Origin of the sequence: Nocardia sp. NPDC047648, from assembly GCF_040642815.1 — a bacterium.
Taxonomy (GTDB): domain Bacteria; phylum Actinomycetota; class Actinomycetes; order Mycobacteriales; family Mycobacteriaceae; genus Nocardia; species Nocardia gamkensis.
Genome location: NZ_JBEYSX010000017.1, coordinates 57,672 through 114,382, shown reverse-complemented (window position 1 = coordinate 114,382; position 56,711 = coordinate 57,672). Strand labels below are relative to the sequence as shown.

Genomic DNA, 56,711 nt, shown 5'->3' with positions numbered 1-56,711 from the left:
GACACCACGCTCGAACAGCACGCCCGCCGCCGCGAGCAGGTCACGGTGGGCCACCGTGCCGGGACGCAGGGCCGCGGACAGCACCAGACTCAGCGCCTCGTGCTCGGTGTCGTCTTTCGGCATGGTCCCGTCGAGGTAGGCGCCGAGGAAGTCGACCACCGCGCCCACATCGTCGGCGACCATCGAAAGCCGGTGCCGGAAAGGCGTTCTCGTGGCGAGGGTATGGGCGAGATCGCCCAGACCGATCCCCGGATCGTGGAGGAGATGCTCCCGCAGCCGATGTGCGTGCGCGCGCAGCGCGGACTCGGTGCGGGCGGACAGCACCACCAGCCGCTGCGAGACGCCGGTCCCGGTTACCGGCTCGGGCGCGGGCGCGGCTTCGACGATGACGTGAGCGTTGGAGCCGCCGAAACCGAACGCACTCACCGCGGCGCGCGCAGGCCGGTCGTGCTGCGGCCACGGCAGCGCGATGTCGGCGACGCGCACGCCGGCGGTCTGCGGATCGAATTCCTCTGGCGGTCGTTGGAAATGGAGGCTGCGTGGGATCCGGCGATGGGTCAGCGCGAGCGCGACTTTCACCAGTCCCGCCATGCCCGCGGCCGCTTCGGTGTGCCCGATATTGGTCTTGATCGAGCCGACCCTCAGCGGTGCGCCGGGCGCTCTGCCGGTGCCGTAGACCTCGGCCAGTGCCGACAGTTCGGCGCGGTCGCCGACCGCGGTGCCGGTGCCGTGCGCCTCCACGTAGTCGATCGTCGTCGGGTCGACACCCGCTCGCGCGCACGCCCGCCGCAGCAGTTGCCGCTGCCCGTCGGTGCTGCTGGCGGGCATGGAGCGATGCCTGCCGTTGTTGTTGGTGGTGCTGCCCAGCAGGGTGCAGTAGACGCGGTCACCGTCGCGCAGGGCCTGTCGCAGCGGCTTGAGCACGACGACCGCGCCGCCTTCGCCGCGCACGTAGCCGTCGGCGGTGGCGTCGAAGGTGCGGGATCGTCCGCGCGCGGACAACACGCCCAGCGCGGACAATCCGATCGTGGTCTCCGGGATCAGATTCAGTTGCACCCCACCGGCGACGGCCACCTCGCTCTCACCCGCCCGCAGCGCCTGACAAGCCAGGTGCACCGCGACCAGCGATCCCGCGCACGAGGCGTTCACCGTCATGCTGGGGCCGTCGAAACCCAGGAAGTACGACACCCGGTTGGCGATGACGCCTTCGACATCTCCGGTACTGGTGAACGGTGTGATGGCGGTGGCGCCACGGGCGAGTTTCACGGCGCGATAGTCGTTGAACTTGTTGGCGAAATACACGCCCGTCCGCGGAACCCGGTCGGGGCGGATTCCCGCGTCCTCGAATGCCTCCCAGGCCAATTCCAGCGCCAAGCGTTGCTGCGGATCCATATCGGCCGCTTCGCGTGGGGTGATGCCGAAGAATTCGGCGTCGAAACCGGCGACATCCGCCAGATATCCACCCGCGACCGACACCGTCTTGCCCGCGGCGGCGCGGTCGGCGCCGCGATGGTCACCGGACCAGCGACCGGGCGGCGGTTCGTCGGCGATCGCGTCGGTCTCCTCGATCAGCAACCGCCACAACGCTTCCGGGGAATCGGCGCCTCCGGCGAAGCGACAGCTCATGCCGATCACGGCGATCGGCTCGGCGATGTCGATCGCTGCCTGCTGAGGACGGGTGCGCCGCTTGGCTTTCTTCACGCTTCTCGCCTGCCCGCGATCCACCGACCGTGCACCCGTGGAACAAGCGGTGCGGTGAATCTGCCGATCTTGTTGTGGGGTCGGGACATGTGCCGGAGACTTTACCTGTGCTGTTTTCCGAACGCCCCGTTTTCGCTCGGGTGACCTCCGCGCTGGGGGGCGAGGCACGGCGTCGAGAACTCCTCCGTTTCGCCTCCGTCGGTGCCGCCGCGTTCACGCTGGACACCGCGGTGTTCCTGACCTTGAAGAGCACCGTGCTCGAGGCGTATCCGGTCACGGCGAAAGTGGTCGCGGTGCTGGCGGCGATCACCTTGTCGTATGTGCTCAACAAGCAGTGGTCCTTCGACGGGCGCGGCGGGCGGCGCGGCCACCACGAGGCGGCGCTGTTCTACCTGGTCAGTTTCCTGGCCGTCGCGATCAACACCGCACCGCTGTGGGTGTCGCGGTATGTGCTGCATCTCGAGGTGCCCGAGGTCTCCCGTTTCACCCAGAACGTGGCCGACTTCGTGGCCGCGCAGCTGATCGGCACCGCGCTGGGCATGGTGTTCCGGTTCTGGGCGTTCGTGCGGGTGGTGTTCCCGGACGAGGTCGAGCGCCCCGGCGCGGGGTGAGCCGGGGCGGTTGCGCTCATCCTGATGACAACCCTGTCCGGCGCGATCGCCCACCGTGCGGGCCGCGGCGCCCCGCCGCGACACCCCGGCCGCGCGTTCGCACCGTCGCGCGGGTGGTAGGAAAGGGGGCGTGTCCGCAACTGGCGAAGGAATCGACCCGAACAGAAGCTCGCGCGCGGTGTCGGAAGTGGTGGAGCTGGTCAGTACGCTGATCCGCTTCGACACCTCCAATACCGGCGATCTGGCCACCACCAAGGGTGAGCGCGAATGTGCGCAGTGGGTGGCCGACCAACTGCACCAAGCGGGCTACGTCACCGAGTACGTCGAATCCGGCGCGGAAGGTCGCGGCAATGTCTTCGCGCGGCTGGAAGGCGCCGATCGCAGTCGTGGCGCCCTGATGATCCACGGGCACCTGGACGTGGTGCCCGCCGAGGCCGCGGACTGGAGCGTGCATCCGTTCTCCGGCGCGGTGCGCGACGGCTACGTGTGGGGTCGCGGCGCGATCGACATGAAGGACATGGTCGGGATGGCGCTGGCGGTGGCCCGCCAGTTCAAACTCGAGGGGACGGTGCCGCCGCGCGATCTGGTCTTCGCGTTCCTGGCCGATGAGGAGAACGGCGGCAAGTGGGGCTCGCAGTGGCTGGTGGACAACCGCCCCGATCTGTTCGACGGCGTCACCGAGGCGGTGGGGGAGGTAGGCGGATTCTCGCTGACCGTGCCGCGCCCCGACGGCACCGAACGCAGGCTGTATCTGGTCGAGACGGCCGAGAAGGGTCTGGGCTGGATGCGGTTGCGCGCCAAGGCCCGCGCCGGCCACGGCTCGTTCCTGCACGAGGACAACGCCGTCACCATCCTCGCCGACGCCGTGTCCCGGCTGGGCAAACACACCTTCCCGTTGGTGCTGTCGGATTCGGTGGCCGCCTTCCTCGCCGCCGTCGCCGAGGAGACAGGTCTGGAATTCGATCCGGCCGGCCCCGACATCGAGGGTCAGCTGGCCAAGCTGGGCACCATTTCCCGCATCATCGGCGCCACCCTGCGCGACACCGCCAATCCCACCATGCTGCAAGCCGGGTACAAGGCCAACGTGATCCCGCAGACCGCCGAGGCGGTGGTGGACTGCCGCGTGGTTCCCGGGCGGCAGGCGGCGTTCGAACAGGAGGTGGACGAGCTGATCGGCCCCGATGTCGAACGCGAGTGGATCACCAAGCTCGACTCCTACGAGACGACCTTCGACGGCGATCTGGTCGAGGCGATGAACAACGCCGTGCTCGCCCATGATCCGCGCGGCCGCACGGTGCCCTACATGCTCTCCGGCGGAACGGACGCGAAAGCGTTCGCCCGCTTGGGTATTCGTTGCTTCGGTTTCGCCCCGCTGCAGCTGCCGCCGGAACTGGACTTCACCGCCCTGTTCCACGGCGTCGACGAGCGGGTGCCGGTGCAGGCCCTCGAATTCGGCACCCGCGTGCTGGAACACTTCCTACTGCACAGCTGATCCGATCCGCAAGAGAGAGGTTTTCATGACCTACGACCCCTACGACGCGCTTCCGAAGGTGCCGTCCTTCACCCTCACCTCCACCGATGTCACCGACGGCCGGCCCTTCGGCAACGAACAGGTCAGCGGCATCTTCGGCGCGGGAGGCAAGGACATCTCCCCGCAGCTGTCCTGGTCGGACTTCCCGGCGGAGACCAAGAGCTTCGCGGTCACCGTGTACGACCCCGACGCCCCCACCGCCTCCGGCTTCTGGCATTGGGCCGTCGCCGACATCCCCGTGAGCGCGACCTCGCTGCCTGCGGGCGCGGGCAGCGGTGAGGAGGGCGGCGCCTTGCCGACCGGCGCGATCACCCTGCGCAACGACGGCGGCTTCCACGGCTTCGTCGGTGCCGCCCCGCCGCCCGGACACGGCCCGCACCGCTACTTCATCGTCGTGCACGCCGTCGACGTCGAAAGTCTCGGCATCGACGAGAACGCCACGCCCGCCTACCTCGGCTTCAACCTGTTCTCCCACACCCTCGCCCGCGCGACCTTGATCGCCACCTACGAGCAGAACTAGAGCCCCGTCACGTGATTGTGGCCCTGAGCGAAACGCTCGGGGCCACAGCGTTTTCTATCGCGAATTCGGCGGGAGACACCCCGGGCACCCGGAAACGCATACTCGAATACCCTCTCAGCGGCAGCTTGTCGGAGGTGCGCCTGCCGATGTTCACCGGTGACGGGAAGCTACCGAGAACGGTGTCGTTAGTCTGGCAACTCGGACTGTGACGGACCGCCGTCCCGGAAATCGAACCTCGCTGCGTCTCCGAAGGCTTGCATGACTCGCACCACCCCGCCCCGGCCCGTCGACCTCACGGCCGCCTTCCCCGCGCTGGCACCGCTGGCCCGGACCGCGACCCGGCTGCACCCGCGCCCCGGAACGCCTACGCCGCAAACCAGTTCGGTCGGCGGTCCGCTGCTATGGCCGGCGACCGAGCTGTGGCCACACTGCCACGCGGAAGACCACGATTCGGACCCGGAGTTCGATTCTCCGATCGCCATGGTGCCGGTGGCGCAGTTGTACGTCCGTGACGTGCCCGGTTTGCATCCACCCGAGGGAGCGGACCTGCTGCAAGTATTGTGGTGCCCCTTCGAGCACGACACCGATGGCCTGCCCGAGACCGCGCTGTTCTGGCGATCCGCGGCGCAGATAACCGACGTCCTGGTCGATCCTCCGGCTCCGGCGGCCTTCGAGTCGGATCTCCTGCCCGAACCGTGCGTGATCGATCCGGAACAAGTGATCGAATACCCGAACTCGGCGGAACTCGAGGGCGAGCTTCGGCAGCGAGTGCGCGAGTGGACCATGGCCCAGATTCCCGGTGTCGAATTCGGCGGTCTCGAAGACCACGATCAGCCGTACAACTTCTTGTGTATCGCGCCCGGATGGAAGGTCGGCGGCTTCGTCAAATGGGGCATGCAAGATCCCTATCCGAATCCCTGCCCCACCTGCGGAACCCCGACCGAGCCGCTACTGACGATCGCCAGCTCCGAATGGCAATCCGATGTCCGCCATTGGATCCCGTACGAGGACCAGGCCGCCGACTTGTCATGGGGTGCTGTACAGAACGGCCCGAGCATGCCGACCCGGATCTGCGTCTCCGACCGCAACGACCAGATCATCCGAGTCTGCCCGAAATCGCCTGAGCACCCGCACATCCAGATGATGCAATAGCCAGTCACACGAGCATGCGTCATTTCGTTCCGCCGGCCGACGCAGTGACGCGCCGAAGGGTGCGGTCGGCTCGATTCGAACCGTCAGCAGCCCGCTGCACCGACAGGATCTCGGCGACCTGGGCGTGGAGGCCTACATCGTCGATCAGCACCCATGCGACGGCGTCGAACGTGAGACCACCGGACACGCCTTACCTCGGCAGCCGTGTCTGCGATTTTCGGTTGATGCGACGGGGCGCGCCCGGGTGAATGTCGGCACCAAAGCCGACTAGTCGGTATTCCCAGTGGTGGTTCGCGCTCGTCGCGTCGCGGCCACCCGCAAGCGCTACGCTGCCGCTGGACAGCCGCCCAAGTGGGTGCGCGAAGGACTGATGAGGGTACGAACTTGATCATTCGCACGGAAACCGCCTGGGTGCTCTTCTTCGCCGGGCTCATCTTCCTGTGGGCGCTGGTTCTCGGCGTGTGGAAATGGCAGGGGATGACCACCTCACCGGACGGTCTGGCACACCCCTACGTCGACATCGCCCACCGCGCCGCACTGCTGTACTCGTTCGCCACCGGTTTGATCGCCTGGTTCGTCGAATTGTCCGGCTGGCCGACGGCGGTGAACGCCACCGCGGCGGGGGCGATCATCGCACTGTTCGTGGTGACGATCGCGAACTACATCCGTCTGGGCTTGCAGCGCGAGACCGACAACCAGATGCGCAATCCTCCGCCGTCGATGCGTTTCGTCCTCGCCGCTCTGATCATCGGCGAGATCGGCGGATTCTGCGTACTCCTGGCCGGCTTCGCCGTAGAGCAGTTGGCGTAGTCCCGGCTCACGCCACGAGCAATGTGCGAGTCCGTTCGGTGAAGTCCGCCACCAAAGGGTGCGGACCGAAGGCCACCATGCGCTGCTGTATGTCGCGCACCGCCTCGACGGAGCGGGAGGACTTGACCTTGCGCGCGAGGTCGAGTGTCCGCACACCCGCGGCGTGTGCAGCTTCGAGGTCACGCTTCTGTATGTGGGTCACCGCGAGCGCGGCGTGGGAGAGCGCACCGCGTCGCGCGCGATTCTGTGTGCGGGCGTGGGAGATCGAGTGGCGAGCGTGCGACGCGGCTTGTTCCGGTTGCCCGAGGTCACGGAATGCGTTCGCCCACTCGCCGAAGATGTATGCCTGATCGATGAAGCGCGCCCACTCGGGCTCACGGTCGGGCTCGACACGGGCGAACGCGTTCTCTGCGGCGTTGATCGCGCGCGCGGTAGCGGCCTTGTCGCCGATGACAGCCAGAGAGCGAGCTTCCAAGGTCCACAGGTCCGCCAGGCAGGCGGGCGCATCCACCTTCGACAAACCTTGGCGACCGGCTTGGGCGAGGCGCCTACCTTCGTGCGGATGCCCGAGCAAGGTTGCCTGGTCGGCCAGCCCGGCGAGCACGTGCGCGCCGAGGGCGGGATCGCGCGACTCCTCGGCCAGGCGAAGCGCCTGGATCAGATACCGCTGCGCCGTGCCGTGTTCGCCGTTGTCGAACGCCATCCAGCCGAGCAGGTAGGTCTGTTCGGCAGCCGCACGGCAGAGCGCCAGGCGGACGTCCTCGCTGTGCCTCCGCCGCAGCAGTGGGTACACGTGCTCGTTCATGTAGGCCGCCAGAACCAGCCGGCCTGAGCCGCCGCCCTGAAAGACATCCATCTCCTGGAATGTGCTGAACATGTTCCGCACGGCGGCGACGTCCTCGAGCCGCACCCGCTGCCGCTGATCCGGCAGTTGGTCGAGAGTGTTCAGCAACCAGTCGCGCGACGGCCCGATCGCCGCGACCGCGGCGAACGGAGCCGCGGACAGAAGTTTCCTGCGATCCACGTCGGCCCTCCCGAGGTCTGCGACTGCGTTCAGTGTCTGTGTCCACGATGGGCTGTAGAGGAGGGCGCGGTCAACGGTCGGCATCTCGCCCAGACCGAGGTCGTAGGTCGTCACGCGATAGCCGAATCGTGCCGAGAACAGGTCGGCGAGGATCGCCGGGACCGGCGGCCGTGGGCGTTCTCCCTCATCCACCCAGCGGCGCACGCTGGAGGCGTCCGGCCTGATCTGAGGTTCGCCCCATTCGAGCGCCAGTGTGCGCACCCGACGCGCCAATTCACCGCGACTCCAACCTGAACGGGCCAGCCACTCGGAGAGATGCATGTTCGCACTGTCCATCACGCCTGCCATTTCGTCACCCGGAGAGGTCGATCCACCACCTTTCAACACCCGCCGCGACCTTACTCGCCGTGACTGCGGGGTGTGTGCTGAATACGCGTCCGGTCAAGGAGTCCCGCGGCGGTCTCGCTCTCGTTGCCGGGGCTATTTGCGCGGTCCGCGGGACCGGGCGCATCTCCACTGTCGATCGATCTGAGCAGGGGGTTTGATGATGGGCTGGATACCTTTCGGGGATACACCACTGTCCCGATGCGCCTACTACCGGCAGGTGTGCGACCTGCCCGCGCAGGTGGATCCACCTCAGGTGGGGCGCATCGTGCTACGTATGGGGGTGGCGTGGGCGGTGATCATGCCCGCCACGCTGGGCCAGGATGTGAAGGCCTGGATGCAGCGGCACCACCATCGGATCGGGCCGATCATGACGCATCCCCGGTCGAAGCGGTGGACGTATCTGACGCAGCCCGACCTGCCGGATGACATCATGCTGTTCGCCGAGATGTTCCGGCTCGACGTCTCGTTGGTGCGCGCCGGCGGAACCGTGGCGCTGCCGAGCCCGGCGGATCGGGGGACGACGTTCCGCGCCTGGGTCGCTCGCCCCGACAGCGCTTTTCGTCCCTCCGGGAGCGTCGTGGTGGCCGCTATCCGTGGATGCGTGGCGGAGCGGGTTGCACGACGGAAGCGAGGCTTCACCGTCTCGGCGCACTACGGGATCGGCCTCGGAGTCCGGCAGAGCGATACACACGACCACGCAAAGGAGCGGCGGCGGTGAACGGCGCCGAGCGCCGTGGTTCTCCGCTCCCGTCGGAGCCGGATGTCCATCTGTCGGTGTTCTGGCACGGCGCCCGAATGGATTACGTCGCCTGCGTCACCGCGGCGTGCTTGTTCGTCCAGGAGTGGCGTGCCCGGCACTGGCACGACGCGGTCGAGGTGTCGATGGACGACATCGAGGGGCATCCGCGATTGCCTTGTGAGCGGTTGTATCTGGAGCCGTGAGGGCCCACCCGGTCAGGCGGGGGCGTCGTAGATCAGGGTGTAGCGCCAGAACAAGCGACGGCGGATCCGGGCGCCGGGCAGTTCCCGCGCGGCGGCGGCGCGGATGTCGGCGAGGGTCTCGGTCGGCTCGGCGGTGGGTGCGGTCATGTGCGGGGGCAGCGTTTCGGCGCGAGCCGGGTGCTTGATCAGTCCCATGACCGGGTTGGCGGCTATGGCCGGTAGGTCGGCGACGGCCTCGAGGGGTCCGGCGTGGCGGTAGCAGCCGACGATCGCGAGCCGCCCGCCCGGGGCCAGACAGTCGCGCAGTTCCCGCAAGGTGGGCAGCAAGGGGAGGTGATGCAGGACGGCGACGAGGGTGACGGCGTCCCACCGTCGCTGGTGGTCTCGACCGGCGAAGCCGGCTTCGACGATGGTCACCGCGGGGTCGTCGGCGAACCGCTGCGCCGCCAGTCGGGCAGTCGCGGAGTCGGGTTCGAGCGCGGTGACGGTGGCGCCACGGTCGCGCAGCCGGGCGACGAGGTTGCCTGTGCCGCATCCGACATCGAGGACGTGATGGGCCCCGGCCGCTGCCACCCGGCGTACGACCCACGCACCGTAGTGGTCGTTGTGGCTCCACGGATGTCGCCGATTGAACCGGTCGAGTCGAGACAGCAGCACCGTTCCATTCTCCCGGCGGCCGCGGTGGTCGGCATCCGGGGCCTCGGGGATCGGCGTGAAAGACTGTGGCCCTGGACGTAATGCCCAGGGCCACAGTGCGTTCCGGCGAGCTTACTTGACGCTGATCACCCGGTCGGAGGGTTCTTTCGCGTACAGCGCGTCGATCTCGGCCCGATATTTGGCCGCGATGGGGGCGCGCTTGAGCGACATCTTCGGGGTCAGTTCGTCGCCGCCGGGCTCCCAGACGGCGCCCAGGACGGTGAACCGCTTGATCTGCTCGACGCGCGAGAGTTTGGCGTTGCCTGCCTGGACCGCGGCGAGCACCTCGTCGATGATCTGGCGGCGGCCGGCCAGGGCCGCGAGGTCCTCGCCGGTGGCGTCGAGTTCCTTGGCCCGGATGGCGGCGATGTCGGGGTCGAGCACGACCAGGGCGGCGATGTAGGGCTTGGCGTCGCCGATGGCGACGACCTGGCCGATCAGCGAAGAGGCGGCCTTCACCGAGTTCTCGATGTTGGTGGGCGCGATGTTCTTGCCCGCCTCGTTGATGATCAGTTCCTTCTTGCGGTCCACGATCCGCAGGTAGCCGTCGGCGTCGAGGGTGCCGATGTCGCCGGTGTGCAGCCAGCCGTCGGAGTCGATGGCCTCGGCGGTCTTGTCGGGCATGTTGCGGTAGCCGCGGGTGACGATCGGGCCGCGCACCAGCACCTCGCCGTCGGCGTCCAGCCGCAGATCGATGCCGTCCACCGGGCGCCCGACCGATCCGGGGCGGGGCTTGTCCAACTCGGTGAAGGTGCCCACGCCGGTGGTCTCCGACATGCCCCACACCTCGCTGACGGTGAAGCCCAGGCCGAGGAAGTATTCCAGGGTTTCCGGCGGGATGGGCGCGGCGCCGGAGGAGGCGACGTGCAGCTGATCGAGCCCGAGGGCGTGGCGCAGCTTGGACAGCACCAGCGTCTCGGCGATCTTGTGCTGCGCGCCGAGCAGGGGGCCGCGGCCTTTGCCGGCCAGATCGGCGCGGGCGGCGGCGATTCCGGTGCTGATCGCCCAGTTGGCCAGCGCTTTCTTGACCGGGCTCGGTTCTTCGGCGAGTTTGGCCTCCACCCCGGCCTTGATCTTCTGCCACACCCGCGGGACGCCGAAGAAGGCTGTCGGGCGCGCATCGGGCAGGGCGGCGGCGACCTCGCGCGGGTCGGGCACGGTGGTGATCTGGATGCCGGTGAGCAGGTTGATGGCGTGGGCGGAGATCCGGTCGGCGACGTGCGCGGCCGGCAGGTAGGACACCGCACGATCGTCCAGGCCGACCGGCAGCGGGCCGTTGACCAGCGCGATGATCTGAGCGAGCACATTGCGGTGGGTGATCTCCACACCCTTGGACGGGCCGGTGGTGCCGGAGGTGTAGATCAGAGTGACCAGGTCGTCGGCGCCGACGGCCTGCCAGGCGGCGTCGAAATCGAAGTCGGCGGCGGGCGCGGCCTCGACCTGTTCGAGGGTGACGGCGCCCTCGGCGGGGCCGTCGACCATGATGATGTGCTCGACCGGCACCCCGGCCGCGGTGATCCGGTCGAGGAACACCTGTTCGGTCACGACGACTTTGTTGCCCGCGTTGGTGAACAGGTGGGTGATCTGCTCGGGGGAGCTGGTGTTGTAGATGGAGAACGGGGTGGCGCCCAGGTGCAACGCGGCGGTGTCGACGAGATTGAACTCGGGACGGTTGGTGAGCATGATGCCGACGGTGTCGCCGTGGCCGACGCCGAGTCCGGCCATACCCGCGGCGATCGAGCGCACCCGTTCGGCGTACTCGCGCCAGGTGTATTCCTGCGTGCCACCCACCTTGCGCAAGGCGATCTGGTCGGGACGCAGCCGTGCGGTCTCCTGGAATGCGGCGGGGACGGTGTACACCGTTTTGCCCGACTGGTGCGCGTATCCGATTTCTGTTGTCGTCATATCCCTGTTCCCGATAGCGCTGGCGCGAACCGGACGCCGGTATCCACCGGCGTCCGATCCGGACTCGAATCCTGACGCGGTGCGGCGAATGCACTGCCGGTCCCTCACGAGTCGGCGCGCCACATGTGGCGCGGCTCACTCATGGTAGCCACAGGAGGGAAGCGGGGTGAGGCAAACTTCAACAATCCTTCAGGCACCGATCAGATCCGGCGCGGAGCCGGGCCCAGGACGCGGACGGAAGTTCTCACCAGGTGTGATGACAACCGGGTCGGCGCCGAGCGGCTCGTCGGCCGCCCGCGACATGCCGACCGGCTCGTCGAGGGCCCACGGCGCGGCATCGGTGGGTATCCAGTGCTTGCGCCGGGTGCGCTTGGCCTCCAGATAGTCGCGGGCCCGCTCGCTGAGCGCGCGCGTGCGCAACGGCACCGCGGTGACCCGCAACCCCTCCTGCCGCAGCGCCTCCACCTTGGCGGGATTGTTGGTCAACAACTGCACCGAACGCAAGCCCAGATCGGCCAGCGCCCGAGCGGTGGTGACATAGGTACGGCCATCGGCGGGGTAGCCGAGGGCCTCGTAGCTGGCGAAGGTGTCCGTGCCGGAGCGCTCGCTTTCCCGATAACCCAGAGCCTTGGCGATCAGCCCCGCCCCGCGGCCCTCCTGCTCCAGGTAGACCAGCACACCGCTGCCCGCGGCCTGGATGAGATCCAGCGCCTTGTCCAGCTCCGGCCCACAGTCGCAGTCCTGCGAACGCAGCGCCTCCCCGTATAGGCAGCGGGAGTGCACCCGCACCAGGCAGCCGTCGGCGACCGCGCCGAACAGCAGCAGGTGCCCGCGCTCCCCGTCCCCGTTCACCTCCACTACCCGAACTCGCAGATCTTGCCCGTTGCGACGGAACCGATGTTCGGTGTCGGCAGGATCCACAACGTTGGTCAATGCTCCTCCGTAGCGAGTTTGAAGATTCGCTCGACCTCACTCACCAGTGGCATCGACCCGGGGACGTCCCCGATCGATTGCGTCGCCACCATCGCGGCGCTCGCCCAGACGTAGTCGTTGCGTGCGGCGGGGCGGCGCGTCGAAACGAGACGATATACCAGGGCCGCGGAGAAGGCGGCGTGAGCGCCGACCGAGTCCTGCAACGCCGTCGGAAACGGCTGGAAGCGGTCGCTGACCTGCTCCGACCACACCGCGCACCGGAAATCCCGGATCGCGCAGACCGCGCCGACCCCGAGCGCGCGCAGCCGGGTGGCGGTCTGTTCGGTGTCCGGCGCCGCGCCGTCGGGCGACATCGCCAGGGCCCGCAGGTCGTTGTCACCGCCGACGAGGTAATCCACCACACCCAGATGCTGATACAGGTATTGGGGCCGATCCAGCCGCGGCGCGGGGTGCACCACCACCAGCGGCCGGTCGGGCAGTGCGCGCAACTGCGCCATGACCTGCTCGATGACGCCGGTGGGTTGTTCGAAGGTCAGCAGCACCGCATCCGAGGAAGCGATCGCCGAGCAGATGGCCTCGCTGCGTAGATCCTGGGCGCTCAACCGGATTCGCTCGTCTTTGCAGCCGATCGTGCTCGCCGCGCCGGTGCCCGCCACGATCACCGCGGTCACCGGCGTCGGGGCGTAGGGCACCACTTTGACCAGTTCGGTCTCGACGCGTTCGCTGCGCAGGTATTCCAGGATGCGGCCCCCGGCCTCGTCGTCGCCGACCGCCGAGATCAACCGCACCCGCAACCCGAGCCGGGCCGCCGCCACAGCGCGCGTGAGCCCCTTGCCGCCGGGATGTTGCCGATAGCTGCCGCGCGCGGTGCCGCCGGGGCCCGGGATCCGGTCCACCACATACATATGGTCGATGACCGCGTCGCCGATCACGGTGACCACACCGCGGGCGTCCACCGGATCCGGTTCGGCTGCAACGGTTTCGGCAGAGGCGCCGAAGTCGACGGCGTGCGCGCCGTCGAACACCGAGGCCGTGGCCAGCCGCGTGGCCAGCTCGGTGAACGCCCGGCGCTCGGGAGCCCCGCGCAGCGACCGCACCGTCAACGTGTCCGGAACCGGTTGCGCCCCAAGGGCTTCGTGCAGCACCGCCCACTGCGCGGCGAGGTATTCGCGCCGCTCACCCAGATCCGAGGCGTAGAGCCGTCCGGGATCCACACCGGCGGGCGGGTTTTCGCGCAGCAAACCCAGCGACAGCTCCGCGTCCACGACGAGCCGGTCGGTGATATCCAATCGCATGCTCAGATCGCGTACCAGCGGCGGCACCGCTTGTTCCCGGTCGATGCCCGCGCGCCGCGCGTACTGCCGCACGGCCAGCAGATCCAGCAGGGGCGAGACGTCGATTTCGGTGCTGCGCAACCGATCCGGACTCAGTCCTGAGCGTTTGCACAACCGGGTGAGGATATTGCGAACGGCAACCATTCCCGAATCCTGCGGGACCATGGCGATGCCACCCTTTCCATCGGCGCGACACGGGAGTGCCGGGCGCATGTTGGCCACGCAAATCGGGTTTAGCCAGCGGGCAAATTGTCAATTACCAAATTACAACGGCAATTGCGCTTGGGGAACGGCAAATGCCACACTGGAAGTGGCGATCCCCATCGCACCACCAGGCAATCGGGAGGGCTGGTGATGAGAATGATTCTTCAGATACGGCAGCCGCGACGGCGGCGGCGACACCGCCCCGCCGAATCCGATATCGAGCTGGTGCCGAAGCCGGTGATGGACTAAACGAGCCCCCGGACATCCCGCGCGACAACGCACCTGTCGTCGCCCCGGCGCGCCGGTATGCCGATCACGGACCTCAGCTGCCCCCGGCCGCCGCTGTGCGGCGTGTCCGCCGGACAGCACCGTAGCCGCGGCACACTTCACCGCCACAAGCCTTCGCACACCCCCATCGACGCGCAGCCGCGTCTTCAGCCACCGGCTTGCCCGAGGCTGCGGCTTCCCCGGCTGCCGCACACCTGCGAGCCATCCCTCGGACCACCCGGCCCGCCGAGCGACTTCCTCGGCCCGGGTACCCACCACGGCCGCGGGCACGGCGGAATTCACGGTGCGGCGCGACCACCGCGCCACACCAGCGGATGCACGACGAGAGGCATTCGTGATCATCGAACTCAGCACCCTGGAGCCGGCCTCACTCCACCTGTCGCACCGGAGACCGCGATGACCATCCACACCACCGAATGGACGATGACCAGTGACATAACCCCGGAATCGGCCTACCGTGACACCGACGCGGCCGACTCCTGGCGGCTGAGCTGGTTACCGGACCGGCGGCTGACCCACGCCCAGGCACTGGCCGGGATGTCGCTGGACGAACTGCTCAGCGACCCGCACGTCGTGCACGACCGCATGACCCAGGCCCGCGTCGAGGTCTATGCCGACCAGCTGGGCATCCTGCGCGACCACGCGGTGATCCTGCTCGCCAAGGCCATGGCCGCACGCCTGGGCCGGGAACTGGGACCGAAGGAAGATCCGGCCCCGCCGGGGCACAGCACCCGGCGCGGACGCACCCGCACTCCCGAACCGCCGTTCGTGCACGGCTGAGTCCCGCTGATGTCAGGCGTGCGCTTTGTGCTCCGCGCCGACGGCTTCGCCGATGCTGCCGTACCCGCCGGCGCGCAACCGCTGCGCCAGGCCCCGATGGATCCGGCGCATCCAGAACGGGCCGCCGTAGATGAACCCGGTGTAGCCCTGCAACAGCGTCGCCCCGGCCAGAATGCGCTCCCAGGCCTGGTCGACGGTTTCGATGCCACCGACCGAGATCAGCACCAGCCGCTCACCCACCCGCCGGTACAGCCGCCGCAGCACCTCGAGCGAACGGTCGGCGACCGGCGGGCCGGACAGGCCACCGGCACCCATGGCGGCCACCGCGGCGGCGTCGGTGCGCAGCCCGTCGCGGCGGATGGTGGTGTTGGTGGCCACGATGCCCGCCAACCCGAGTTCGACGGCCAGGTCGGCGACCGCGTCGATGTCCTCATCCGACAGATCCGGCGCGATCTTCACCAGCACCGGCACCCGCACACTGTCGAGCACCGCCCGCAGCAGTGGGCGCAGCGACTCGACCGCCTGCAGATCACGCAGGCCCGGCGTATTGGGGGAGCTGACGTTGACCACGACGAAATCGGCCAGCGGCCCCAGCAGCGCGGCGCTGACGGCGTAGTCCTCGGCCGCGGCCTGCGGTTCGACGACCTTCGTCTTACCGATGTTCGCCCCGATCGGCACCCCGCCGCGGCGCGCGCGCAGGCGCTCGGCCGCCGCGGCCGCACCGTGATTGTTGAAACCCATCCGGTTGATCAGGGCGCGGTCGGCGGGCAGCCGGAACAACCGCGGCGCGGGATTGCCCGGCTGCGCCTGCGCGGTCACGGTCCCGATCTCGGCGAAACCGAACCCCAGCGGCGCCCAGGCATCGACACCGTCGGCGTTCTTGTCGAAACCGGCGGCCAGCCCCAGCGGCGCGGGGAACTCGACCCCGAATACCTCGGCGCGCAGGATCGGATCGCGGGTGACCAGGACCTTGCTCATCGCCCAGCGCAACGGCGCGACCGAGGCGGCCGAGCGCATGGCCGCGAAGGCGAGATGGTGGATACGTTCCGGCGCGAGGAGGAACATCAGTCGGAGTAGCAGGGCGTACATCGGCTCACATTCCGGGTTCGGGCTGGGGTAGTAGGGCGGATTTTCGCCGCCGCAGCAGCACCCGCCTGCTGCCGTCGGTGTAGGCGCGCACCCGCGAGAGTTCCCAGCCCCCGAATTCGGCCTGGATCGCCAGCCGCATGGACGCGGTCACCCGCGTCACATCCGGCGGCAGCCGCAACGGCACGTACTCGTAGTCGTCGCTGGTGGTTTCCCAGCCCGCGGGCAGCGCGCGCCCGCGCCCCCGGTGCGCTGCCGGATCGGCAGATGCCGCGGAATCATCGCCCGCGCGTGCTGTCGGAGCCATCACTGCCCTCTCTTCCGATCGTCCGCACCGATCCGTTGCAGACCGTCGCCGGTCGCGGACCCCACGAACAGATCTCCGGTGCGTTGCTCGACGGCCACCGCGTTCGGCTGCCGGACGGTGGCGTAGCGGCCCACTTCCTTCGGTATACCAGTCGAGAGGTCGAATCCGACGACCTCGTTGCGCTGCGTGCACGTCACCCACACGGTGTCGGACCGTTGATCGTAGGCAAGTGCGTAAGGCGAAGATCCTACCGGGAAACGCTGCCGCAACACGAGCGGTCCCGCGGTGTAGACCAGCAGTTCACCGCCCGCGGTGTCGGTGACCACGAACCGGCCGCGCGTGTCGCCGATCAGCCGCGTGGCCCCGTCACCGGCCCGCAGCGCCAGCCCGGGCCGCTGCTTGCCGGGGTCGAACTGGAAGATCGCGCTCTGATGCCGGTCGAGCACGGTGAGGTTGCCGTCGGCTTCGGCGAGTTCGTCGGCGGAGACCAGCCCGGACACGGTGGCGACCACCTTCCCCTCCGGCGCCAGCTCCAGCACGCGGCCGTCGGCGGTGCCGACCAGCAACCCGCCGTCGGGCCGGGCGCGCACCGACCGGACGTCGCCGTCGACGCCCACCTCGGCGATCACCCCGGACGCGAGATCCACCCGCAGCACCCGGCCCGGCGCGCCCGCCAGCATCTCACCCGGCCTGCCCGGCGTGAGACCACTCGCGCGCGCGGGCAACGTCACCGTGCGCACCACCGGCTGCGCGGCGGCCGGGTCGAAGACGGTCAGGACGGCACCGTCCAGGCCTGCCAGCAACCCGCCCGCGGAATCGGCGGCCAGCTCGGCGACCGGCCCGGCGGGCAGCACCCGCCCGGCCGGCGGCGTCGTCACCGCGAGCGCGGGCGCCGCGGTGGCCGGCTCCCTGGTCGGCAGGTCGGGACCGCCGGGGCCGGAGGAGCATCCGGCTGCCGACAGCACCAGCACCGCCGCACCCGCGAATGCCGAGACGAGCAAGGCGCGAGGGCGCATCCACCGAACTCCTTCTACCGACGAATCTTCCGCAACCTCACCATCTGACCATGATGACGCAACCGGCCGACCGACCGGGTTCGCCTCGAGCGGAATGTCGGTGACCAGGGTTACGGTGGAGACCCCACCGTCCGATATAGGGAGAACCGGGTTGAAAGCCGACCATTCGTCGGGATTTGCCATCGACGACCTCACCGTCGGCGCGTACGCGCACGGCTTCGGCACCACCGCCGAGGGCCACCCCTTCGCGTTCCGCACCATCCGCGCCACCTTGACCCTGGAGGTCTACCGCCGCGACCTCGGCGACGCCGTCCCCGGCCCGGAGGACGTGCTCGCGGTCGCCGAAGCCACGGTCACCGACATCGACCTCGACGACGAACGCAGTGTCGCCGCCTTGGTGCGGGATATGATCCCCGACGCCGCGACGATCGACGCCGCCGCACAACGGGACGTCACGACCGTGCGTGCCCTACTCGGACGGCTCAGCTCCGTCATCGAAGGTATGTAGGAAGTGATGACCCACACACGACTCGCCCGCGCCGCGCTCACCGCCGCGGGCCTGCTGCTGACGGTGGCCGCCGCCGCGTGCGACAGCGGAACCGACGAGGCCGCGGTCGACGCCGCCCGCTCCTCGGCCAACGCCTCGCTGTCGTCCTCGATCGCCATCTCCTCCAGCGCCGCCCACCCGCCGCTGCCCGCCGCCGCCGACCTCGACGCCCAGATCAAGCGGGCACTGGACCCGGCGCTACCCGACAGCGAACGCACCGCGCTCATCGAGGACGGGGAATCCTTCCGTCAAGCCATCCCCGACATGTACAAGGCGCTGCAGGACAACCCGCGCGCCGTCTACGGCGTGACCGACCCGGTGTTCGACAACCACGACGGCACCCTGACCGCCACCATGCGCTTGGACAAGGACGGCACCGGCGCCGCGGTCCGCACCACCGTCGTGCACTTCGTGCTCGTCGACGGCAAGTGGAAGATCTCCCGCACCGACCTGTGCGGCATCCTGCGCTCGGCCGACTACCGCACCCCGGCCTGCGGCTGAGCGGGCCCGCCACGCGATGCGCCGTTCCGGATCACTGCGGTGGGGGCGGTTCGTCCACCGCCACCGCTTCCTCGTCCTCGGCTCGTTCGTACTGTTCGTCCTGATCTCCGGCTGGTACGGCCGCGACCTGGCCGGGCGGCTGACCCAGGAGGGCTGGTTCGACGAGAGCAGCGAATCGGTGGCCGCCGCCGAACTGGCCGACCGCACCTTCGGCCGCGACACCGACAGCGACCTGATCCTGCTCTACACCGCACCCGAGGGCGCCACCGTCGACGACCCGGCGGTGCGCGCACCGGTCACCGCGCAACTGGCCGGACTGTTGAGCGCCTATCCCGACCGGATCCAGAAGATCGACAGCTACTGGGACAGCCCGTTCTCCGCCCAAGCCACCGACGCCACCCACACCCATGCCTTCGCCAGCGTCGGATTACGCGGCTCGGGCACCGCGACCGTCGAGAACTACCTGGCGATCAAGGACCATCTCGGCGCCGGACGCGCCGGCGGCGGCCCCGGCGGCACGACCGTGCAGCTGGCGGGGTTGCAGCCGATCGTCGAAGGCATCAACACCGGAATGCAACGCGACATCAGGCGCGCGGAGATGATCGCCCTGCCGCTGGTGGCGATCCTGCTGTATTTCGTGTTCGGCGGCGTGATCGGGGCACTGCTGCCGGTGCTCATCGGCGGCATGACGATCCTGGGCACCCAGGGCGGGCTGCGGGCACTGACCGACCACATCCAGGTCAACGTCTTCGCCAGCGCCGTGCTGACCCTGGTCAGCCTGGGCCTGGCGATCGACTACGGCCTGTTCACCGTCACCCGCTTCCGCGAGGAACTCGCCGCGGGCCACACCGTCGAAGAGGCCACCGCCCGCACCGTCGCCACCGCGGGACGCACCGTGCTGTTCTCGGCGGCGATCATCGCCCTGAGCCTCGGCGCGCTGTTCATCTTCCCCAACGGGGTACTGCGCTCGGTGCCGCTGGGCGGCATCAGCTCGGTCCTGCTCGCCGCCCTGCTGTCGGTGACCGCGTTGCCCGCCGCGCTGAGCATCGCCGGACACCGCATCGACTTCCTGGGCTGGAAACGCTTCTCCCGCAGCAAGACCGAAGCGCAGATCGACGCCGGATTCTTCTCCCGCCTGGCACTGTGGGCGATGCGCCGCCCCCTGGCGGTGGCCGTGCCGATCGTGCTCACCCTGCTGGCGCTGAGCATCCCGATGCGCCACATCGAATTCGGCGGGCTCAGCGAACGCTATCTGGCCGACGACAACCCCGCGCGGGTCGCGCAGGAACGTTTCGACGTCCTGTTTCCCGGTTTCCGCACCGAACCGCTGAAACTGGTGGTGGTCGGCGCCGACGCGCGGCAACTGAGCGACATCCGCTACAGCGCCAACCAGATCCCCGGCCTGACCGGACGCTTCGAGCCCGCCGCCCCCACCACCGACGGCATCAACGTCCTGGCCGCCGGGCTGACCGACAAACGCGACGCCGACCGCGTGATCGCCGCGCTGCGCGCCATCCCCGAACCACCGGGGGTGGCGGTGATGGTCGCCGGTGTGCCCGCGCTGGAACGCGACAGCATCAACGGACTGCTCGACGGCCTGCCCCTGCTGCTGGCCCTGCTGGTCTGCGCGGCGCTGGCGCTGATGTACGCGGCGTTCCGCTCGCTGGTGCTCGCGCTGAAGGCCGTGGCGATGAGCGCACTCAGCCTCGTGTCCACCCTCGGTGTGCTGACCTGGGTATTCGTCGAGGGCCACGGGGCGGGGATCTTCCACTTCACGCCCGGACCGCTGATGTTCGCGGTCCTGGCGCTGATCGTGACAGTGGTGTTCGGGCTGTCCACCGACTACGAGGTGTTCCTGCTGTCGCGGGTCTCGGAGGCACGCACCACCGGCGCGGACGCCCCCGAGGCCATCCGCTACGGCATCGCCCACACCGGCGGCGTGATCACCTCCGCCGCCGCCATCCTCATCGTGGTCACCGGCGCGTTCGGATTCTCGGATTTGGTGCTGATGAAATACATCGCCTACGGCATGATCGCGGCGCTGATCCTGGACGCCACCGTCATCCGCATGCTGCTGACACCCGCGGTGCTCAAACTCATCTGGCGATAGGACCACCCGGCGGTCGAGTTCCTCCGTACCCTCCTACGCCCGGCGCGTCGGTCATCGCCCCGGTGACACGCCGATCGCCGCCCAGGCCAGCGCCCGGCCCGACCGCGATCGAGTCACGTCGTCGACCCGCACCGCGCAGGTCCCGTGCTGTGCGGGTCAGCGGCGCACGGGAAGCACCAGTTGCGCCCCGGTCACCGGGTGGTCGAGCACTTCCACCGGATGCTGGTAGACGCGACTGAGCAGTTCGGTGGTGAGGACCTCACGGGGTGGCCCGTCGGCGGCGATGCGACCGGCGTCCAATACCGCCACGCGATCGGCGTACGCGGCCGCGATACCCAGATCGTGCAGGACGACGACCACCGCGGCACCGTCGGCGGCGCGGGCGGCGGCCAGGCGCAGCACCGCTTCCTGGTGGCCGAGGTCCAAGGCGGCGGTCGGCTCGTCCAGCAGCAGGGTGGCGGTGTCCTGCGCCAGCACGCGGGCCAACGCGACCCGGGCGCGTTCACCGCCGGACAGGGTGGGGAACGCGCGGGTGGCGAGGTGTTCGACGTCGGTGGCGGCCATCGCGGCCGCGATGTGTTCCTCGTCGAGCTCGCGACGCTCGGTGCGGACCCACGGCGCGCGGCCCATCGCCACCACTTCACGCGCGGTGAAGGGGAAACCGACGGTGTGGGTCTGCGGCAGCACCGCCCGCCGCCGGGCCATGTCCAAAGTCGTCCAGTGCGCCAACGGCCGCCCGTCGAGTTCCACCGATCCCGCGCTGGGCGTCAATTCACCCGCCAGCGCCGCCAGCAAGGTCGACTTCCCCGCGCCATTGGGCCCGACCAGCGCCACGACCTGTCCCGCGACCGCTTCGAAGTCGATGCCGTCGAGCACCCGCCGCGCCTGCCCGCCGCTGCGCCGGTCCACGCTGACCGCCGCCGCGCGCACCGTCGCCTCCCCTTTGCGCGGCCACCCCGGCAACTCGTGCACCGTCCGCAACACACTCACCCCACACCTCCCCGCCGCCGGCGGCACACCATCGAGGAAGCTTCCCGGCGTCCACCGCGCCCATGTGCCACCCGCACGACTGGGGCGCTCATGCCCAGCCTCCGGAGCGGGCTCGGGTGCGGCGCAGCAGCCAGAAGAAGACGGGGCCGCCGATCAGGGAGGTGAGCATGCCCAACGGCAGGTCGGCGTTGTCGACCAGGGAGCGGGCGGTGACGTCGGCGGCCAGCAGCACCACCGCGCCGACGACGGCGCTCAGGGGGATCAGCACCCGGTGGGCGGGCCCGACCAGCATCCGCACCAGGTGCGGCACGATCAACCCGACGAACAGGATGATGCCGGTGAACGCGACCCCGGCGGTGGCCAGCACCGCCACCACCACGATCACATTGCGCCGCAAACGCTCCACGTCCACACCCAGGTGCCGGGCCGCCGACTCACCCAGCGCCAGCAGATCCAGCCGCGGCGCCAACAGCACCGCGGCGGCGACACCGACCGCGCTCAACGGCGCCACCACACCCACGGACTCCCACGTGGCCCCGTTCAGCGAACCCAACTGCCAGAACACGATCTGATCGCGAGCGGCGGGGGAGGCCACGAACAGCAGCAGCGCGATCAACCCGCCCGCGAACGCGTTGATCGCCACACCGGTGAGCACCAGCGTCACGACCTCGGTGCGCCCACCCGAGCGCGCCAGCAGATACACCAGCGACGTGGTCGCCAGCCCCGCGACGAACGCCGCCGCCGCCACCGACCAGGCCGCCACGAACGCCCCACCCATCACGATGACCGCGCCCGCGCCGACCGCCGCCCCCGCCGACACCCCGATCACCCCCGGCTCGGCCAAAGGGTTGGCGAACACACCCTGCAACAACGCACCCGCTGTCGCCAGCGCCGCCCCGACCAGCATCGCCAGCACCACCCGCGGGAACCGCACCTGCCACAGCGTCACCTCACCCGAAGGATGGGCGGGCATCGGCCCGATGTCCCACCCGATCCGGTGCAGCACACTGCCCGCCACCTCGAGGGGTGTCGTGGGCACCTGCCCGATCGCCGCCGACGCCAACGCCAACGCCACCAACCCGGCCACCGCCACCGCGAACACCAGCACCACCCGCGAACGGCTACGCGACTTCGGCGCCGGCGTCACCGACGGCCGCGCCGCGTCGGTCTGCGAAACACTCATGCGTGCCCGGTGCCGTACACCGCCGCGCTCAGCGCCGCGATCACCCGGCCGGTGTTGGGGCCGAAACTCAACAGCACCGCATCGGACATGTCCACCACACGCCGATCGCGTCCGGCCGGGGTCTGCGCGATACCGGGCACCTTCTGCAACCCCTCCACCCCACCGACGGACTTCAACCCGTCCGACATCACCAGCAGCACATCCGGCGCCGCACCGATCATCGCCTCACTGGTGATCGCGGTGAACGGCTCGCTCACCCCGGCGACCGCGCCCGCGTCCCGCGCACCCAGCGCCGCGATCAACGCATCCGCACCCGACCCCGGACCGGCGAGCATCGTGATCGCGCTCGACCGCAGATACAGGAACGCGATGGTCAACCGGGGATCCTGCGCGGGCACCGCGGCACTCGCGGCGGCGATCTCGTCGCGGGTGCGCCGCGCCAGCGCCTGCCCCCGCTCCGGCACACCCAACGCGGCCGCGACCGCCTCGATCTGCGGCCCCACCCCGTCCATGGTGCGCTCCGGGTCGAAATAGACCACCGTGACACCGGCCGCGCGCAACTGCTCACGCACCGCGGGCGCGGCGCTGGTGGTGTCGGTCAAGAACACCGACGGCCGCATCGCCAGCACCGACTCCACGTTCAGCGACCCGTTGCCCCCGGCCACGTTCGGCACCTCCCGCACCGCCGGAAACGCCGCCGACGTGCTGCGCCCCACCAGCTTGGGCCCCAACCCCAGCGCGTACACGATCTGGGCGAGGGTGCCGTAACGGTCCACGGCGATGATGCGGGAGGCGTCGGCGACGGTCACCTCGGCGCCGTCGAACGACCGCACGGTCACCGGCAGCGCGGGCGTCGGCTCCGGCCCGATCGGCACCGGATCCAGATCGCTCAACGTCGCCGTCGTCGGCCCGTGCCCACCGTGCGAGGAACCGGCGTCGGTGGCACACGCGACCGACCCGGCCAGCAGGCCCGCGGCGAACAGGGCCGCGAGCCCACGCCACCACCCGGTTCGGACCCGGTTCCCACGTCCACCCCCGGTCGCTGCAGTGCTCATGCAGGCAAGGCTAATCCGCGACGCGCGCACTGACGTCGTCGAGGGCCGCGGCGATCGCCCGCGGCAGCTCCAGGGTCTCGGCGGCCAGCACGCCGGTGAGCTGCCCGATATCGCGCGCGCCGACGATCATGCTCGCGATACCGGGCCGGTCCCGGATCCAGGCCAGCGCCACCGCCAGCGGCGAGGTCCCCAGCCCGTCCGCGGCGGTCACCAGCGCATCCACCACCCGGGTGGCGCGCTCGTCGAGACCACTGCGGATCTCCGCCGCGGTCGCCTCGTCGGCGCCCCGGGAGTCGGCGGGAACACCGTCGCGATACTTGCCGGTCAAGATGCCGCCCGCCAACGGCGCCGAGGCGATCACCCCGACCCCGTGGAACCGCGCCGCCGGCACCACATCGGCTTCGGCACCCCGCGCCAGCAGCGAATACGGCGTCTGCGCCGCGGTCACCGGCGCCACCGCGGCCAGGCTGGCCAGCTGCCAGGCCCCGAACCCGCGCACCCCCGCATACCGCACCCGCCCCGAGCGCACCGCCTGCTCCAGCGTCGAGGCCACCTCCTCGAGCGGCGTACGCGGATCCCACACCGCCACATTCCAGATGTCGAGGTGATCGGTGCCCAACTCCAGCAGCGTGCGATCCAGTTGACGCAGCAACGCCCGCCGCGAGGTATCCACCGTGACCTGCGCGGGCACCGGCACCCCCGCCGGGGGAAACCCCCACGGCGCGGTCCCCGCGCACCCGCTGAGCACCAGCTCGTCGCGTGAGACCAGATCACCCAACAGTTCGGCCAGGATGCGCTGCGCGGCTCCGCCCGCATAGGCGGGGGAGGTGTCCACCAGCGTGCCACCCGCCTCCACGAACGCCACCAACTGCCCCGCGGCGTCCTCGGCGTCGGTGTGCGAACCCCAGGTATGGGTCGCCAGGCCCATCCGCGACACCCGCAGGCCGCTACGGCCCACCGTCCGCTGTTCCATCACCGTGTCCGCGCATTCGTCACGGCGCCAAGCCTAGAGTGTGGATACGCGACTGGGCGTCCACCAGCACAGTGGGTCGCGCTTCGGTGCGCCCACCGACCGCCACCCCCGGCGGTGGCGGCAGCCCCACAGCCGGGCACGCCGACGCCGCCTCGACACTGTACTGTCGCTGCGAGATTGGGGCGGCAGTCACGGCGAAGCGGCCGACCGCTGCACCAATGCCCAGGTAGGAACGCGTATTTCGGGCGGAACTGGAGGATGGTTCGTGGTTGGCGAGTCGATGACCTGGGTGCAGGCCTTGGTGCTGGGTCTGGTGCAGGGACTGACGGAGTTCCTGCCGGTCTCCTCCTCGGCGCACCTGCGCATCGTGTCGACGGTCTTCTTCGGCGACGACGCGGGCGCCTCGTTCACCGCGGTCACCCAGCTCGGCACCGAGGCCGCGGTGCTGGTGTTCTTCGCCAAGGACATCTGGCGGATCGTGTTGGCCTGGTTCGCCGGTCTGCGCGAGCGGGTGGGCGCGCGCGATCGCCGGGAACTGCCGCTGCACGATCAGCCCACCACGAAACTTCCCGTCCTCACCGCCGACCACCGGCGCGTTCTCGACGAGCAAGCCCAGCGCGAACTCGACTATCGAATCGGCTGGTATGTGATCATCGCCACCATTCCCATCGGGGTGCTGGGGTTCTTGTTCAAAGACGAGATCCGCACCGGCGCCCGCAATCTGTGGCTGGTGTCGTTCATGCTGATCTTCTTCGCCCTGGTGATCGCCGCCGGTGAGCACTTCGGCCGCAAGGAACGCTCCATCGAGCAACTGACCACCCGCGACGGCCTGGCCATGGGTTTCGCGCAATGCCTCGCGTTGATCCCCGGTGTCTCGCGCTCGGGAGCGACCTCGACCGCGGGCCTGTTCCTGGGCTTGGAGCGCGAAGCGGCCGTGCGGTTTTCGTTCCTGCTCGCCATCCCCGCCGTCACCGCCTCGGGCCTGTTCAGCCTGCCGGACGCGTTCGAACCCGCTGGTGAGGGCCTCAACGCCAGTGGACCGCAACTGCTGGTGGCCACCGTGCTGGCGTTCGCGGTGGGCTACGCCTCGGTGGCGTGGCTGTTGCGTTTCGTGGCACGGCATTCGCTGTACTGGTTCGTCGGCTACCGCGTCGTGCTGGGCGCGATCATCATGGGCCTGCTGGCGGGCGGGGTGGTCTCGGCGACATGATCGCTAGGCTGGCCGCATGACGGTGATCCTGCTGCGCCACGGTGTGTCGACCTCCAACAGCGCCCGCACCCTGGCCGGTCGCAGCACCGGCGTCGAACTCACCGAGCGCGGCGAGGAGCAGGCCAGGGCCGTGGCCGAACGCCTGGCCGGACTGCCGATCGAACGCATCGTGCACTCCCCGCTGCTGCGCTGTCAGCGCACGATCGCACCGCTGGCGGAAAAGTTCGGGCTGGAACCGGTATTCGACGACCGGCTGCTCGAGGTGGACTACGGCGAGTGGACCGGCCGCCCCCTCGCCGAACTGCTGGAGGAACCGCTGTGGAAAGTCGTGCAGCGCCACGCCTCCGGCGCGGTGTTCCCCGGCGGGGAGGGGCTGGCACAGGTGCAGGCGCGCGCGGTCGCCGCCATCCGCGACCACGACCGCGCCCTGGCCGAGCAGCACGGCCGCGACGCGCTGTGGGTGGCGTGCACGCACGGGGACGTGATCAAGTCGGTCCTCGCCGACGCGCTGGGCATTCACCTCGACGGCTTCCAGCGCATCGTCGTGGAGCCCGCCTCGATCAGCGTCGTGCGCTACACCCCGACCGCGCCCTACGTATGGCGGCTCAACGACACCGGCGCCGACCTGTCGGCCCTGGCCGCGGCCGGCGCGCAACGCCAGGCAGCGACCTCGGCAGCGCCCGGACCGCAGACCTCCGGGCCAGTCCCCGGTGGCGAGCTCGGCAATACCGGCAGTGCGGATAATGGGAATGCGGAGCGTCGAGATTCCTTGTAAACAACCGAGCGGTCGTTGTATGGAATCCCCGCACCGCGGGTAGTCGATCAGGGTCACGTATCAGGAGGTGCATGTGTCACGCGCAATCCATGTATTCCGCACCCCCGATCGTTTCGTCGCCGGGACCGTCGGTGAGCCGGGCGATCGCGCGTTCTATCTGCAGGCGGTGCAGGAGCCGCGCGTGGTCAGCGTGCTGCTGGAAAAGCAGCAGGTCAAGGTCCTCGCCGACCGGATGGGTCTGCTGCTGGACGAGGTCGCGCGCCGCTTCGGCGCGGAAGTGCCCCCGCAGGCCGAGGACGTCAGCGACAACGCGCCCCTGCTCACCCCGATCGACGCCGAGTTCCGCGTCGGCACCATGGGCCTGGGCTGGGACGCCGACGCCGGGGCGGTGGTGGTGGAACTGCTGGCGATCACCGAGACCGAGGTCGACGAGTCGGTGGTGCTCGACGACACCGAAGAGGGCCCCGACGCGGTGCGGGTGTTCCTCACCCCGATCCAGGCCCGCGAATTCGCGTTGCGCTCCACCCGGGTGATCGCGGCGGGCCGCCCGCCGTGCCCGCTGTGCGGGGAGCCGCTGTCCGCGCGCGGGCACATGTGCGTGCGCACCAACGGCTACAAGCGCGGTGACATCTTCGGCGCGGCCGAACTAGAGGAGTGATTCGGTGGCCGAGACCGGGGACGGATTCCACAGCGGCGAACTGACGGTGATCGGGCGGATCAGCACCGCCAGCAACGTGACCCTGGTCTGCGATGTCGAGGACGCCGCCACCGGCGCCGCGCCGCTGCGGGTGGTCTACAAACCGATCCGCGGCGAACGGCCACTGTGGGACTTCCCCGACGGCACCCTGGCCGGGCGTGAGGTGGCCTCCTACCTGATCTCCGAGGCCGTCGGCTGGGGCGTGATCCCCGAAACCATTCTGCGCGAGGGCCCTTTCGGCATCGGCATGGTGCAACGCTGGGTCGTCGGCGTGGACAACCACACCGACCGCGGCGACCGCCTGGACCTGATCGACCTGTGCCCCGCGGGCGCGGTGCCCGACGGATTCCGCGAGGTGCTGCGCGCGGTGGACGACGTGGGCAACGAAGTGTCACTCATCCACGCCGACGATCCGCGACTGCAGCGCGTGGCGGTACTCGATGTGCTGCTCAACAACGCCGACCGCAAGGGCGGGCACGCGCTGGAAGGGCTCGACGGGCAGGTCTACGGCGTCGACCACGGCATCTGCCTGCACGCGGAGTACAAACTGCGCACCGTGCTGTGGGGCTGGGCCGGTCAACCCCTCGGCGAGGGCCTGATCGCGGACATCACCGCGTTCGCCAAGCAGCTGCCCGGCGCGTTCGCCGACACCCTCAGCTCCCACATCACCGACACCGAGATCGACGCGTTGATCGAGCGCACCCAGCAGTTGCTCGACGAACCGGTGATGCCGGTACCGCGCACCTCCCGCCCCATCCCGTGGCCCGCCTTCTGAACCCGCCGCCGCGCGGGCCGGATTCCTGGCACAGTTGAAGCTTCGAACGCTCGGCGCCACGACGAGGAGGACGCGATGCCCCACTCCACTCCGGACCGGGCGGCACCGGCGGTGCGGATCGTCATCGGCGCACCGACCTACCGCATCGCGCTGCACTATGTGCATCTCTACGACAAGAAGCCCTATCCCGACACCGACCTGCACCTCTACGACAACGGCGTCTACTGGCTGAGCTCGGCGGGGGAGAACCACTTCGGCGTCTACGTCCTCACCGAAGGCTCGGTGGACTCCGGGCGGTTCACCATGCGGTTCATCTCTTTGCCTTCCGCGGACTGGGGCGATACGGTCGCTTATCACGAACTCGAGTTCGACGTCGCGCGCGGCGAATTCACCCAGCTCGCCCTCGCCGACACCGATCCCGACATCCCCGAGCTGGACGGCACGTTCGCGATCACACCCAACACGATCACCGATCCCACCGGCCGCGCGGGCAGCTGATTCAGCGAAACCGAAATCATTGACATCCCACGATTTGCTGGAAGACGCAGGTCGCGACGGGCGAGCGCACCCGCCCGACGGTCGCGGGCACCGGGCCGGGCACCGATGACCCCCACCACACCTTTACCCTCGTAAGCATGCAGTCCTGGTCCGATACCGCCCTCCCCACCGTCCCCGGAGCAGGACCGCCGTTGCGGTTGTACGACACCGCCGACCGTCAGGTACGCCCGGTCACCCCCGGCTCCACCGCGACGATGTACGTCTGCGGCATCACCCCCTACGACGCCACCCACCTCGGGCACGCCGCGACCTACCTGACCTTCGATCTGGTCAACCGCCTGTGGCGCGACGCGGGCCACGACGTGCACTACGTGCAGAACGTCACCGACGTCGACGACCCGCTGTTCGAACGCGCCGCCCGCGACGGCGTGGACTGGCGCGAACTGGGCGCCGCGGAGACCGATCTGTTCCGCGAGGACATGGCCGCGCTGCGGATCGTGCCGCCGCGCGATTACATCGGCGCCATCGAATCCGTCGACGAGGTCGTGGAATTCGTGCAGAAACTGCTGGCCTCGGGCGCGGCCTACGTCGTCGACGACGCCGAATTCCCCGACGTCTACTTCCGCGCCGACGCCACCGAGCAGTTCGGCTACGAATCCGGCTACGACCGCCACACCATGGAGCGGCTGTTCGCCGAACGCGGCGGCGACCCCGACCGCCCCGGCAAACGCGACACCATCGACGCGCTGCTGTGGCGCGCGGCGCGTCCGGGCGAGCCCTCCTGGCCCGCCCCGTTCGGCCCCGGACGCCCCGGCTGGCACATCGAGTGTTCGGCGATCGCCTTGAACCGCATCGGCCCGGAATTCGACATCCAGGGCGGCGGCAGCGACCTGATCTACCCCCACCACGAATACTCCGCCGCGCACGCCGAGTCGCTCATCGCCGGGCGCCGCTTCGCCCGCCACTACGTGCACGCCGGCCTGATCGGGCTGGACGGGGAGAAGATGTCGAAATCGCGCGGCAACCTCGTCCTGGTCTCGGCGCTGCGCCGCGACGGCGTCGACCCGGCGGCCATCCGCCTGGGCCTGCTGGCCGGACACTACCGCCGCGACCGGATGTGGACCGACGCCCTGCTCGAGCAGGCGCAGCAACGTCTGGACCTGTGGCGCGACGCCGCCGCCCGCCCGGCGGGCCCCTCGGCCGCCGACACCGTCGCCCGCGTGCGCCAGCACCTGGCCGACGACCTGGACACCCCCAAGGCGCTCGACGCGCTCGACAGCTGGGCCCGCCGAGCCCTCGACTACGGCGGCCAGGACACCGACGCCCCGGCATTGATCGCCACCGCCGTCGACGCGCTACTCGGCATCCGCCTGTAGAACCGCTGCTCTTGCCCGCATCCCCTCGCCCGTGATGGGGTAGCCGCGTGTGCAAGCTTCCCGGTGCGGGTCTGTTCGGTCCCGGCGGCAAATTCGCGACCCTGGCCGCCGGACGACTACGGCCCGCGGCCGACCCCGCCGATCCACGCACGATCGCGGCGCGTACCCGGTTCTTCGGCGCCGGCACCGTCGACCCCGCCACCGGCGCACCGCGCAGCGACCGGGTCGTGCTGTCGTGGGTCGGCTGTACCACCTACGCCCTGGCCATCGGCGGTTCGGTTTTCCTGCTCGATGCCTGGGTGCCGCGGCTGACCAGCACCGGGTACGTCCCGGCCACCCCGCAGCAGTTGGCGGACCTGGCGCCCGCGGCGATCTTCATCGGTCACGGGCACTTCGACCACGCGGGCGACGCGGGCCGCATCGCGCAGGCCACCGGCGCCACCGTGCACGGCACCGCCGAGCACTGCGCGGCAATCGCCGCGCAGGTCGGCGACCCGGCGTTGCCCACCGTCGCGCACGGTGACGCGCACACCCCGATCGGCGCCCGGGAGGACTGCACCGTCGGCGCGGTCGAGGTCAGCGTCATCCGGCATCTGCACTCCGCACGCACCCCACCCGATCCCGTCGGCGGCTCACCCCGGTTCTTCCCCCGCCCCGAACCGGGAATCGTGCGCACACACCCGCCGACGCTCGAAGGCCTGCTGCAAGCAGTGCCGCGGCTGCGTGACGCCGAGGGCGGGGTACTGCTGTACCAGTTCCGGGTGCCGGGTCTGTGCCTGGTGTGGCACGACTCGACCGGGCCGCTCACCGAACGCGCACCGCACGTGTTCGACGTCCTGGCCGCGCTACCGGCCACCGACGTACAGATCGGCGCCGTGCAGGGCTACAACCAGATCAGCAACGGCCTGCGCGATCCCCGCACCTACCTCGAGGCACTGTCGCCGGGACTGTTCGTCCCGTCCCATCACGACAACTGGCTGCCCGGCCTGACCGCGAGCGCGGCGACCTACGACGCACCGCTGCGCGCGGAACTGGACAAGATCCCCGCGGCACGACGACCGCAACTGCGCGCATTACACGACCCCGCCGACTACATCCGGCCCCAGCGCCTCACATTCACGCTGTGACAGCGCACGGCCGCGCCGATACCGCAATCGCCACTCCCGCAAAGAAACATCGCGGGCGGGTTTCGGCCCGCGATGGCGCGAGCGGCTCGGTTCGGTGTGCTCGCCCCAGGCGCGCGTCCACCCGCCGCCGATGAGGCGGACGCCCACCACGTCCGGTTGCCGCACGACGCCACGGCGCGCGACCCTCTCCGGGCGGACGGCGAGCGAACGAACTCGGCGAATGTCACATACGGAAAATCGCTGCGGCATTGCGTGTTTCGCACAATCGGTGATCGCGCAGCCGCGGCCGGGCCGCCTAGGTTCCGTCCTGTAATTCGCGTGTCGGTCGGTGTCAGCTGTATGCCGTGCGAGTTGATGGACCGAGGACGGAACCTGGCTGCAGCGGGCGCTCACTACAGCTCGACACCTAACCTCTGACAGATTGATCAGCGATCTGCCTGTCGAGCACAAGGATCGGTCACCGAACACTGGCGCACGAGCTGGTTCAAGCCCGGTCTGCGCGATGACTGGCTGTCACCCTCTTTCCGTCCATTCCGATGAAGCAGGGCGGCAGGCTGGGAGCAACCGTGGCGGAAGGGAGCCATCCGGTCGAGGTCGCGCCCCTCGAGTGGTAGTTGTAACCAAACAGAGTGGCTACCAAAAGCACGGTTTACGCGCGAATTGCCGGGGTAAATGTGACCGTGAGCGAGTCCCACCTGATCGTTGGAAGCAGCGGCGTCACCCGACGACGAGGAAGAACCGAAGCGAGGCGAGAGGGAAAGCTTCGCCGAAGATGTCCGGCACAGCAACCAGTGGTCTCCACCGAAAGAGGCGGCATGGGAAACGTGACTCCGGCGCCAAGGGAACCGAAACACAGCTTTTGGACGTCAGTCCCCGGTATCCTCACCGGAATCGCAGCGGTCATTACGGCCGTCGGGGCGATTATCGGCATCTATGTCGGTACGAAGTCCACACCGCCGGCTCAGCCGCCCACGACGGCCGCACCGACGTCCGCCCCATACGGCGGCGCGTACGCCGATCAGGCGGCGACGATCTATTTGCAGTACCGAGGCGACTCAAACCAGTGCACCTCGCAGTTGACGACGAAGATCGCAGGAAAGACCGTCTCGATACCGAATGCCGCATCCACCATATCCGTGAACGGGGTGCCTCAAGGCGCACAGAAGTACGAGGTCTCGGGCCAGATCGCATGCCCGACCCTTGGAACGTTCGATGCTTACGGCTCCGGGACGATCAATGTCACCAGCGGTAATACATATTACTACTGGTGGTCGCAATCCCCAGGTACCAAAAGTGCCACCGTCACAATCGGAACTCAGTGAAATCCCATGTGGTCGAGCGATGCTTCGACCGACTCGAGCAGTTCCGGGACCTGCCCACCCGCTACGCAAAACGCGCCGCCTACTACTAGGCCGAACTCACCATCGCCGCCATCATCCTCCGGCTCCGGTGACTTACAGGACACAACCTAGGCGGTCAATGCCGCGGCGGCAGTGGCGTACATGGTGTTCTTGATCGCGGCGAGGGTGCCGGGATCTTTGCCGCCCAGCGGAGCGAGCAGGGCCACGGCGGTGTCGGTGACCGCTCCCTCGGCGGCGGTGGCGTCGACGATGTCGAGGGCCGCGGCGTCGATGCCGCCGAAGCGGCGGCCGGTGGTCATCGAGGCGACGGCGCTTTTCGGGGTGAGTTTGGCCTGGATGAGCGCGGCCATGCCGGGGGTGAATCGGATGTGGATGTCGACTTCGGGGAAGCAGAAGTAGCCGCGGTCGGCGCGCATGACGCGGTAGTCGTGGGCGATGGCGAGCATGGCGCCCGCACCGAAGGCGTGGCCGGGCAACGCGGCGGCGGTGGGCATGGGCAAGGTCAGCACGCGGGCCAGCAGCGCCTGCACCTGCTCGACGTACCATTCGGCGCGTTCGGCGTGGGCGCCGAGCCAGTCCAGATCCAGGCCGTTGGAGTAGAACTTGCCGCTGGCGGTGGTGACCAGGCCCTGGGCGCCGTCGGCCACAGCGGTGTCGAGGTGGTCCCCGACCTGGTCCAGGAAGTCGGGGGAGAAACGGTTTTCGTCGCCGCCCAGATCGAGAACGGCGATCTTGTCTTGATAGTCGAGTGTGGGCATTGGTGTTCCTTCCATTGAGGGTCGGTGGTGGGGGATCACAGCGGCGGCGGGCCGACGGCGAGTACGGCGCGCACGGCGCTGCGCAGATACTCACGCGCGCACGGATCCGCCAGCCGGTCACGGCGCAACAGCACGGCGGTGGGCAGATCGACCAGGCACAACGTCATGACGTCGACGGCGTGGCGATCGCCGCGCTGCCACAGCCGGCGTGACAGCCGCACCAGCAGCTCGACCAGCACCGCGTCGGTGGCCGCGAGGTCGGCGGCCACACTGTCGGGCACCTCGCCCAGCAACTCCTCGCGCCGCACCGCGAGCAGCAGCCGCGAGGAGTCCGGGTGGCGCTCGGCGAAGACCGCGGGCGCCTCGGCGGCCGCGACCACGGCCTCGACGTCGTCGTCGTGCCGATCCAGCGCCGCGGTGACCAAGGCGGTTTGCAGGTCGAGGAAGCGGCGCGCGGCGCGCAGCCAGGTGCGGCCGAGCAACTCCGCGCGGGATCCGAAGGTGTGGTAGATCGCGCCGTTGGAGATGCCGGTGGCGGCGGCGACCGCGCGGGTGGTGACCGCGGCGGGGCCGGAGCCGACGGCCAGCGATTCCGCGGCGTCGAGCACGGTGTCGGGGTCGTGCGTCCGGGGGCGGGGCATGCCGACCACAGTAACAGAGCAGATGCTCTGTTATCGAGCGCGCGGCGGCCGCGAGCGCATCACGTTCGGGCGCTAGATATTTCAGCAGGTAACAGGTACCGAAGAGTCTTCTCGGGATACGCCGCGGTACTTCCCGGGCTCGGTCCGGCCGACGCTACGATGCGGTACTGTTCGGTCCCTCCCCCCTGACCGACCGAAGAGAACGGCGCACCCATGTCACGAGTGGTCACCAAGGAGCAGTACTTCGACACCGGGTTGGAAGTGCTCGCCGAACTCGGCTTCAAGGGTCTCAACATCGGCGTGCTGTGCCGGCAACTCGGCGTCACCAGCGGGTCGTTCTACCACCACTTCGGCAGCTGGCAGGGATTCGTCGACGCCCTGCTCGAGCACTGGGAGAACCGCCAGGTGCGCATCCTGGGCACCATGCCGTTCAACAAGGGCAACCCCGACGACGACATCCGCGCGATGTCCGACCTCGCCGCCGGACTGCACCACGCCGCCGAAGCCGCCATCCGCGCCTGGGCGGCCAACGACGAATCGGTCAACCTCGCCCTCAAACGCGTCGACGAATCCCGCAGACGCACCGTGCACAAAGCGGTCAAAGGCATCGTCCGCGACGACGACACCGCCGCCGTGGTCACCTCACTGGGCATGGCGATGCTCGTCGGCTACCAGCAGATCGCCGCGGGCGGGGAGAACCTGTCGCTGGACCAACTACTGGCCGAATACGCGCGCCTGATCTACAGCCACGCCCAGCGCTGACCTTGCTCGGTCAGCCGAGCAGTTCATCGACATAACACCAACGCCACGCCTCGCCCGGCTCCACACTGCGCATCACCGGATGACCACTGGCACCGTGATGCTTGGACGCGTGATTGCCCGGCGAGGAATCACAGCACGCCACGTGCCCGCACGACAGGCACATCCGCAGATGCACCCACGCCAGCCCCTCGGCCACGCACTCGGCGCATTCGTCGGGCCCGGCGTGCGCACGCACCAGCGGCGCGTCCCGCAGATGCGCGCACACCTCCTCGGCCACCGGCGCGGCCAACGGTTCCACGCGCTCCTCCTCGGCCTCATCGAAGCGATCGATGATCGACTCCTCCAGATCCAACTGCCCCAGCACATGCTGCAGGATCTGGTAGTCGACCGTGCCCGAATCCCGCACCCGCAACACCGATTCGCGTTCGGCACGCAACATCGCCAACCGCAGCCGCCGGTACTCCGCGGTGGGCGTCACCAGTTCCGATTCCGCCCGCCCCAGCCGCTCCCACGCCGCATTCGCCTTCCACGACACGCGGTCACGCAACGTCTGCACCACCCCCGGCGGCGTATCCGCGGTGATGTGCTCGTCGAGCGCGGCCAAACCGGCCGCCGTCGCCTGCTGCAACACATTCGCCTTCTGCAACGCGTCCTCGGCGCGACTGGGCGCACGCAACCGCAGCCACCGCACCAGCCACGGCAGCGACGTCCCCTGCACCAGCAACGTCCCCGCCACCACCACCAGCGCCAGCAGCTTCAGCACGGCCAACAGCGGCGTGTCCTCCGACAGCAGCAATACCGCCGCCAGCGTCACCACACCGCGCATCCCCGCCCACGACACCACGACCAGTTCACCGGCCGGCACCGCCGCACCATTGCCGAGACTGTGCGACACCAGCGAGGAACCGAACACCCAGATCGGCCGCGCCAGCATCGTCACCGCCACCACCGCCAGCGCCGACCACACCAACGTGGCGTGATCGAGATCGCTGTGCCAAGCACCCTCCACGATCCCGCGCACCTGCAACCCGATCAACACGAACACCGCGCTCTCCAGAATGAACTGGATCGTCCGCCAATTGATGCGCTCGGCGATCCGCGACGCGGCACTCTGCCACGCCGGCGCGTTGTGCCCGAGGATCATGCCGCACACCACTACCGCGATCACCCCGGAGGCATGGATGCTCTCGGCGGGCAGATACGCCGCGAACGGCGCCAGGAACGACAGCGTCGTATCCATCACCGGATCGGTGATGCGCCGCCGCAGCATCGCCAGCAGATACGCCACGACCACCCCCACCGCCGCGCCGCCACCGGCCGCCAACAGGAAATCCGCCCCCGCCTCCCACACCGACACCGTGCCCGCCGTCGCCGCCAGCGCGGTCCGCAACGCCACCAGCGCGGTCGCGTCGTTGAACAACGACTCGTCCTCCAGGATCGTCACGATCCGCCGCGGCATCCCGATCCGGCGCGCCACCGCCGTCGCCGCCACCGCGTCCGGCGGAGCCACCACCGCACCCAACGCGACCGCCACCGCGAACGGCACCGGCAACAGCCACCACACCACGATCGCCACGGCGAACGTCGTGAACAACACCAACCCCACCGACAACAACGCGATCGTGCGCACATTCGCCCGGAAATCCACCAGCGACGTGCGGATCGCAGCGGTATACAGCAAAGGAGGCAGGAAACCGAGCAGAATGATCTCCGGTTCCAGGTGGATCTCCGGCACGAACGGCAGATACGACGCCGCCACACCGCCCACCGTCAGTACCAACGGTTCGGAGACCCCGAACCGGCGCGCCAGCGCCGCCAACGCGGCCGCCGACGCGACGAGAACAACCAAGCCGATCGCGACATGCACGGTGGAATTCTCGCAGAGCGCACGATCGGCAAACCGCCCGCGCGGTAGATGACACGTGCGCGGTCGGCCGAACTACTGTGCCCGGCGCACCCACGCGCCATGCTTGTCGACGACAAGGAGGTAGACATGGAGGAGTTCGCGTCCTGGCGGGCGAACGGACGACGCCACACTCATCGCGGCCACCAGATCTTCTGGCGCGACGGAGGCTCAGGCGCCGACGGGACGCTGGTATGCATCCACGGATTTCCCACCGCATCGTGGGACTGGCACCGGATCTGGCCCGGTCTGTGCGAACGCTTCGCCCGCGTCATCGCCCCCGACATGATCGGTTTCGGCTGGTCGGCCAAACCCCGCCACTACGACTACCGCATCACCGACCAAGCCGACCTCCACGAGAACCTGCTCCGCGAACAGGGCATCGGCCGATTCCACATCCTCGCCCACGACTACGGCGACACCGTCGCCCAAGAACTCCTGGCACGCGACGCCGAACGCCGCGCGGCAGGCGACGAGTCGCTGATGATCGAATCGGTGTTCCTGCTCAACGGCGGCCTGTTCCCCGAGGCCCACCGCGCACGGCCGGTGCAGCGACTGCTGGCAGGCCCCCTCGGCCCGCTCGTCGGTGTCCTGGGCACCGAACGCACCTTCCACCGCAGCCTGGCCACCGTGTTCGGGCCCGACACCAAACCCACCGACATCGAACTGCACCAATTCTGGCTGCTGTGGTGCAGCAAACACGGAAAACGCAACGGCCACAAACTCATCCGCTACATGGCCGAACGCCGCAAACAGCGCCGGCGCTGGGTCGGCGCACTGCAGCAGGCCCAGGTCCCGATCCGGCTGCTCGACGGCGTCACCGACCCCGTCTCCGGCGGCCACATGGCACACCGCTACCGCGAGCTCATCACCGACGCCGACGTGGTGGAACTGCCCCGCATCGGCCACTACCCACAACTGGAAGCACCGGAACAGACCCTCGCGGCCCTGCTGGAATTCCACGCCGAGCGAGTGCACAAGCCCACCGCCTGACTCCCTCCGGCGAACCGTGTTCCGGACCGGCTACCAGGCCGGTCCGGAACACTATCGTGTAGACGACCATCGAGGATGGGGCCGACCCACCCGAAACAGGTTCGCGTGCAAACACTCTCGCGTTCCCACCCGAGCACCGAAGGAGCCGCCGATGCCCGCCGCCGACCTCCACCTGCACACCATCGAACTCGACCGCACCGGGCGAGTACTCACCGCACGCGTCGTCGCACCCCCGCTCAACTTCGTCACCCCCGCGGTCGTCCGCGACCTCGACACCCTCACCGCCACGGTAGACACCGACGACACCATCGGCGCGGTCGTGCTCACCGGGGGACTACCCGGCCGCTTCCTCACCCACGCCGACCCCGCCGCCCTCGGCGGCATGATCGACCGGCCACATCCCTTCGTCCCCGCCCGCGCCGCGGCACCGTTCCTGCGCGCCGCCGCGGCCGCGCTGCGCGTCCCCGGCGCGACCGACCTGATCGAACGCCACGGCGGCGGCCTCGGCGCGGGCCTGGTCTGGGGCCACCGCTGGAAGCGCACCACCTTGCGGATGAACCGCTCCCGCGTCGCCTACCTCGCCGCCATCAACGGACCCGCACTCGGCGGCGGCCACGAGATCGCGCTCGCCTGCGACCTGCGCTACGCCGCCGACGCCGAACACGTGCGCCTCGGCCAGATCGAGACACTCGCCAACCTGATCCCCGGCGGCGGCGCCACCCAACGCCTCACCCGCCTGCTCGGCGCCGCCAAAGCCATCGAGATCACCCTCGAGGGCACACCCTTCACCGCCCGGGAAGCACTGCGCCTGGGACTGATCCACCGCCTGCTCCCCGCCGAGGACCTGCTCGCCGAAACCCACGCCACCGCGGCACGGCTGGCCGCCCGCAACCCGATCGCCATCGCCGAACTCAAACGCGCCGTCTACTTCGGCTCCGACAAATCCCTCTCCCGCGGCCTGGACGCCGAACAAGCCGGATTCATCTCCGTCGGCACCACCGCCGCGGCCGCCCGCACCACCAAAGCCTTCTTCGAAGACCTCGACCGTCTCGCCGACACCCCCTTCCTCGCCGACCCGCAACCATGGTTGGACGGCACCCGCGTCGACCAGGTGAGCAAGTGACCAGCCGCGCCGTATCGCCACCGCGACAGCCTCTTCATCGGTCGGCGGCGTGCAGTGGCTTGCGGTGCAGGACCAGCTTGGTGGTGTGGGCCTTGTAGGCCTCGGGAGCGTCCTCCCAATCCGCGGTCAGGGTAGTGACCTGCTCGGCAGGGAAATCCTGCCGGGCAACGAAATCCAGCACTTCCGGCAGGATCGGCCGGACATTCGAGACCCCGATCTTCAGGGTGGCGTCATTGGCGTACATATGCATCAAAGGGACCTTCGTGCCGACGGGCAAGTAATAGCCCACCGGCCGGCAGAACCCGCCCGGCGCCAACGACCGCAGCGCGGCATCGACACCGGCGGCCGATGAAGTGCCCTCCACAGCGATGTCGTAGTCGCGGCGGGGGATATCAGCGAGCCGGACTCCGCGCTTCGACGCTGTGGCGTGCACTCTGGCACCGAGCTTTTCGGCGATCTCGAGCCGCTCGGTCCGGTGATCGACGTAGTCGACCACCTGCGCGCCGTGCCGGACCGCCAACCCGGCGGCGTACAGGCCGATGCTCTGCGCCGCGCCACCCAGAACGAGGACCTTGCCGTCCGGACGCACCCGCAGAGCGGGCACCACGCAACGCCAGGCGTCGGAGAGGTTGTCGCCGGCCGCGGCGACCCGCAGAGGGTCGACACCGGCAGGGATCGGCACGAGCATGTGATCGGCGAACGGGATACGCAGCAGATCCGCGACCATGCCACCCCAGGGGCCGCTGGCCGAGCCGAACCCGAACGCGGCCAGGGTCGAAGTGCGTGTGGTGGAACATTTCGCGGTGAGGCCCAGGCGGCATTCGTGACAGTCTCCGCACGAGACCGCCCAGGGGACCACGACCACGTCACCACGGCGCAGGGTGGTGACGTCCGCGCCGACCTCGATCACCTCGGCGACGCATTCGTGGCCGATACCGAACGGACCCCGGAACGGAACCGGCCCGCAGATGCTGCCCACGACCGGGTCGATCAACCCGGCCCGCATACCGAGCTGCATCGCGCGAGACACACGCCGATGGATCGGCAGGGTGTCACCATCGCATCGACCCGCCACGAAGGGACGCACGATCGCATCGCGCGCATCGGTCAGCACGGGTGTGGGCCGGTCCCGCCATCGCAGGTGCCCGGCGCGAACCAGTTGCAGCTCACGCATCCTCGCGCTGCCCCTGCGCCAGGGCGGCCAGCTCCTGGAATTTCACGATGTTCCCGGCAGCGCCCCACGTGCCCTCCGGCTGTTCACCGATCAGCACCCACACCCGCAGCGCGTCACCCGCGGTGAGACCGGCGGCCGCGAGTATCTGCTCGGTGACCTCCTCGACGAGCCCGGCCTTGCGCCGTTGTGAAAGCCCGCCTTCGGGAACGGTCACCTCCACACGGAACCGGGGCAGGTCGTCCTCCAGTGCGGCGAAACACCCCTCGGCCACCTCCTCGACGCGGCACCACGCTTGCGCGCGGAAGAACGCGGTATCGGGCGCGCCTTCCCACTTCAGCAGGGTTTTCGGCAGCGACTTCATCAGCTCGCCGCGCGCCTGGGCGGTCAGGACTCCGGTGGGCAGGGTCAAGTGGATCATCGGCATCGGCGTTCTCCCTCGTATCGGTCCGCTGTCTATAACAGACGTTATAATCTGGGGACGCTACTATATGACAGCCGTCATAGACAAGGAGGTAGCGATGCCGCAATCCCCGGACTCACGCCAAAAGCTCGTGGCCGGAGCAGCCGATATGATCCGGCGACGCGGCCTCAACGCCACCAGCGTGCGCGAACTGGCCAAGCACGCCCACGCACCGCTGGGATCGACCTACCACTACTTCCCGGGCGGCAAGACCCAACTCGCCACCGAAGCGGTCACCTTCGCCGGCGAACTCACCGCGACGCTACTCGCCCGCGAACTCGACAACGGACCCCTCCAGGGATTACGCGCCTTCCTACAGATGTGGCGAAAGCTGGTGGTGGACTCCGACTTCCGAGCCGGATGCCCGGTGCTGGCGGTCGCGATCGAAGACCTCCCCGAAACCGAAGGGGCGCCACACCAAGCAGCGGCCACCGCCTTCGGCCGATGGACCGACCTGCTGACATCCTCGCTGCGCGAACACGGCGCCGACCCCGCCGACGCCGAACTCACCGCCACCCTGATCGTCACCGCCGTCGAAGGAAGCGTGGCAGTGTGCCGCGCCGAGCGCAGCACGCGAGCGCTGGACCGCATCAGCCGAAAGCTCGAACTGATCGTCCAGGACACGATCGCGCCAACGCCCGAGGAGAACTGACCGCACCGCGACCCACCGGCGTTCGGTAACTCCATCAACCGCAGCCGGTGCAAAATGGCACGACCCGCACCCCGTCAAGCAGTCGGCGCGGGCTCACGCTCACTCACGCCGACCTGCTCCCCGGAATCGACCGGCGCCCGCGTCACCGCCACCCAGGTATTGTTCACCGCCGCCGTCCCCGAAAACGTGTCCGTCAACGCCGGATCGTGCAGCAGGTTCACATTCGCCCCCGGCAACGACGCCGCCACCGTCCACCCGACCCCCGGCTCCTGATGCCCCCACCCATGCGGAATCGCCACCGTCCCCACCCGGATATCATCACTGACCTCCACCGGCACCACGATCGACCCGGTCCGCGAACGCACCGTCACCGGCTCACCGTCCCGCAACCCCCGCGCCGCGGCATCCTGCGGATGCATCAGCGCCGTGCAGCGATCCCGCCCCTTCACCATCGAAGGCACATTGTGCAACCACGAATTGTTGCTGCGCAGATGACGCCGCCCGATCAACTTCAAGTCATAGCCGTCCACCGGCGCGGTCACCGCCTTCCCGCGCTGCGCGTCCGCCAGGACCTCCCGCGCCGCCGCCACGAAATCCTCCGGCGCCACCTGAACCTTCCGATCCTTCGTCCCCAGCAACGACCGCAACCTCGGCCGCAACGGCCCCAAATCGATCCCACCCACCGCCGCACGCGCCTTACCCACGGTCAACCCCTTGCGGCCCCGCCGCAACACCCCGTACGGACCCGCCGCAACCCCGAGCGCAGCGATCCGCACCGGACTCACCCGATCGAACAACCCGTTCAGCACCCGCGCGGTGAACCGACGAGCAGGCAGCGGCACCACCTCGGTGACCAGCCGCGCCATGATCTGCCAATCCTCCAGCCCATCAGCAGGCGGCTCGAACACCCGCGCGTCGAAACGCAAATTGTTGCGCACACTGAACACCGGGAACAGGATGTTGACGTCCTCCCGCTCCAACGGCGAAATCGGCGGCAGGATGATATCCGCGTGCCGCGTCGTCTCCGTGATGTACATGTCCACGGCCACATAGAAATCCAGCGAGTCCAGCGCCGCCCCCAGTCGGCCGCGCTGCGGCGTCGACAACACCGGATTGCCCGCATACGTGATCATCGCGCGGATCCGGCCCGGCCCATCGGTCAGCATCTCCTCCGCCAGCGCCGCCACCGGCAACTCCGAACGAAACGACTTGTAGGTCCCAGAACTATCCGTCCACGCCCCGTACCCCACCGGCAGATACTTCGCATACCGCGCCGCATCGATCGGCGGCGTCGCGAACATCTGACCGCCCGCCCGATCCAGATTGCCCGTCACCGCGTTGATCGTGTTCACCAACCAATGCGTCAGCGTGCCGGTCACCTGCTGACACACCCCGATTCGCGCGTACAGCACCGCCGAGGACGCCGCCGCGTGCTCCCGGGCCAACCCGCGAATCGTCTCCGCGTCCACCCCCGCGTACACCGCCATCCGCTCCGGAGACGCCTCGGCCACCAGCGCGCACAACCGCTCCCAGCCGGTGCTCGACGCCCGAATCGCCTTCTCGTCGCACAGATCCTCGGCGACCAGCACATGCAACATCGCCAGCAGCAGATACACATCCCCGCCCGGCGCCACCGCGACGTGCTGATCGGCCAGCCGCGCCGTCTCGGTCCGCCGCGGGTCGATCACCACGACCTTCCCGCCACGCCGCCGCACATCCCGAATCCGCTGCTTCGCATTCGGCATCGTGGTCACCGACCCGTTCGACACCGCCGGATTCGCGCCCAGAATCACCAGCCGATCGGTGCGATCGATGTCGGTCACCGGCATCAGCACATTCGAGCCGAACATCCGCCACGCGACGAACTCCTGCGGGAACTGATCGATCGACGAGGCCGAGAAGAAATTCCGCGTCATCAGCAACGTCCGCAACAGCACCGCATACAACACCGACGAACTATGGGCCGCCGGATTACCGAGATACATGCCGACCGCACTGTTCCCGTGCTCGCGACGCACCTGCCGCAACCGCTGCCCGATCTCGCGGAACGCCTCGTCCCAGCCGATCGGCTCGAACGAGGAACCCACTCGCCGCACCGGCGTACGCAACCGATCCGGGTCATGGTGCAACCCGCCCATCGCCGTCGCCTTCGGGCAGATGTACCCCTTCGACAGCACGTCATCGGGATTACCCTCGATCCGCGTCACCTGGTCATCGGAGACCGTGACGAGAATTCCGCAGTGCGCCTCACACAACGTGCACTGCCGGGCGATGGTGGTAGCACTCATGTTCCACAGGCTAACCGGGGACACCACATTCCGTACAGGGCTGTACGTAAGATTGACGCGGGTACACACACGACCGCTCCGCGCGCGATCCGGGGCTGCGCTGACACTTCCCCTACTTCTACCGCCGCACAGATCATTTCGGACGTCATGATCACGCGCCGTCCGGTCGGCCGACGACCTCGAGGGTCAGCTCAGCCCTAACCGTCACAGTGACGATTAAAGCTGAGTTACCAAGAGGATCGGCAGGGGAGACGAGCTACGCCGCCGGTACCCCGGCGGCTTCCCGGGCGGCAGGCGCCGGCTTCGTCGCCGCGAACCCCGGCAGGAATCGGTTCACCACGGGAATCATCAGGTGAATCAGCGGGCCGATCCCGAAGGCGTACACCAGCGTTCCGATGCCGACGCTGCCGCCGAGAACGAACCCCGTCGTCAGCACGGCCACCTCGATCGCCGTGCGCACCACCCACACCGATCGCCCGGTTCGCCGCACCAGTCCAGTCATCAGTCCATCACGCGGCCCCGGACCCATTCCCGCGCCGATGTACAACACACTCGCCACCGCGTTGAGCACAACGGCGGCCCCCATGGCCCCGACCCGCACCGCGAGCAGATCCCACGACGGCAGCCACGCCAGCCCGGCATCGACCGACACGGCGATCACCACGACGTTGCTCACCGTGCCCAGTCCGGGCATCTGCCGCAGCGGAATCCAGGCCAGCAGCACCGCCATGCCGGTAACCGCCGTGACAGCACCGAAACTGATCGGCACCTGCCGCGCCACACCTTGATGGAACACATCCCACGGATCCAGTCCGAGCCCCGCCCGGACCATGACGGCCATCGAGAACCCGTACAACCACAATCCGACATACAACGCGATCAACCGACGAACCAGCACCGACTCAGCCTGCCCACAACTGGACACCACAACCAGAGCCAATCACCAATCACTGGACCTCAAAACAACAGCCACCGAAGTCAACCACCACACCGGAGCAGCCCCCAATTCGTCACTGTGACGTTTATGCGCATCCGAAGACTAGACCAGGGGAGACCACTCTAGGGAAAACCCAAGATTCACCAGCCAAGCCAAGAATCACCGGAAAATTTCCACGAAGCGGACAAACACGCCAAGAGGGTTCAACCGCCCGGCAACGACCACCGCCCACCCGAGAGCCCGTAGTCGACCCGACAGGCCGCACGGGCAGCGAATGACGTACAGCGGCAACGACGTACCGCGATAAGCCACACCCCACGACCTGCGCCGGAAGTACGCCGATAATCAACATTATGTCAACTAGAGCGTCGCCCGGCACCTTCCGACCCTTCCCTCACCCGAGCGACCCCTACGGCTCGACAGTCAGATGAGACGTATCGGCGAGGCTGAGAACCGCTCGGTTGCGCCAGTAATCGTCGTGTCGCAGATGCGTGATCGCGCCGGGCGCGGTCGAGAACGAGACGAAGCCGACCGCCTCGACCGGCACCATCATCCACGTGGTGAGGACGAATGTCAGTGCGTAACCGTGCGTGACGACGATGTGGTCATGGTCCGTGTCGGTCATCAACTCACGCACACACGCCTCCACACGGGTCGCGACCTCACGCCGCGTCTCCGCCCCAGGGATAGGACCGCGATGGTCGAGCCGATCATGATCCGGCGCGGGGACCTGGCGCTGCGCGAGCCATGCGTTCGGTCGACCGCCCGCCTCCCCGAAGCTGATCTCCCGCAGCCGCTGATCCGCCGCAACCGGAACGCCGAGCGCGGCCGCCAGAATCTGCGCGGTCTCGGTGCACCGAGCCAGATCCGACGTCGTGATCCGCACCGGCCGCATCGCTCCGTCACGCCGCCGCACCAACTCCGCCGCCACAAGGTGGGCGTCGCGCCGACCGCGCGCCGTCAACTCCGAGTCGTACCATCCACCGACCAGATCACGTTCGGTGTGCTCCGCGTGCGGATGACTCACCACGTACAGGTCCTGCATGCAACTCCCCCCTGATTCGATATCGCGCGCCCAGGCCCTTGCCGACCCACTGTATTGCGGTCGGATCGCATCTCGGATTCCGGTCTCGGCGCCGGACCCAACCCCGAACGTGGTCCGGCGCCGAGGTCTTCGAACTCAGGCCAAGATCTCCGCCAGCTCCGCATGCAGATCGAACAAAGCGGGAATCTGATTCGCCGGACGGCGTCCCATACCGCACTCGGTGGCGATGCCGAACGCGGTGACCGCGGACCGGGCGGCTTCGATGCGCTCCAGCGCCCCCGCACGGCCGTCGGTGGCGTGCACCAGGCCCAGGTACAGGTCGGTTTCGGGGGCAAGGACGAGGTCGGCGAGTGGCTTGAAATAGTCGGCGTCGGTACGTGAACGTGGGACCGGCAGGTGGAGCCAGTTGACCGGCCGGTCCAGCCCGGCCACGATCCGGGCGGCGACCGCCGCCAGCCGGCTGGTGTCGGTGGGCTCCGCGAAATGACGGTGACCGAAATCGCCGTAGCAGAGGTGGTAGCCGAGCTCGACCGCTTCGGGCACCGCCGCACCCAGCCGGACGAGCCGCTGCCCGACTTCGTCGAGCTGCGTCGGGTAGTCCGATCCGAACCACGAAGGGAAGATCCCCTCGAAGATGGCGAACTCGACCGCGGCATCCCATTGCACCGCGAGGTCTTCGGCCGGGATCGCGGCGACGATGGCGGAGAGTTCGTCGAGCAGACGCGCCTCGTATCTGCGTTCCAACTCCCCCTGCGGTCCCGCGACGAATGCCCCGATCACCGCGATAGGGGTCGGCAAGCTCACCTGGAAGCGGATGCCCGCCGGGATCGTCCCGTCCTCGCGCAGCTGGCGGAACACCTGCCAGGATTCCAGGGCCGCCTCCGCGTAACCCAACGGACCGAAGTCGATCGACGCCGCGTCCACGCCGGGTTTGGGCTGCACCCGCTCACTCGGCCCGTACTCCGGGCTCGGCGGCGGAACGGTTTCCAGGTCGGGATGCGCCTGCATCTTCGGCAGCTGCCATACCACCCAGTTGTCCCGGATCCCGGTCTCACCGTCCGGGATGCGTTTCAAGTGCGGTCCGATCCGCCGCGCCGCTTCCGAGAAGACCGTCCGCGCGTCCGTCAACGGGACACTGCCGCACAGATGAACTCCGCGCCCCTCACCCACCGCAACCTCCTACACATGGCCTACCGCTGATCGAGCCGACCTGCTCGAAACCAGACATTTGCCACATCGATCCCCGAAACTGGGAGCCAGAGCAGGCAATTGATCAGGTCGTACTACGCGATGCAGCGTAGGCGCGCACTGATGGCCTAGATCCCCAGATCTGGGAAACACCCAGCGATCGGTTCACTGGTGGGACACCGCAAGGCGACTCCCCTGTCCCCCGGGCCGAACCGAATCGTTCAGGAGTCTTGCTGAACATACTGTCGGGCAACAAGAATCACGACATGACGGTCGAACCTCCGGCGGTCACCGCTGTACGCCATTCGCCCGTCCCGGCATTCACGGGCCGCTCAGGAGGTTGTGCCACATCTGCGAACTACTCATCATGGTCAACGGCCTCCCGGGCTCCGGGAAGTCGACATTGGCCGCGCCCCTGGCACGGGAACTCGGCGCGCATTTGATTTCCAAAGACCTGATCAAGGAGGCGTTGGGTTCCGGGCTCGACGACACCACTGTGCTGCCGAACATCGGCGCGATCGCGATGGAGGCGGGGTGGGCGCTCGCCGCCGCACTACCCGGCGTGGTCCTGGTCGACTCCTGGTGGTTCAAGCCGCGCGACGCGCGCTATGCCGCTACCGGGCTCGCGACTTCCGGCGCAACACGCGCGGTTGAGGTCTGGTGCGCGGTGCCATCCGACGTTGCCCGTGCGCGATTTCGCGGCCGCCCGCGCGCCGATCTCTATCAAGACGACGCGCATCTGGCGCAGGATTGGGATCGATGGGCGCGCTTGGCCGAACCCCTCGCGCTCGCTCCGGTCGTCACCGTCGACACCACCGCTCCGATCGACTGTCCGGAACTCGCACGCCGGGTGATGGCCGCGGCGACAGTCGCCATCGGCGACGTCCTCTAGCGAGATCATCGCTATCCGAATTGCCTTGGACTGCCGAGGCTCCCCCCGCTCTATGCTTCTTTTGGATGGTTTGGATCTGTCGGGTGGGGTGTTGAGATGTTTCACATGTATAGATACGCATAGCAGCGTACCGCCATCTTTTCTTTGCCTCGGCTGGGATGCGGGCTTCGATGAAACAGCCAGCGACTGGTCAGCTTCGGCAGCACCTTGCCGCATCTTCGCGCCTGAGCTGCACGGGCGCCGCACCGCACCAGCACTCCCCTAGTTCATCACAGCCATGGAAAGCGCCCACACCAGGCTGCTCCCCCGCGCGACAACGGCATTCGCGAACCCATAGCAAGCTGAACTAACGTTCGAATGGTGCTTGGACATTCACATGCGACCAGTGGCGCGTTGGCCTGGTCAGCGGCAGTGGCGACGCTGCCGGTAACGATCTTGACGTTTCCGGCTCTCCAGGATGCGACGGGACATCTCGGTACCGTCGATCTGTTGCTGGGGGTCTTCCTCACCGCCGGGGCCGCGTTGCTGCCCGATGCGGACCACCCCCAGGGCACGATCTCGCACGCCCTCGGTCCGATCACGCACACTGCGTGCAAGCTGATCTCGTGGGTCTCGGGCGGTCATCGCGGTGCCACCCACTCCTTGGCATTCGTCGCGGCCGTCGCCTACGGCACCTGGGCAGGCGAGCACTGGCTCGGACGCTGGTTCACCCTGAGCCTGGTCTTCTTCCTGCTGGCCCTGGCCGTGCGCGCACTACATCTGTGCCCGTCCGGCAACAACTTCAAGGCGTGGGGTCCGATCGTGGCGCTCGCCTCCGCGGGCACCTTCGCGATGGAGCATTGGATCGCCGACAAGCCGGTCTGGTTGCCGTTCGCGGTGGGGCTGGGCGCGCTGGCCCATCTGATCGGCGACTGCCTCACCGAGCGTGGCTGCCGCCTGTTCTGGCCCTTCGACCTCCGCGTCAGCCTTCCCATCATCGATCGCACCGGGAACAAGGTCGAAACCTTCCTCGTGGCACCCTTGTTCACGCTCGGCACACTGGCCATCCTCTGGTACACCATCACGCACCAGCCGTGACACCTCGGCGCTGCTGCCCAGCGTCGCCCGTCCCGGCTCCGGCGAGGCAGTCGCGACGAACGCCGGCAGCAGCGCCACCCCGGGCGAACCTGCCCGCTTCGTGTAGCCCGGCCGCCGAATTCGTTCGTCGGACCCCCTCCCCTCCTTGTTGTTTTGGATTTTCTGGAGCTGGATGGGCTGGGAGGAACATATTGCTAGATGCGCATATCTACGTAACTAGATGTTATTCAGCAGGAGACCCCGGTGCCCACCTCCGCCGAAGCGGGCTCGCCTGCCCGGCATCGTTTTCCTCGGAACTCCGCAGGCACGGGGCTACCCTGATGCCATGCTCGCCTCGACCATGCAGCCGCAGCGGTGGACGCCGCCGCCCTCCCCTGCTCGGGCACGTCAAAGCCGCAGTACCCCTCCCCTTCCGGGGATACGGCGCCTGGAATTGCCCGGCGCCGGACCGGAGGATGTGGTGCTCTCCCCCGACGGCAGGATCATCGCGGGCGTAGCGGACGGTGCGATTCTCAGCATCGATCCGGCGACCGGAGACGTACGGGAACTCGCCAACACCGGCGGACGCCCGCTCGGGCTGCATGCCGACCCCGATGGACGTCTGCTGATCTGCGATTTCGAGCGTGGATTACTGGAGCTGGACACTTCCGGCGCGCTGACCGTACTGGTGGACGAGATCGATGGAGAGCGACTCCGATTCGCCAGCAATGTCGTGCGCGCTCCCGACGGCACGATCTACTTCTCCGCGTCGTCGCGCAGGTACTCACTCGACGAGTACATGGGCGACATCTTGGAGCACTCCGGTACCGGGCGCTTGTTCCGCCGCGATCCCGCGGGCAAGGTGGAAACGCTCATTCCCGATCTGCAGTTCGCCAACGGCGTCGTCCTCGCGCCCGATCGTTCCAGTGTCGTCGTCGCGGAGACCGGCGGCTACCGGCTCACGCGCTATTGGCTCACCGGCGCGAAGGCGGGCACGCAGGAACGGTTGATCGAGAATCTGCCGGGTTTCCCCGACAACCTGGGGCTCGGCAGCGACGGCCTGATCTGGATCACCCTTCCTTCGCCGCGAAATCCGTTGCTGGACCGCCTCCTTCCACTTCCGGGCATTCTGCGGCGCATCGTGTGGACGCTGCCGGAGTGGGTGCAGCCGAAGCCGGCGCGGACGGTGTGGGTGATGGCGGTCGATTTCGAGGGTGAAGTCGTGCACGACCTCCAGATGGAGGGCGCCGATTATTCGATGGTGACCGGCGTGGTCGAGCAGGACGGCGTGCTGTATCTCGGCAGCCTCAGCGAGCGGGCGGTAGCCGTGTCGCGAGTGCCGTAGGACTCCTCCGCCCACTTTTCAGTGCACACTTGTACACTCATGTCATGACGGAAGAGGCGCGCCGACGGCAAGCGGAGGTCAGGGCGCTGGCCCGGCTGGCCGGTGACGAACTCGGTGGAGCGGTCGACGGGATCGCGGCCGTGCACCGCGCGATCGCGCGGCGAGTGTTCGCGGCCGTGCGCTGGGGCGTCGGCCCGGCGGCGGCTCCGGTCGAGCTGATGCACGATGCGATCGCCGAGAGTGTCTATCGTGTGGTCGGCGGATCGGCGGTGGCGGCGGGCATGGTCGCGGAACGGACCGCGGATCTGCCGGGGGCCGCGCCGTCACGCACGGTGTACGGGTCGGGTTTGCTCGCCGCGGTGCAGGGACTCATCGGCGACGAACTCGAGCGGGAGCGACCGATTCTGGCCGGGCCGATGACCTTCCGGATCGACGGCGCTCCCGTGCCCGCCGAGCTGGTCGGCGCGTGTGTACGGCAACCGGGTGCGCATATCGTGGTTTTCCTGCACGGGTTGGTGGAGACCGAGCACGCGTGGCGGTTGGGCGGCGGGCCGACCTATGCCGAGCGATTGGAGTCCGATACGGGCTGCACGGCGCTACAGGTCCGGTACAACAGCGGTCTGCACATCTCGGAGAACGCCGCACAGTTCAGCGAACTGATGCAATGCCTGGTCGAGCGGTGGCCGGTGCCGGTGGAGCGGGTTTCGCTGGTGGGTCATTCGATGGGCGGGCTGGTCGCGCGGGGCGCGTGTTTCGTGGCGAGCGAAGCCGGGGTGCCGTGGGTGGAGCTGGTGCGGCAGGTGGTGTGTCTCGGTTCACCCCATATGGGCGCGCCGCTGGAGCAGTTGGTGCACTACGCGTCGGCGGCGCTGGTGCGGTTGCCGGAGACCCGGCCGTTCGGGCGTCTGTTGCGTCGTCGCAGCGCCGGGATTCGTGATCTTCGGGATGGCTCGTTGGTGGACGAGGATTGGCGGGATCTGGATGCCGACGCGTTGCGTCGCCGGGTGATCCGCGAGGTGCCGCTGCTGATGAGTGCGGAGCACTATTTCGTTACGGCTACCGTCACGCGTAGTCCGCGGCATCCGCTGGGCCGCGTGATCGGTGACGGGCTGGTTCTCGCACCGAGCGGCGGCGGGCGGAACCGGACGCGTCGGATCGGCTTCGATGTGGACAAGGGTATGCATCTGGCGTCGGCGCATCATTTCACGTTGCTCAATCATGATGCGGTCTACCGCGCGCTGCGCGCCTGGTTGACCTCGGAAGCGTCGGCGGTTCCCGGCGAAGTGTCCGGTTGAGCTCTCCTGGGGCGGGACATGGCGTGGCCGTGTCCCGCCCGGGCGTTCAGAGGAGGTCTTCGGGGTCGGCGTCGGCTTCGAGGCGCACGTCTTCGGCGAAGTGGGATTCGGGGTCGGCGTGGTCGGTGTTGGCGGCGTAGAGCAGCAGGCAGCCGCGGATGCCGTCGAGGAGGTCTTCCAGGAGGTCGAGGGCGGGGCGGGCCGGGTCGAGGCGGCTGATGCGGAAGCCGGTGAGCATTGCCTCGCGGGTGTCGGCGTCGACGCCGAAGCGGTGGGCTTGGGTTTCGATTTCGGCGACGCGGGCGACGAGGCTCCACGGGGCCGGGACGCGGCCTTCGTGCACGGCCATCGCTTCGGCGATCAGTTCGAGGACGACTTCGGTGGGGGTGTCGCCCGCGGCGAGTCGTTCGAGCACGAGGGTGGGGGTCTCGACTTGGAGTGCTTCGATGTCGTCGGCTTCGGCGACGACATCGGTGGTGGGTACGCTCGCGGCCTCTCCGGCGACTTCGGCGGCGGCGTAGAGCCAGTGCGCCGCGGCGACGGAGGCGGAGGCGGGGTCGAGTTCGGTGAACAGTTCGATGCTGCCGAGCGGGTCGGCGCGCAGGAGTGCGTCGGCGGCGTGGACCTGGGCCGGGGAGACGTCGGGGCGGGACAGTTCGACGGCTTGGCGGGCGCGGCCGGAGAGGTCGCCGCGTTCGGCGGATTCGATGGCTTCCTGTTCGGTGCGTACTTCGGCGGCGATGGTGTCGAGCAGGGCGTCGTCGTCGATGTCGTGCAGGGTGCGTCCGATGCGGTGGGCGGATTCGACGACGCCGCTGTAGGAGACGAGTAGTCCTTCGTCGGTGGGCAGGTGGGGGCTGCGCAGTCCGGTTTCGACTTCTTTGAAGTTCCGGCGTTCTTCGGCGCGGCGCCATGCTTCGCTGTTGGGGACGTCGGGGTCGCCCGCGGCGCTGGCCGGGTGGGTGTAGGTGCGCCATTGGAACCGCGAGAGGGTGGTGAGGTTCGACGCCAGATCGGTTGCCTGGTCCTTGGTCACCTGCGGGGGCAGGGTGGCCACCGTCTGGGCGAGGTCGCCTCGTCCGGTCGCCCAGGTGGCGACGAGGGCGGCGCGGTCGGCATCGAATGCGTATCTGGTCACTGGGCAAGTCTGGTCGATCGGCGGCGGATGCGCTCGGTCAATTGCTTCGCTCGTGTGAGGTTGTGCGGCGTTTCGCCTGGACGCGCTGGAAGGATGGGGGCATGACTGTCGATCATGGTGCTCCTGGTGACGGGCCTTCGGTGCCGCCGCCGCTGGCGCCGGTGTTGTATCCGGCTCGGCCCTCGGCTGCGGAGGAGGCGAGAACCGTTGCGGCGTCGGTGAATACCGCGACGCTGGCGAGTTTGACGGAGGATGGTTCGCCGTGGGCGTCGTTGGTGACGTATGGGTTGTCGGCGGGGCAGCCGGTGTTGTGTGTGTCGCGGCTGGCCGAGCACGGGCGCAATCTGGCCGCGGACGGGCGGGCGAGCTTGGCGGTGGTGGCGCCGGATCCGCCTGCGGACCCGTTGGCGGGGGCGCGGATCACCCTGTCGGGTGTGGTGGAGCGGCCGGTGGGTGGGGAGGCGGTCGCGGCGAGGGAGGCGTATCTGGCGGCGGTGGCGGCGGGGCGGATGTACATCGATTACAGCGATTTCTCGTTGTGGGTGTTGCGGGTGCGGCGGGTGCGCTGGGTCGGCGGGTATGGGCGGATGGATTCGGCGAGTGCGGAGGAGTATGCGGCGGCGGAGCCGGATCCGGTGATTCCGGGGGCGGCTCGGGCGGTGGCGCATCTCAATGATGATCATGCCGAGGCGTTGCTGGCGATGGCGCGGCGGTTGGGTGGGTACCCGGATGCCACGGGGGCGAGTTGTGAGCGTGCCGACCGCTACGGTTTGGATTTGCGGGTGGTGACGCCGCGGGGTGTGGCTCGCACCAGGGTCGGGTATGCGGAGCGGATCAACGCGGTCGAGGAGTTGCGGGCGGCGACGGTGGAGTTGGCGCGGCGGTCGCGGATGGCGTGAGCGCGGATCGTGACGGTTGCGCGACCGGCGACACGCGATTTCCTGCCCGGGCAGCCAGCAATCTGACAGCTACGCTACGGCGATGCGTACACGCACTCATCGGCGCGGGTTCGCCGCGCTGTCGGCTGCCGCGGCGGTGCTGATGGCTTCGGGTGTTTCCGCTGCTCAGCCGAGTCCGGTGCTGCCTGCGTTCGATGCGGAGTTCCTGTGGGGTGTGGCGTCGTCGGGGTTCCAGTCCGAAGGTCATGCGCCGGACAGCAACTGGTCGCGTTTCATCGCGGCGGGTGGGACGGCGGATCCGTATCGGGATTCGGTGGACTTCGCGCGCCGCTATATCTCCGATATCGATCTGGCGGCGCGTCTGGGGGTGCGGGTCTATCGGGTGGGTATCGAGTGGGCTCGGCTGCAACCGGCGCCGCATGCCTGGGACGAGGCGGCGTTCGGGTTCTACGACAATGTGATCGCGCGGATTCTGGCGGCGGGGATGCGGCCGATGCTGACCTTGGATCACTGGGTGTATCCGGGGTGGGCGTTGGATCGGGGCGGGTGGCGTAACCCGGGCATGGTCGAGGATTGGCTGGCGAACATGCGCAAGGTGGTGGGCCGGTATGCCGCGCGTGATCCGCTGTGGGTGACGTTCAACGAGCCGGCCGCGTATGTCGGCACTGAGTTGCGGACGGGTGGGATCGGTGTCGAGGAGGCGCCGCAGATGCTGGATCGGATCGCGCTGGCGCACAACGAGATCTACGACGTCATCCACGGTTATCGGCCGGATGCCCGGGTGACCAGCAATCTGGGCTATGTGGCCGGTGCGGAGACGGAGGTGAATCAGCCGATCGTGGATCGGATCTCGGCGAAGCTGGATTTCATCGGTGTGGATTACTACTTCGCTCCGTTGCCGCAGACGGGTGAGTCGGCGCAGGGCGGTGCGGAGGGTGGTCCTGCGATGTGGGAGCTGCCGGTGCAGCCGGAGGGCATCTACTACGCGTTACGGCATTACGCGCGCCAGTTCCCCGGGCGTCCGCTGTATGTGGTGGAGAACGGTCTTCCGACGGAGAACGGGCAGGTTCGTCCGGATGGGTACAGCCGCGCCGATCATCTGCGGGACACGGTGTATTGGCTGCAACGGGCGAAGGCCGACGGGATGAATGTCATCGGTTACAACTATTGGAGTCTGACGGACAACTACGAGTGGGGTTCGTACGCGCCGCGGTTCGGGCTCTACACGGTCGATGTGCTGACCGATCCGACGTTGGCGCGCCGCCCGACCGACGCGGTGGATGCGTATGCCCGGCTGATCCGCGCGGGTGGTGTGGGGCCGGATTATCGGCCGACGCGGGCTCCGCTCCCCTGTGTCCGGATCGATGCGCCGGACACCTGCGCCGGGGACGACCCGGCTTAGGACCGCGGGTGGGTGGATGCCGGTTGCGGCCGAGCGGTGGTGGTGTTCCGGTAACGTCGGCGGGAGTGCACGTGTCGCGTTCGCGGGTGGGCAGTGTCCGCCCGGAAAGGTGATCATGACGACCGATAGTCACCTGCCGCTCGGTTTGGAGTACCCGGCGGCGTCCTTCTCGGAATTTCTGCGCCGGTACGCGCCGCGGTTGTTGCCCGATGTGGGTTTCGAGGCGGGCGGCGGTGGGGGCGGCGGCGCGGCGCACGGGACGACGATCGTCGCGATCAGCTATCGCGGTGGTGTGCTGGTGGCCGGTGACCGCAGGGGCACGATGGGGCATCTGGTGGCGACGCGGGATATGCGGAAGGTCTTCGTCACCGACACGTATTCGGCGGCCGGTTTCGCGGGCACGGTCGGGATGGCGTTGGAGATGATCCGGTTGTTCGCGGTGGAGCTCGAGCATTACGAGAAGATCGAAGGGGCTCCGCTGACGTTCGACGGCAAGGCGACGAAGTTGTCGGCGATGGTGCGCGCGAATCTGCCCGCGGCGTTGCAGGACATGGCGGTGATTCCGGTGCTGGTCGGCTATGACCTGGATGCTGCCGAGCCGCAGCGGGCGGGGCGGATCGTGTCGTACGACGCGGTGGGTGGCCGGCAGGAGGAGCGTTTCGGTTACACCGCGGTCGGTTCGGGGTCGGTGTTCGCGAGGTCGTCGTTGAAGAAGACCTATCACCGCGATATCGATGAGCAGGCGGCGTTGCGTCTTGCGGTGGAGGCGCTGTTCGACGCGGCCGATGACGATACGGCGACGGGTGGCCCGGATCTGCTGCGCGATCTCTATCCCACCGCGGTGCTGGTCGACGCCGAGGGCGCGGTCGAGGTTTCGGCCGAGCGCCTGGCGGAGATCACCCGTGGGGTCGCCGACGCGCGGGCGGCGGCGGAAGGGCGCTGAGCGGCGGCGGGTTGTTCGCAGTCCGGCTGTGCGCCACAGAATGACCAGGTGGTGGGGTCGGATCCGCGAGCGCCCGCTCTCAGTATGGGCGTGATCCGGTTCCGGACGTCTCGGCCCGCCGCGGGGGGTGCTGATCGAAATACGGTCCGCCACCGCGTTTTCCATTTTTCGGATGTTTTCACAGGATGTGGTGCGGGTTTGTGACCGACGTCGCAGTGCGCACTTGTTAGGCCTGTCACAGCAATTCGGTTGCGACGGGCAAGTAATTGTCGCGGCGAAACCGTGAAGGCCGAGTTCAACGCTGTGCGCGAAATGTTACTCACCGGTTGGGTCACTCCGCGGTCGGACGTGGCGGGAGCTGCGGTGATGCGTGGGACATCGATCACGCTTGCCCGGTGTCGCCGCGGTGCTTACGGTTAATTCCGTCGATGGCCGATGACGCCCGATCGAATTTCATCTCATTGATGCGCCGCGTTTTCCACCCTTCAGGCAATTTCATTGTTATTGCTCTGGGCGGCAGTGGAATTCATGCGGCACCGGCGAAACTGGAGCAATGGTACAACCAACCCCCTGGCAGGCAACCGAAGCGCGACACCGCCGGAGCCGTGGCTCCGGACGCCCGGCACGAAGCGCGACGCCACCACGGGGAGTGGACTGGGGCTTCTTGTTCGCCGCGGCCACGAATGCGGTCACCTTCGCCCTGCTGTTCCAGCCGTGGCTGTCGGCGTCCGGTTCGGGTGGCGAGGCGCGTTCGGACGCGTTCGGCCGGGTCACCGGTGTCACCAACGGTTTCGACGAGTGGTCGGTGTCGAAATTCCGTGAGATGAACATCAGCGGTGCCTGGGGTCTGCTGGCCGCTGCCGCGGCGGTCGTCACCGTGTTCGCGGCGGTCGCTCAGGTGCGGTCGCGCTCCCGTGCGCTCGCCGCTCTGGTGATGGGATCCAGTGTGGCCGTGACGGTTCTGGTGCTGATCTGCTTGCTGTACCTGGATGCCAAGGGGCCGGAATTGCGGACGCTGATCGATCCGGGTGAAGGTTTCGGTTCAGGGTGGCTGCGCCGGATCTTCGACGGGGACGGCACGGCCGTTTCGGCTGCCGGTGAGCAGCGGATGGCAGGCGCCGGACTGACCCCCGTGGCGTTGCTCGCCGGGGTGCTGAGTTCCGCCGCCGCGGTGGCCGCCGTCGCGCAGGGCGCCCGTCGGTACGGCCTCAGCACGATGCGGGCGTTGTCCTGGCTGGTGACGCCGCTGCCGACCGAGACAACGCCGCCTCCGGCCGCCGCGGAGGCGCCCCGTCCGGTTGTTGCGCAGCCGACGCCGGATGCCGCCGAGCGGGTGCTGTGGGACGAATTGGTCTTCGATGACGACCTCATCGCCAACGTCACCTGGGTGCGGAATACGAACCCGCCCGGGA

General features: G+C 68.6%; 54 protein-coding genes (2 of these 54 cut by a window edge). 31 read left to right on the top strand and 23 right to left on the bottom strand.

Features of this window, described 5'->3' with window-relative positions; all coding sequences use genetic code 11:
• Nucleotides 1–1,701 carry the 5' portion of a beta-ketoacyl synthase N-terminal-like domain-containing protein gene (locus ABZ803_RS29555; protein ID WP_357044297.1) on the bottom strand. The gene continues 678 nt to the left of window position 1, outside the view, so 1,701 of the gene's 2,379 nt are visible here — the first part of the coding sequence; it begins with the start codon at nt 1,699–1,701; its stop codon lies beyond the left edge, outside the window.
• Between the two features lie 107 nt (nt 1,702–1,808).
• Here ABZ803_RS29555 and ABZ803_RS29550 point away from each other — a divergent pair, with 107 nt between their 5' ends.
• The 5 genes from ABZ803_RS29550 to ABZ803_RS29530 all read left to right on the top strand — a co-directional run bounded on the left by ABZ803_RS29550 (nt 1,809) and on the right by ABZ803_RS29530 (nt 6,325).
• Nucleotides 1,809–2,312 carry a GtrA family protein gene (locus ABZ803_RS29550; RefSeq protein WP_217999188.1) on the top strand — a complete coding sequence of 168 codons (504 nt, stop codon included), beginning with the start codon at nt 1,809–1,811 and terminating at the stop codon, nt 2,310–2,312.
• A 130-nt stretch (nt 2,313–2,442) separates the two neighbouring features.
• Nucleotides 2,443–3,804 (top strand): M20/M25/M40 family metallo-hydrolase, encoded by a 1,362-nt coding sequence (locus tag ABZ803_RS29545; RefSeq protein WP_357044295.1) that lies wholly within the window; start codon nt 2,443–2,445, stop codon nt 3,802–3,804.
• Nucleotides 3,805–3,829: 25 nt separating this feature from the next.
• Nucleotides 3,830–4,363 (top strand): YbhB/YbcL family Raf kinase inhibitor-like protein, encoded by a 534-nt coding sequence (locus tag ABZ803_RS29540; RefSeq protein WP_357044293.1) that lies wholly within the window; start codon nt 3,830–3,832, stop codon nt 4,361–4,363.
• Between the two features lie 258 nt (nt 4,364–4,621).
• The gene (locus ABZ803_RS29535) at nt 4,622–5,515 is read left to right on the top strand and encodes a hypothetical protein (RefSeq protein WP_357044291.1); all 894 of its coding nucleotides are present in this window, start codon (nt 4,622–4,624) and stop codon (nt 5,513–5,515) included.
• A gap of 390 nt (nt 5,516–5,905) precedes the next feature.
• Nucleotides 5,906–6,325, top strand: a complete 420-nt coding sequence (locus ABZ803_RS29530) for a hypothetical protein (protein ID WP_357044395.1) — start codon at nt 5,906–5,908, stop codon at nt 6,323–6,325.
• A gap of 7 nt (nt 6,326–6,332) precedes the next feature.
• Here ABZ803_RS29530 and ABZ803_RS29525 read toward each other — a convergent pair whose 3' ends face one another.
• Complete coding sequence (locus tag ABZ803_RS29525) at nt 6,333–7,670, bottom strand: hypothetical protein (RefSeq protein ID WP_357044289.1); 1,338 nt, start codon at nt 7,668–7,670, stop codon at nt 6,333–6,335.
• A gap of 226 nt (nt 7,671–7,896) precedes the next feature.
• On the opposite strand from ABZ803_RS29525, the gene ABZ803_RS29520 reads away from it, so the two are divergent.
• Both ABZ803_RS29520 and ABZ803_RS29515 read left to right on the top strand, forming a co-directional pair.
• Nucleotides 7,897–8,454, top strand: a complete 558-nt coding sequence (locus ABZ803_RS29520) for a DNA-directed RNA polymerase subunit beta (RefSeq protein ID WP_357044287.1) — start codon at nt 7,897–7,899, stop codon at nt 8,452–8,454.
• Nucleotides 8,451–8,678 carry a hypothetical protein gene (locus ABZ803_RS29515; RefSeq protein ID WP_357044285.1) on the top strand — a complete coding sequence of 76 codons (228 nt, stop codon included), beginning with the start codon at nt 8,451–8,453 and terminating at the stop codon, nt 8,676–8,678. Before ABZ803_RS29520 ends, ABZ803_RS29515 begins: the two co-directional genes overlap by 4 nt.
• Before the next feature lie 12 nt (nt 8,679–8,690).
• Here ABZ803_RS29515 and ABZ803_RS29510 read toward each other — a convergent pair whose 3' ends face one another.
• From ABZ803_RS29510 to ABZ803_RS29495, 4 genes are all read right to left on the bottom strand, one after another.
• Nucleotides 8,691–9,335: a class I SAM-dependent methyltransferase gene (locus tag ABZ803_RS29510; RefSeq protein ID WP_357044283.1), complete on the bottom strand. Its 645-nt coding sequence runs from the start codon at nt 9,333–9,335 to the stop codon at nt 8,691–8,693.
• A 111-nt stretch (nt 9,336–9,446) separates the two neighbouring features.
• Nucleotides 9,447–11,279, bottom strand: coding sequence for a long-chain fatty acid--CoA ligase (locus ABZ803_RS29505; RefSeq protein ID WP_357044281.1), 1,833 nt, complete (start codon nt 11,277–11,279; stop codon nt 9,447–9,449).
• A 189-nt stretch (nt 11,280–11,468) separates the two neighbouring features.
• Nucleotides 11,469–12,212 carry a GTP cyclohydrolase II gene (locus tag ABZ803_RS29500; RefSeq protein WP_357044279.1) on the bottom strand — a complete coding sequence of 248 codons (744 nt, stop codon included), beginning with the start codon at nt 12,210–12,212 and terminating at the stop codon, nt 11,469–11,471.
• Nucleotides 12,209–13,690 carry a PfkB family carbohydrate kinase gene (locus ABZ803_RS29495; RefSeq protein ID WP_357044277.1) on the bottom strand — a complete coding sequence of 494 codons (1,482 nt, stop codon included), beginning with the start codon at nt 13,688–13,690 and terminating at the stop codon, nt 12,209–12,211. The genes ABZ803_RS29500 and ABZ803_RS29495 overlap by 4 nt, the downstream gene beginning before the upstream one ends.
• 744 nt (nt 13,691–14,434) lie before the next feature.
• On the opposite strand from ABZ803_RS29495, the gene ABZ803_RS29490 reads away from it, so the two are divergent.
• Nucleotides 14,435–14,818 (top strand): hypothetical protein, encoded by a 384-nt coding sequence (locus ABZ803_RS29490; RefSeq protein WP_357044275.1) that lies wholly within the window; start codon nt 14,435–14,437, stop codon nt 14,816–14,818.
• A 12-nt stretch (nt 14,819–14,830) separates the two neighbouring features.
• On the opposite strand, the gene ABZ803_RS29485 is transcribed toward ABZ803_RS29490, so the two are convergent.
• From ABZ803_RS29485 to ABZ803_RS29475, 3 genes are read right to left on the bottom strand one after another with little or no spacing between them, the layout of a single operon-like run.
• A complete protein-coding gene (locus ABZ803_RS29485) occupies nt 14,831–15,907 on the bottom strand; it encodes a quinone-dependent dihydroorotate dehydrogenase (protein ID WP_357044273.1) in 1,077 nt (358 codons plus the stop codon).
• A 4-nt stretch (nt 15,908–15,911) separates the two neighbouring features.
• On the bottom strand, nt 15,912–16,211 hold the full coding sequence (locus ABZ803_RS29480) for a DUF5703 family protein (RefSeq protein WP_357044271.1): 300 nt from the start codon (nt 16,209–16,211) through the stop codon (nt 15,912–15,914).
• Entirely contained in the window at nt 16,211–17,227 is a 1,017-nt protein-coding gene (locus tag ABZ803_RS29475; RefSeq protein ID WP_357044269.1) for a hypothetical protein, read from the bottom strand. The genes ABZ803_RS29480 and ABZ803_RS29475 overlap by 1 nt, the downstream gene beginning before the upstream one ends.
• Before the next feature lie 151 nt (nt 17,228–17,378).
• On the opposite strand from ABZ803_RS29475, the gene ABZ803_RS29470 reads away from it, so the two are divergent.
• Genes ABZ803_RS29470 through ABZ803_RS29460 form a run of 3 tightly spaced genes read left to right on the top strand, consistent with a single transcriptional unit; the run spans nt 17,379 to nt 20,385 of the window.
• Nucleotides 17,379–17,735 (top strand): hypothetical protein, encoded by a 357-nt coding sequence (locus ABZ803_RS29470; protein WP_357044267.1) that lies wholly within the window; start codon nt 17,379–17,381, stop codon nt 17,733–17,735.
• A gap of 6 nt (nt 17,736–17,741) precedes the next feature.
• The gene (locus ABZ803_RS29465) at nt 17,742–18,275 is read left to right on the top strand and encodes a hypothetical protein (protein ID WP_357044265.1); all 534 of its coding nucleotides are present in this window, start codon (nt 17,742–17,744) and stop codon (nt 18,273–18,275) included.
• A 16-nt stretch (nt 18,276–18,291) separates the two neighbouring features.
• A complete protein-coding gene (locus ABZ803_RS29460) occupies nt 18,292–20,385 on the top strand; it encodes an MMPL family transporter (protein WP_357044263.1) in 2,094 nt (697 codons plus the stop codon).
• Nucleotides 20,386–20,541: 156 nt separating this feature from the next.
• Here the strand turns inward: ABZ803_RS29460 and ABZ803_RS29455 are convergent, their stop codons facing one another.
• From ABZ803_RS29455 to ABZ803_RS29440, 4 genes are all read right to left on the bottom strand, one after another.
• Complete coding sequence (locus ABZ803_RS29455; RefSeq protein ID WP_357044261.1) at nt 20,542–21,375, bottom strand: heme ABC transporter ATP-binding protein; 834 nt, start codon at nt 21,373–21,375, stop codon at nt 20,542–20,544.
• A gap of 88 nt (nt 21,376–21,463) precedes the next feature.
• The gene (locus ABZ803_RS29450; protein ID WP_357044259.1) at nt 21,464–22,558 is read right to left on the bottom strand and encodes an iron ABC transporter permease; all 1,095 of its coding nucleotides are present in this window, start codon (nt 22,556–22,558) and stop codon (nt 21,464–21,466) included.
• A complete protein-coding gene (locus tag ABZ803_RS29445) occupies nt 22,555–23,613 on the bottom strand; it encodes an ABC transporter substrate-binding protein (RefSeq protein ID WP_357044257.1) in 1,059 nt (352 codons plus the stop codon). The genes ABZ803_RS29450 and ABZ803_RS29445 overlap by 4 nt, the downstream gene beginning before the upstream one ends.
• A gap of 10 nt (nt 23,614–23,623) precedes the next feature.
• Complete coding sequence (locus ABZ803_RS29440) at nt 23,624–24,586, bottom strand: aldo/keto reductase (RefSeq protein ID WP_357044255.1); 963 nt, start codon at nt 24,584–24,586, stop codon at nt 23,624–23,626.
• 280 nt (nt 24,587–24,866) lie between these two features.
• Between ABZ803_RS29440 and ABZ803_RS29435 the strand changes: the two genes are divergently transcribed.
• The 8 genes from ABZ803_RS29435 to ABZ803_RS29400 all read left to right on the top strand — a co-directional run bounded on the left by ABZ803_RS29435 (nt 24,867) and on the right by ABZ803_RS29400 (nt 32,366).
• Nucleotides 24,867–25,796 (top strand): undecaprenyl-diphosphate phosphatase, encoded by a 930-nt coding sequence (locus ABZ803_RS29435; protein ID WP_357044393.1) that lies wholly within the window; start codon nt 24,867–24,869, stop codon nt 25,794–25,796.
• Nucleotides 25,797–25,812: 16 nt separating this feature from the next.
• The gene (locus tag ABZ803_RS29430) at nt 25,813–26,571 is read left to right on the top strand and encodes a histidine phosphatase family protein (protein WP_357044253.1); all 759 of its coding nucleotides are present in this window, start codon (nt 25,813–25,815) and stop codon (nt 26,569–26,571) included.
• Nucleotides 26,572–26,644: 73 nt separating this feature from the next.
• Nucleotides 26,645–27,229: a DUF3090 domain-containing protein gene (locus ABZ803_RS29425; RefSeq protein ID WP_063020586.1), complete on the top strand. Its 585-nt coding sequence runs from the start codon at nt 26,645–26,647 to the stop codon at nt 27,227–27,229.
• 4 nt (nt 27,230–27,233) lie between these two features.
• On the top strand, nt 27,234–28,043 hold the full coding sequence (locus ABZ803_RS29420) for an SCO1664 family protein (RefSeq protein WP_357044251.1): 810 nt from the start codon (nt 27,234–27,236) through the stop codon (nt 28,041–28,043).
• Between the two features lie 75 nt (nt 28,044–28,118).
• On the top strand, nt 28,119–28,541 hold the full coding sequence (locus ABZ803_RS29415) for a hypothetical protein (RefSeq protein ID WP_357044249.1): 423 nt from the start codon (nt 28,119–28,121) through the stop codon (nt 28,539–28,541).
• Nucleotides 28,542–28,678: 137 nt separating this feature from the next.
• Nucleotides 28,679–29,917: a cysteine--1-D-myo-inosityl 2-amino-2-deoxy-alpha-D-glucopyranoside ligase gene (gene mshC, locus ABZ803_RS29410; RefSeq protein WP_357044247.1), complete on the top strand. Its 1,239-nt coding sequence runs from the start codon at nt 28,679–28,681 to the stop codon at nt 29,915–29,917.
• A gap of 47 nt (nt 29,918–29,964) precedes the next feature.
• Nucleotides 29,965–31,044: an MBL fold metallo-hydrolase gene (locus ABZ803_RS29405; protein ID WP_357044245.1), complete on the top strand. Its 1,080-nt coding sequence runs from the start codon at nt 29,965–29,967 to the stop codon at nt 31,042–31,044.
• 815 nt (nt 31,045–31,859) lie between these two features.
• On the top strand, nt 31,860–32,366 hold the full coding sequence (locus tag ABZ803_RS29400) for a hypothetical protein (RefSeq protein ID WP_357044243.1): 507 nt from the start codon (nt 31,860–31,862) through the stop codon (nt 32,364–32,366).
• A gap of 146 nt (nt 32,367–32,512) precedes the next feature.
• Here the strand turns inward: ABZ803_RS29400 and ABZ803_RS29395 are convergent, their stop codons facing one another.
• Both ABZ803_RS29395 and ABZ803_RS29390 read right to left on the bottom strand, forming a co-directional pair.
• A complete protein-coding gene (locus tag ABZ803_RS29395) occupies nt 32,513–33,163 on the bottom strand; it encodes an enoyl-CoA hydratase-related protein (protein ID WP_357044241.1) in 651 nt (216 codons plus the stop codon).
• 35 nt (nt 33,164–33,198) lie between these two features.
• Entirely contained in the window at nt 33,199–33,804 is a 606-nt protein-coding gene (locus tag ABZ803_RS29390; protein ID WP_357044239.1) for a TetR/AcrR family transcriptional regulator, read from the bottom strand.
• 213 nt (nt 33,805–34,017) lie between these two features.
• Between ABZ803_RS29390 and ABZ803_RS29385 the strand changes: the two genes are divergently transcribed.
• The gene (locus ABZ803_RS29385; protein WP_040867073.1) at nt 34,018–34,566 is read left to right on the top strand and encodes a TetR/AcrR family transcriptional regulator; all 549 of its coding nucleotides are present in this window, start codon (nt 34,018–34,020) and stop codon (nt 34,564–34,566) included.
• Between the two features lie 10 nt (nt 34,567–34,576).
• On the opposite strand, the gene ABZ803_RS29380 is transcribed toward ABZ803_RS29385, so the two are convergent.
• A complete protein-coding gene (locus tag ABZ803_RS29380) occupies nt 34,577–36,433 on the bottom strand; it encodes a Na+/H+ antiporter (protein WP_357044237.1) in 1,857 nt (618 codons plus the stop codon).
• 126 nt (nt 36,434–36,559) lie between these two features.
• Here ABZ803_RS29380 and ABZ803_RS29375 point away from each other — a divergent pair, with 126 nt between their 5' ends.
• Nucleotides 36,560–37,462 carry an alpha/beta hydrolase gene (locus ABZ803_RS29375; RefSeq protein ID WP_357044235.1) on the top strand — a complete coding sequence of 301 codons (903 nt, stop codon included), beginning with the start codon at nt 36,560–36,562 and terminating at the stop codon, nt 37,460–37,462.
• Between the two features lie 151 nt (nt 37,463–37,613).
• A complete protein-coding gene (locus ABZ803_RS29370) occupies nt 37,614–38,585 on the top strand; it encodes an enoyl-CoA hydratase/isomerase family protein (protein ID WP_357044233.1) in 972 nt (323 codons plus the stop codon).
• A gap of 34 nt (nt 38,586–38,619) precedes the next feature.
• On the opposite strand, the gene ABZ803_RS29365 is transcribed toward ABZ803_RS29370, so the two are convergent.
• Both ABZ803_RS29365 and ABZ803_RS29360 read right to left on the bottom strand, forming a co-directional pair.
• Nucleotides 38,620–39,759 (bottom strand): alcohol dehydrogenase catalytic domain-containing protein, encoded by a 1,140-nt coding sequence (locus tag ABZ803_RS29365; protein ID WP_357044231.1) that lies wholly within the window; start codon nt 39,757–39,759, stop codon nt 38,620–38,622.
• Entirely contained in the window at nt 39,752–40,183 is a 432-nt protein-coding gene (locus ABZ803_RS29360) for a tautomerase family protein (RefSeq protein ID WP_357044229.1), read from the bottom strand. Before ABZ803_RS29360 ends, ABZ803_RS29365 begins: the two co-directional genes overlap by 8 nt.
• Before the next feature lie 94 nt (nt 40,184–40,277).
• On the opposite strand from ABZ803_RS29360, the gene ABZ803_RS29355 reads away from it, so the two are divergent.
• A complete protein-coding gene (locus tag ABZ803_RS29355; RefSeq protein WP_357044227.1) occupies nt 40,278–40,871 on the top strand; it encodes a TetR family transcriptional regulator in 594 nt (197 codons plus the stop codon).
• Between the two features lie 74 nt (nt 40,872–40,945).
• On the opposite strand, the gene ABZ803_RS29350 is transcribed toward ABZ803_RS29355, so the two are convergent.
• The 4 genes from ABZ803_RS29350 to ABZ803_RS29335 all read right to left on the bottom strand — a co-directional run bounded on the left by ABZ803_RS29350 (nt 40,946) and on the right by ABZ803_RS29335 (nt 46,311).
• A complete protein-coding gene (locus ABZ803_RS29350; RefSeq protein WP_357044225.1) occupies nt 40,946–43,159 on the bottom strand; it encodes a molybdopterin oxidoreductase family protein in 2,214 nt (737 codons plus the stop codon).
• Between the two features lie 256 nt (nt 43,160–43,415).
• Nucleotides 43,416–44,000: a hypothetical protein gene (locus ABZ803_RS29345; protein ID WP_357044391.1), complete on the bottom strand. Its 585-nt coding sequence runs from the start codon at nt 43,998–44,000 to the stop codon at nt 43,416–43,418.
• 505 nt (nt 44,001–44,505) lie between these two features.
• Nucleotides 44,506–45,141 carry a histidine phosphatase family protein gene (locus tag ABZ803_RS29340; RefSeq protein ID WP_357044223.1) on the bottom strand — a complete coding sequence of 212 codons (636 nt, stop codon included), beginning with the start codon at nt 45,139–45,141 and terminating at the stop codon, nt 44,506–44,508.
• Between the two features lie 135 nt (nt 45,142–45,276).
• On the bottom strand, nt 45,277–46,311 hold the full coding sequence (locus tag ABZ803_RS29335) for a hypothetical protein (RefSeq protein ID WP_357044221.1): 1,035 nt from the start codon (nt 46,309–46,311) through the stop codon (nt 45,277–45,279).
• Nucleotides 46,312–46,696: 385 nt separating this feature from the next.
• On the opposite strand from ABZ803_RS29335, the gene ABZ803_RS29330 reads away from it, so the two are divergent.
• The 4 genes from ABZ803_RS29330 (at nt 46,697) to ABZ803_RS29315 (ending at nt 50,917) form a co-directional block, all read left to right on the top strand.
• On the top strand, nt 46,697–47,221 hold the full coding sequence (locus ABZ803_RS29330; protein ID WP_357044219.1) for an AAA family ATPase: 525 nt from the start codon (nt 46,697–46,699) through the stop codon (nt 47,219–47,221).
• Between the two features lie 357 nt (nt 47,222–47,578).
• The gene (locus tag ABZ803_RS29325) at nt 47,579–48,298 is read left to right on the top strand and encodes a metal-dependent hydrolase (protein WP_357044217.1); all 720 of its coding nucleotides are present in this window, start codon (nt 47,579–47,581) and stop codon (nt 48,296–48,298) included.
• A gap of 325 nt (nt 48,299–48,623) precedes the next feature.
• On the top strand, nt 48,624–49,622 hold the full coding sequence (locus tag ABZ803_RS29320) for an SMP-30/gluconolactonase/LRE family protein (RefSeq protein WP_357044215.1): 999 nt from the start codon (nt 48,624–48,626) through the stop codon (nt 49,620–49,622).
• A gap of 44 nt (nt 49,623–49,666) precedes the next feature.
• Complete coding sequence (locus tag ABZ803_RS29315) at nt 49,667–50,917, top strand: alpha/beta fold hydrolase (RefSeq protein ID WP_357044213.1); 1,251 nt, start codon at nt 49,667–49,669, stop codon at nt 50,915–50,917.
• 46 nt (nt 50,918–50,963) lie between these two features.
• Here the strand turns inward: ABZ803_RS29315 and ABZ803_RS29310 are convergent, their stop codons facing one another.
• Nucleotides 50,964–52,055, bottom strand: coding sequence for a hypothetical protein (locus ABZ803_RS29310; RefSeq protein WP_357044211.1), 1,092 nt, complete (start codon nt 52,053–52,055; stop codon nt 50,964–50,966).
• 101 nt (nt 52,056–52,156) lie between these two features.
• Between ABZ803_RS29310 and ABZ803_RS29305 the strand changes: the two genes are divergently transcribed.
• The 4 genes from ABZ803_RS29305 to ABZ803_RS29290 form a co-directional block, all read left to right on the top strand.
• A complete protein-coding gene (locus ABZ803_RS29305; protein ID WP_357044209.1) occupies nt 52,157–52,954 on the top strand; it encodes a DUF2470 domain-containing protein in 798 nt (265 codons plus the stop codon).
• Between the two features lie 82 nt (nt 52,955–53,036).
• Nucleotides 53,037–54,356 carry a family 1 glycosylhydrolase gene (locus ABZ803_RS29300; protein WP_357044207.1) on the top strand — a complete coding sequence of 440 codons (1,320 nt, stop codon included), beginning with the start codon at nt 53,037–53,039 and terminating at the stop codon, nt 54,354–54,356.
• 115 nt (nt 54,357–54,471) lie between these two features.
• Nucleotides 54,472–55,299: a proteasome subunit beta gene (gene prcB / locus ABZ803_RS29295; protein ID WP_357044205.1), complete on the top strand. Its 828-nt coding sequence runs from the start codon at nt 54,472–54,474 to the stop codon at nt 55,297–55,299.
• A 649-nt stretch (nt 55,300–55,948) separates the two neighbouring features.
• A protein-coding gene (locus ABZ803_RS29290) for a hypothetical protein (protein WP_357044203.1) crosses the window boundary here: on the top strand, nt 55,949–56,711 show its 5' portion. Its footprint extends 44 nt past the window's final position; only the first 763 of its 807 coding nucleotides appear in the window; the start codon lies at nt 55,949–55,951; its stop codon lies beyond the right edge, outside the window.

What these genes read in the sequence shown, in the direction of transcription:
- ABZ803_RS29540 (WP_357044293.1), top strand. Translation starts at nt 3,830, where the DNA reads ATGACCTACGACCCCTACGACGCGCTTCCGAAGGTGCCGTCCTTCACC.
- ABZ803_RS29535 (WP_357044291.1), top strand. Translation starts at nt 4,622, where the DNA reads ATGACTCGCACCACCCCGCCCCGGCCCGTCGACCTCACGGCCGCCTTC.
- ABZ803_RS29525 (WP_357044289.1), bottom strand. Translation starts at nt 7,670, where the DNA reads ATGCATCTCTCCGAGTGGCTGGCCCGTTCAGGTTGGAGTCGCGGTGAA.
- ABZ803_RS29520 (WP_357044287.1), top strand. Translation starts at nt 7,897, where the DNA reads ATGGGCTGGATACCTTTCGGGGATACACCACTGTCCCGATGCGCCTAC.
- ABZ803_RS29505 (WP_357044281.1), bottom strand. Translation starts at nt 11,279, where the DNA reads ATGACGACAACAGAAATCGGATACGCGCACCAGTCGGGCAAAACGGTG.
- ABZ803_RS29495 (WP_357044277.1), bottom strand. Translation starts at nt 13,690, where the DNA reads ATGGTTGCCGTTCGCAATATCCTCACCCGGTTGTGCAAACGCTCAGGA.
- ABZ803_RS29490 (WP_357044275.1), top strand. Translation starts at nt 14,435, where the DNA reads ATGACCATCCACACCACCGAATGGACGATGACCAGTGACATAACCCCG.
- ABZ803_RS29485 (WP_357044273.1), bottom strand. Translation starts at nt 15,907, where the DNA reads ATGTACGCCCTGCTACTCCGACTGATGTTCCTCCTCGCGCCGGAACGT.
- ABZ803_RS29480 (WP_357044271.1), bottom strand. Translation starts at nt 16,211, where the DNA reads ATGGCTCCGACAGCACGCGCGGGCGATGATTCCGCGGCATCTGCCGAT.
- ABZ803_RS29475 (WP_357044269.1), bottom strand. Translation starts at nt 17,227, where the DNA reads ATGCGCCCTCGCGCCTTGCTCGTCTCGGCATTCGCGGGTGCGGCGGTG.
- ABZ803_RS29465 (WP_357044265.1), top strand. Translation starts at nt 17,742, where the DNA reads ATGACCCACACACGACTCGCCCGCGCCGCGCTCACCGCCGCGGGCCTG.
- ABZ803_RS29460 (WP_357044263.1), top strand. Translation starts at nt 18,292, where the DNA reads ATGCGCCGTTCCGGATCACTGCGGTGGGGGCGGTTCGTCCACCGCCAC.
- ABZ803_RS29450 (WP_357044259.1), bottom strand. Translation starts at nt 22,558, where the DNA reads ATGAGTGTTTCGCAGACCGACGCGGCGCGGCCGTCGGTGACGCCGGCG.
- ABZ803_RS29445 (WP_357044257.1), bottom strand. Translation starts at nt 23,613, where the DNA reads ATGAGCACTGCAGCGACCGGGGGTGGACGTGGGAACCGGGTCCGAACC.
- ABZ803_RS29440 (WP_357044255.1), bottom strand. Translation starts at nt 24,586, where the DNA reads ATGGAACAGCGGACGGTGGGCCGTAGCGGCCTGCGGGTGTCGCGGATG.
- ABZ803_RS29435 (WP_357044393.1), top strand. Translation starts at nt 24,867, where the DNA reads ATGACCTGGGTGCAGGCCTTGGTGCTGGGTCTGGTGCAGGGACTGACG.
- ABZ803_RS29430 (WP_357044253.1), top strand. Translation starts at nt 25,813, where the DNA reads ATGACGGTGATCCTGCTGCGCCACGGTGTGTCGACCTCCAACAGCGCC.
- ABZ803_RS29415 (WP_357044249.1), top strand. Translation starts at nt 28,119, where the DNA reads ATGCCCCACTCCACTCCGGACCGGGCGGCACCGGCGGTGCGGATCGTC.
- mshC (WP_357044247.1), top strand. Translation starts at nt 28,679, where the DNA reads ATGCAGTCCTGGTCCGATACCGCCCTCCCCACCGTCCCCGGAGCAGGA.
- ABZ803_RS29400 (WP_357044243.1), top strand. Translation starts at nt 31,860, where the DNA reads ATGGGAAACGTGACTCCGGCGCCAAGGGAACCGAAACACAGCTTTTGG.
- ABZ803_RS29395 (WP_357044241.1), bottom strand. Translation starts at nt 33,163, where the DNA reads ATGCCCACACTCGACTATCAAGACAAGATCGCCGTTCTCGATCTGGGC.
- ABZ803_RS29390 (WP_357044239.1), bottom strand. Translation starts at nt 33,804, where the DNA reads ATGCCCCGCCCCCGGACGCACGACCCCGACACCGTGCTCGACGCCGCG.
- ABZ803_RS29385 (WP_040867073.1), top strand. Translation starts at nt 34,018, where the DNA reads ATGTCACGAGTGGTCACCAAGGAGCAGTACTTCGACACCGGGTTGGAA.
- ABZ803_RS29375 (WP_357044235.1), top strand. Translation starts at nt 36,560, where the DNA reads ATGGAGGAGTTCGCGTCCTGGCGGGCGAACGGACGACGCCACACTCAT.
- ABZ803_RS29370 (WP_357044233.1), top strand. Translation starts at nt 37,614, where the DNA reads ATGCCCGCCGCCGACCTCCACCTGCACACCATCGAACTCGACCGCACC.
- ABZ803_RS29365 (WP_357044231.1), bottom strand. Translation starts at nt 39,759, where the DNA reads ATGCGTGAGCTGCAACTGGTTCGCGCCGGGCACCTGCGATGGCGGGAC.
- ABZ803_RS29360 (WP_357044229.1), bottom strand. Translation starts at nt 40,183, where the DNA reads ATGCCGATGATCCACTTGACCCTGCCCACCGGAGTCCTGACCGCCCAG.
- ABZ803_RS29355 (WP_357044227.1), top strand. Translation starts at nt 40,278, where the DNA reads ATGCCGCAATCCCCGGACTCACGCCAAAAGCTCGTGGCCGGAGCAGCC.
- ABZ803_RS29350 (WP_357044225.1), bottom strand. Translation starts at nt 43,159, where the DNA reads ATGAGTGCTACCACCATCGCCCGGCAGTGCACGTTGTGTGAGGCGCAC.
- ABZ803_RS29345 (WP_357044391.1), bottom strand. Translation starts at nt 44,000, where the DNA reads ATGGCCGTCATGGTCCGGGCGGGGCTCGGACTGGATCCGTGGGATGTG.
- ABZ803_RS29340 (WP_357044223.1), bottom strand. Translation starts at nt 45,141, where the DNA reads ATGCAGGACCTGTACGTGGTGAGTCATCCGCACGCGGAGCACACCGAA.
- ABZ803_RS29330 (WP_357044219.1), top strand. Translation starts at nt 46,697, where the DNA reads ATGGTCAACGGCCTCCCGGGCTCCGGGAAGTCGACATTGGCCGCGCCC.
- ABZ803_RS29325 (WP_357044217.1), top strand. Translation starts at nt 47,579, where the DNA reads ATGGTGCTTGGACATTCACATGCGACCAGTGGCGCGTTGGCCTGGTCA.
- ABZ803_RS29320 (WP_357044215.1), top strand. Translation starts at nt 48,624, where the DNA reads ATGCTCGCCTCGACCATGCAGCCGCAGCGGTGGACGCCGCCGCCCTCC.
- ABZ803_RS29315 (WP_357044213.1), top strand. Translation starts at nt 49,667, where the DNA reads ATGACGGAAGAGGCGCGCCGACGGCAAGCGGAGGTCAGGGCGCTGGCC.
- ABZ803_RS29305 (WP_357044209.1), top strand. Translation starts at nt 52,157, where the DNA reads ATGACTGTCGATCATGGTGCTCCTGGTGACGGGCCTTCGGTGCCGCCG.
- ABZ803_RS29300 (WP_357044207.1), top strand. Translation starts at nt 53,037, where the DNA reads ATGCGTACACGCACTCATCGGCGCGGGTTCGCCGCGCTGTCGGCTGCC.
- prcB (WP_357044205.1), top strand. Translation starts at nt 54,472, where the DNA reads ATGACGACCGATAGTCACCTGCCGCTCGGTTTGGAGTACCCGGCGGCG.